General features: G+C 71.1%; 53 protein-coding genes and 1 tRNA gene. 16 read left to right on the forward strand and 38 right to left on the reverse strand.

What is annotated here, in order from left to right; all coding sequences use genetic code 11:
* The 9 genes from DCI01S_RS09690 to DCI01S_RS09730 form a co-directional block, all read right to left on the reverse strand.
* The coding region (locus tag DCI01S_RS09690) for an oxidoreductase (RefSeq protein WP_497463101.1) at positions 1 to 616 on the reverse strand (616 nt) is incomplete at its 3' end.
* A gap of 134 nt (positions 617 to 750) precedes the next feature.
* Positions 751 to 1,068, reverse strand: a complete 318-nt coding sequence (locus DCI01S_RS09695; RefSeq protein WP_061229028.1) for a DMT family transporter — start codon at positions 1,066 to 1,068, stop codon at positions 751 to 753.
* The gene (locus DCI01S_RS09700) at positions 1,068 to 1,451 is read right to left on the reverse strand and encodes a DMT family transporter (protein ID WP_082767725.1); all 384 of its coding nucleotides are present in this window, start codon (positions 1,449 to 1,451) and stop codon (positions 1,068 to 1,070) included. The genes DCI01S_RS09695 and DCI01S_RS09700 overlap by 1 nt, the downstream gene beginning before the upstream one ends.
* The gene (locus DCI01S_RS09705) at positions 1,408 to 2,700 is read right to left on the reverse strand and encodes an alpha/beta hydrolase fold domain-containing protein (protein WP_061229029.1); all 1,293 of its coding nucleotides are present in this window, start codon (positions 2,698 to 2,700) and stop codon (positions 1,408 to 1,410) included. The genes DCI01S_RS09700 and DCI01S_RS09705 overlap by 44 nt, the downstream gene beginning before the upstream one ends.
* 75 nt (positions 2,701 to 2,775) lie before the next feature.
* Positions 2,776 to 2,848 (reverse strand) — tRNA-Ala (locus DCI01S_RS09710).
* A 123-nt stretch (positions 2,849 to 2,971) separates the two neighbouring features.
* Positions 2,972 to 4,207: a divisome protein SepX/GlpR gene (gene sepX, locus DCI01S_RS09715; protein WP_061229030.1), complete on the reverse strand. Its 1,236-nt coding sequence runs from the start codon at positions 4,205 to 4,207 to the stop codon at positions 2,972 to 2,974.
* 120 nt (positions 4,208 to 4,327) lie between these two features.
* The gene (locus DCI01S_RS09720) at positions 4,328 to 4,987 is read right to left on the reverse strand and encodes a GNAT family N-acetyltransferase (RefSeq protein ID WP_082767729.1); all 660 of its coding nucleotides are present in this window, start codon (positions 4,985 to 4,987) and stop codon (positions 4,328 to 4,330) included.
* 17 nt (positions 4,988 to 5,004) lie between these two features.
* The gene (gene glp / locus DCI01S_RS09725; protein WP_061229031.1) at positions 5,005 to 6,264 is read right to left on the reverse strand and encodes a molybdotransferase-like divisome protein Glp; all 1,260 of its coding nucleotides are present in this window, start codon (positions 6,262 to 6,264) and stop codon (positions 5,005 to 5,007) included.
* Between the two features lie 64 nt (positions 6,265 to 6,328).
* A complete protein-coding gene (locus tag DCI01S_RS09730; RefSeq protein WP_061229032.1) occupies positions 6,329 to 7,228 on the reverse strand; it encodes a UTP--glucose-1-phosphate uridylyltransferase in 900 nt (299 codons plus the stop codon).
* Positions 7,229 to 7,293: 65 nt separating this feature from the next.
* Here DCI01S_RS09730 and DCI01S_RS09735 point away from each other — a divergent pair, with 65 nt between their 5' ends.
* The 4 genes from DCI01S_RS09735 (at position 7,294) to mscL (ending at position 9,739) form a co-directional block, all read left to right on the forward strand.
* Complete coding sequence (locus tag DCI01S_RS09735; RefSeq protein WP_061229033.1) at positions 7,294 to 7,920, forward strand: 5-formyltetrahydrofolate cyclo-ligase; 627 nt, start codon at positions 7,294 to 7,296, stop codon at positions 7,918 to 7,920.
* A 37-nt stretch (positions 7,921 to 7,957) separates the two neighbouring features.
* A complete protein-coding gene (locus tag DCI01S_RS09740; protein ID WP_061229034.1) occupies positions 7,958 to 8,344 on the forward strand; it encodes an FmdB family zinc ribbon protein in 387 nt (128 codons plus the stop codon).
* A 395-nt stretch (positions 8,345 to 8,739) separates the two neighbouring features.
* Positions 8,740 to 9,216: a hypothetical protein gene (locus DCI01S_RS09745; RefSeq protein WP_061229035.1), complete on the forward strand. Its 477-nt coding sequence runs from the start codon at positions 8,740 to 8,742 to the stop codon at positions 9,214 to 9,216.
* A gap of 94 nt (positions 9,217 to 9,310) precedes the next feature.
* Positions 9,311 to 9,739 carry a large conductance mechanosensitive channel protein MscL gene (gene mscL / locus DCI01S_RS09750; protein WP_007632160.1) on the forward strand — a complete coding sequence of 143 codons (429 nt, stop codon included), beginning with the start codon at positions 9,311 to 9,313 and terminating at the stop codon, positions 9,737 to 9,739.
* 130 nt (positions 9,740 to 9,869) lie between these two features.
* On the opposite strand, the gene DCI01S_RS09755 is transcribed toward mscL, so the two are convergent.
* From DCI01S_RS09755 to DCI01S_RS09785, 7 genes are all read right to left on the reverse strand, one after another.
* Positions 9,870 to 10,082, reverse strand: coding sequence for a hypothetical protein (locus DCI01S_RS09755; protein ID WP_061229036.1), 213 nt, complete (start codon positions 10,080 to 10,082; stop codon positions 9,870 to 9,872).
* Positions 10,079 to 10,654, reverse strand: coding sequence for a MogA/MoaB family molybdenum cofactor biosynthesis protein (locus DCI01S_RS09760; protein WP_061229037.1), 576 nt, complete (start codon positions 10,652 to 10,654; stop codon positions 10,079 to 10,081). The genes DCI01S_RS09755 and DCI01S_RS09760 overlap by 4 nt, the downstream gene beginning before the upstream one ends.
* Positions 10,651 to 11,742, reverse strand: a complete 1,092-nt coding sequence (locus DCI01S_RS09765) for a S1C family serine protease (protein WP_244881696.1) — start codon at positions 11,740 to 11,742, stop codon at positions 10,651 to 10,653. The genes DCI01S_RS09760 and DCI01S_RS09765 overlap by 4 nt, the downstream gene beginning before the upstream one ends.
* A 437-nt stretch (positions 11,743 to 12,179) precedes the next feature.
* Complete coding sequence (locus DCI01S_RS09770; RefSeq protein ID WP_232302968.1) at positions 12,180 to 13,556, reverse strand: HAMP domain-containing sensor histidine kinase; 1,377 nt, start codon at positions 13,554 to 13,556, stop codon at positions 12,180 to 12,182.
* Between the two features lie 14 nt (positions 13,557 to 13,570).
* Positions 13,571 to 14,254, reverse strand: coding sequence for a response regulator transcription factor (locus DCI01S_RS09775; RefSeq protein ID WP_061229039.1), 684 nt, complete (start codon positions 14,252 to 14,254; stop codon positions 13,571 to 13,573).
* Between the two features lie 180 nt (positions 14,255 to 14,434).
* Complete coding sequence (rpmF, locus tag DCI01S_RS09780) at positions 14,435 to 14,605, reverse strand: 50S ribosomal protein L32 (protein WP_007632786.1); 171 nt, start codon at positions 14,603 to 14,605, stop codon at positions 14,435 to 14,437.
* Positions 14,606 to 14,658: 53 nt separating this feature from the next.
* The gene (locus DCI01S_RS09785) at positions 14,659 to 14,919 is read right to left on the reverse strand and encodes a type B 50S ribosomal protein L31 (protein WP_007632787.1); all 261 of its coding nucleotides are present in this window, start codon (positions 14,917 to 14,919) and stop codon (positions 14,659 to 14,661) included.
* Between the two features lie 372 nt (positions 14,920 to 15,291).
* Between DCI01S_RS09785 and rpmB the strand changes: the two genes are divergently transcribed.
* The 5 genes from rpmB (at position 15,292) to DCI01S_RS09810 (ending at position 17,372) form a co-directional block, all read left to right on the forward strand.
* Positions 15,292 to 15,528, forward strand: a complete 237-nt coding sequence (gene rpmB / locus DCI01S_RS09790; protein ID WP_007632788.1) for a 50S ribosomal protein L28 — start codon at positions 15,292 to 15,294, stop codon at positions 15,526 to 15,528.
* Between the two features lies 1 nt (position 15,529).
* Positions 15,530 to 15,694, forward strand: coding sequence for a 50S ribosomal protein L33 (gene rpmG / locus DCI01S_RS09795; RefSeq protein ID WP_007632789.1), 165 nt, complete (start codon positions 15,530 to 15,532; stop codon positions 15,692 to 15,694).
* Between the two features lie 3 nt (positions 15,695 to 15,697).
* Positions 15,698 to 16,003, forward strand: a complete 306-nt coding sequence (rpsN, locus tag DCI01S_RS09800) for a 30S ribosomal protein S14 (protein ID WP_061229040.1) — start codon at positions 15,698 to 15,700, stop codon at positions 16,001 to 16,003.
* Between the two features lie 10 nt (positions 16,004 to 16,013).
* Positions 16,014 to 16,271, forward strand: a complete 258-nt coding sequence (gene rpsR, locus DCI01S_RS09805) for a 30S ribosomal protein S18 (protein ID WP_007632792.1) — start codon at positions 16,014 to 16,016, stop codon at positions 16,269 to 16,271.
* Positions 16,272 to 16,433: 162 nt separating this feature from the next.
* Positions 16,434 to 17,372, forward strand: coding sequence for an AEC family transporter (locus tag DCI01S_RS09810; RefSeq protein ID WP_061229041.1), 939 nt, complete (start codon positions 16,434 to 16,436; stop codon positions 17,370 to 17,372).
* A gap of 25 nt (positions 17,373 to 17,397) precedes the next feature.
* On the opposite strand, the gene DCI01S_RS09815 is transcribed toward DCI01S_RS09810, so the two are convergent.
* From DCI01S_RS09815 to DCI01S_RS09855, 9 genes are all read right to left on the reverse strand, one after another.
* Positions 17,398 to 18,093: a CPBP family intramembrane glutamic endopeptidase gene (locus tag DCI01S_RS09815; RefSeq protein ID WP_232302967.1), complete on the reverse strand. Its 696-nt coding sequence runs from the start codon at positions 18,091 to 18,093 to the stop codon at positions 17,398 to 17,400.
* 101 nt (positions 18,094 to 18,194) lie between these two features.
* Positions 18,195 to 18,890 (reverse strand): 3-oxoacid CoA-transferase subunit B, encoded by a 696-nt coding sequence (locus DCI01S_RS09820; protein ID WP_269747520.1) that lies wholly within the window; start codon positions 18,888 to 18,890, stop codon positions 18,195 to 18,197.
* Positions 18,890 to 19,666, reverse strand: coding sequence for a CoA transferase subunit A (locus tag DCI01S_RS09825; protein ID WP_061229042.1), 777 nt, complete (start codon positions 19,664 to 19,666; stop codon positions 18,890 to 18,892). The genes DCI01S_RS09820 and DCI01S_RS09825 overlap by 1 nt, the downstream gene beginning before the upstream one ends.
* A 32-nt stretch (positions 19,667 to 19,698) precedes the next feature.
* The gene (locus DCI01S_RS09830) at positions 19,699 to 21,348 is read right to left on the reverse strand and encodes an AMP-binding protein (protein WP_061229043.1); all 1,650 of its coding nucleotides are present in this window, start codon (positions 21,346 to 21,348) and stop codon (positions 19,699 to 19,701) included.
* Positions 21,349 to 21,376: 28 nt separating this feature from the next.
* Complete coding sequence (locus DCI01S_RS09835) at positions 21,377 to 22,261, reverse strand: HpcH/HpaI aldolase/citrate lyase family protein (RefSeq protein ID WP_061229044.1); 885 nt, start codon at positions 22,259 to 22,261, stop codon at positions 21,377 to 21,379.
* On the reverse strand, positions 22,258 to 22,767 hold the full coding sequence (locus DCI01S_RS09840) for a MaoC family dehydratase (protein WP_061229045.1): 510 nt from the start codon (positions 22,765 to 22,767) through the stop codon (positions 22,258 to 22,260). The genes DCI01S_RS09835 and DCI01S_RS09840 overlap by 4 nt, the downstream gene beginning before the upstream one ends.
* Positions 22,764 to 23,909 (reverse strand): acyl-CoA dehydrogenase family protein, encoded by a 1,146-nt coding sequence (locus tag DCI01S_RS09845; RefSeq protein ID WP_061229046.1) that lies wholly within the window; start codon positions 23,907 to 23,909, stop codon positions 22,764 to 22,766. Before DCI01S_RS09845 ends, DCI01S_RS09840 begins: the two co-directional genes overlap by 4 nt.
* Positions 23,902 to 25,989: an acetyl/propionyl/methylcrotonyl-CoA carboxylase subunit alpha gene (locus tag DCI01S_RS09850; RefSeq protein WP_061229047.1), complete on the reverse strand. Its 2,088-nt coding sequence runs from the start codon at positions 25,987 to 25,989 to the stop codon at positions 23,902 to 23,904. The genes DCI01S_RS09845 and DCI01S_RS09850 overlap by 8 nt, the downstream gene beginning before the upstream one ends.
* 8 nt (positions 25,990 to 25,997) lie before the next feature.
* Positions 25,998 to 27,572, reverse strand: a complete 1,575-nt coding sequence (locus DCI01S_RS09855) for a carboxyl transferase domain-containing protein (RefSeq protein WP_061229048.1) — start codon at positions 27,570 to 27,572, stop codon at positions 25,998 to 26,000.
* Between the two features lie 565 nt (positions 27,573 to 28,137).
* On the opposite strand from DCI01S_RS09855, the gene DCI01S_RS09860 reads away from it, so the two are divergent.
* Entirely contained in the window at positions 28,138 to 28,428 is a 291-nt protein-coding gene (locus DCI01S_RS09860) for a DUF1540 domain-containing protein (protein WP_061229049.1), read from the forward strand.
* Positions 28,429 to 28,459: 31 nt separating this feature from the next.
* Here the strand turns inward: DCI01S_RS09860 and DCI01S_RS09865 are convergent, their stop codons facing one another.
* Positions 28,460 to 29,137 (reverse strand): hypothetical protein, encoded by a 678-nt coding sequence (locus DCI01S_RS09865; RefSeq protein ID WP_061229050.1) that lies wholly within the window; start codon positions 29,135 to 29,137, stop codon positions 28,460 to 28,462.
* Between the two features lie 147 nt (positions 29,138 to 29,284).
* On the opposite strand from DCI01S_RS09865, the gene DCI01S_RS09870 reads away from it, so the two are divergent.
* Positions 29,285 to 30,751 carry an amidase gene (locus DCI01S_RS09870; RefSeq protein WP_061229051.1) on the forward strand — a complete coding sequence of 489 codons (1,467 nt, stop codon included), beginning with the start codon at positions 29,285 to 29,287 and terminating at the stop codon, positions 30,749 to 30,751.
* A gap of 300 nt (positions 30,752 to 31,051) precedes the next feature.
* Here the strand turns inward: DCI01S_RS09870 and DCI01S_RS09875 are convergent, their stop codons facing one another.
* Entirely contained in the window at positions 31,052 to 31,519 is a 468-nt protein-coding gene (locus DCI01S_RS09875; protein WP_061229052.1) for an Lrp/AsnC family transcriptional regulator, read from the reverse strand.
* A 167-nt stretch (positions 31,520 to 31,686) separates the two neighbouring features.
* Here DCI01S_RS09875 and DCI01S_RS09880 point away from each other — a divergent pair, with 167 nt between their 5' ends.
* On the forward strand, positions 31,687 to 35,304 hold the full coding sequence (locus DCI01S_RS09880) for an indolepyruvate ferredoxin oxidoreductase family protein (RefSeq protein ID WP_061229068.1): 3,618 nt from the start codon (positions 31,687 to 31,689) through the stop codon (positions 35,302 to 35,304).
* Between the two features lie 32 nt (positions 35,305 to 35,336).
* Here the strand turns inward: DCI01S_RS09880 and DCI01S_RS09885 are convergent, their stop codons facing one another.
* From DCI01S_RS09885 to sucC, 6 genes are all read right to left on the reverse strand, one after another.
* The gene (locus DCI01S_RS09885) at positions 35,337 to 35,981 is read right to left on the reverse strand and encodes a TetR/AcrR family transcriptional regulator (RefSeq protein WP_082767727.1); all 645 of its coding nucleotides are present in this window, start codon (positions 35,979 to 35,981) and stop codon (positions 35,337 to 35,339) included.
* A gap of 1 nt (position 35,982) precedes the next feature.
* Positions 35,983 to 37,539, reverse strand: a complete 1,557-nt coding sequence (purH, locus tag DCI01S_RS09890) for a bifunctional phosphoribosylaminoimidazolecarboxamide formyltransferase/IMP cyclohydrolase (RefSeq protein WP_061229053.1) — start codon at positions 37,537 to 37,539, stop codon at positions 35,983 to 35,985.
* The gene (gene purN, locus DCI01S_RS09895; protein ID WP_174521547.1) at positions 37,536 to 38,165 is read right to left on the reverse strand and encodes a phosphoribosylglycinamide formyltransferase; all 630 of its coding nucleotides are present in this window, start codon (positions 38,163 to 38,165) and stop codon (positions 37,536 to 37,538) included. The genes purH and purN overlap by 4 nt, the downstream gene beginning before the upstream one ends.
* Positions 38,166 to 38,227: 62 nt before the next feature.
* On the reverse strand, positions 38,228 to 39,796 hold the full coding sequence (locus tag DCI01S_RS09900) for a cell division protein PerM (protein ID WP_244881697.1): 1,569 nt from the start codon (positions 39,794 to 39,796) through the stop codon (positions 38,228 to 38,230).
* A 128-nt stretch (positions 39,797 to 39,924) separates the two neighbouring features.
* Entirely contained in the window at positions 39,925 to 40,827 is a 903-nt protein-coding gene (gene sucD / locus DCI01S_RS09905; protein ID WP_061229055.1) for a succinate--CoA ligase subunit alpha, read from the reverse strand.
* Positions 40,828 to 40,848: 21 nt separating this feature from the next.
* On the reverse strand, positions 40,849 to 42,015 hold the full coding sequence (gene sucC / locus DCI01S_RS09910) for an ADP-forming succinate--CoA ligase subunit beta (RefSeq protein ID WP_061229056.1): 1,167 nt from the start codon (positions 42,013 to 42,015) through the stop codon (positions 40,849 to 40,851).
* Positions 42,016 to 42,437: 422 nt separating this feature from the next.
* On the opposite strand from sucC, the gene DCI01S_RS09915 reads away from it, so the two are divergent.
* Entirely contained in the window at positions 42,438 to 43,226 is a 789-nt protein-coding gene (locus tag DCI01S_RS09915; protein WP_061229057.1) for a M23 family metallopeptidase, read from the forward strand.
* Between the two features lie 34 nt (positions 43,227 to 43,260).
* Here DCI01S_RS09915 and DCI01S_RS09920 read toward each other — a convergent pair whose 3' ends face one another.
* From DCI01S_RS09920 to DCI01S_RS09930, 4 genes are all read right to left on the reverse strand, one after another.
* Positions 43,261 to 43,644 carry a TetR-like C-terminal domain-containing protein gene (locus DCI01S_RS09920; protein ID WP_082767728.1) on the reverse strand — a complete coding sequence of 128 codons (384 nt, stop codon included), beginning with the start codon at positions 43,642 to 43,644 and terminating at the stop codon, positions 43,261 to 43,263.
* Positions 43,645 to 43,943: 299 nt separating this feature from the next.
* Positions 43,944 to 44,114 (reverse strand): hypothetical protein, encoded by a 171-nt coding sequence (locus DCI01S_RS17210; RefSeq protein WP_156482573.1) that lies wholly within the window; start codon positions 44,112 to 44,114, stop codon positions 43,944 to 43,946.
* A gap of 77 nt (positions 44,115 to 44,191) precedes the next feature.
* Positions 44,192 to 46,663, reverse strand: coding sequence for a UvrD-helicase domain-containing protein (locus tag DCI01S_RS09925; RefSeq protein ID WP_061229059.1), 2,472 nt, complete (start codon positions 46,661 to 46,663; stop codon positions 44,192 to 44,194).
* A 41-nt stretch (positions 46,664 to 46,704) separates the two neighbouring features.
* Entirely contained in the window at positions 46,705 to 48,129 is a 1,425-nt protein-coding gene (locus DCI01S_RS09930; RefSeq protein ID WP_438356735.1) for an alanine/glycine:cation symporter family protein, read from the reverse strand.
* A gap of 59 nt (positions 48,130 to 48,188) precedes the next feature.
* Here DCI01S_RS09930 and DCI01S_RS09935 point away from each other — a divergent pair, with 59 nt between their 5' ends.
* Positions 48,189 to 48,470, forward strand: a complete 282-nt coding sequence (locus DCI01S_RS09935) for a chorismate mutase (RefSeq protein ID WP_061229061.1) — start codon at positions 48,189 to 48,191, stop codon at positions 48,468 to 48,470.
* A gap of 9 nt (positions 48,471 to 48,479) precedes the next feature.
* Here the strand turns inward: DCI01S_RS09935 and DCI01S_RS09940 are convergent, their stop codons facing one another.
* Positions 48,480 to 49,175 (reverse strand): DUF5701 family protein, encoded by a 696-nt coding sequence (locus DCI01S_RS09940; protein ID WP_061229062.1) that lies wholly within the window; start codon positions 49,173 to 49,175, stop codon positions 48,480 to 48,482.
* A 51-nt stretch (positions 49,176 to 49,226) separates the two neighbouring features.
* Here DCI01S_RS09940 and pgi point away from each other — a divergent pair, with 51 nt between their 5' ends.
* Together pgi and DCI01S_RS17215 are read left to right on the forward strand one after the other, a co-directional pair.
* Positions 49,227 to 50,885: a glucose-6-phosphate isomerase gene (gene pgi / locus DCI01S_RS09945; protein ID WP_061229063.1), complete on the forward strand. Its 1,659-nt coding sequence runs from the start codon at positions 49,227 to 49,229 to the stop codon at positions 50,883 to 50,885.
* Positions 50,886 to 51,074: 189 nt separating this feature from the next.
* Positions 51,075 to 51,285 (forward strand): hypothetical protein (locus tag DCI01S_RS17215; protein WP_218001315.1); only part of this gene is annotated, 211 nt, incomplete at its 3' end.

Genomic DNA, 51,285 nt, shown 5'->3' on the forward strand with positions numbered 1-51,285 from the left:
GGCGGGCGAAGCGGGCGCGGTTCTCCAGCGACCCGCCGTACTCGTCCTTCCGGCGGTTGAGCCTCGGACTGAGGAACTCGCTGACGAGGTAGTTGTGACCGAAGTGCACCTCGATGGCGTCGAAACCGGCCTCGTAGGCGCCGCGCGCAGCCCGGACGTGGTCCTCGACGATCCGGTCGACATCGGCAAGGGTGCACGCCTTGGTGATGGCCAGGCCGGTGGGCGCGGGGATGCGCGACGGACCGAGCGGGGTCATCCCGTTGGAGGCGCCGTTGGCGACCGCACCGGCGTGGCCGACCTGGGCGGAGATCGCGGCACCCTCGTTGTGGACCGAATCGGTGAGCTTGCGCAGCATCCCGCCGTCGTCCATACCCCAGTGATATTGGTGCTTATCGGTGCGACCCTCGGGCGACGTGGCGAGGTAGGCCACGGTCGTCATACCGACCCCGCCTCGGGCGTACTCGGTGTGGAACTCGATGAGCTCGTCGGTGATCCGCCCACGGGGACACCGGCCCTCGAAGGTGGCGGCCTTGACGATGCGGTTCCGCAGCGTGACGTTGCCGATCTTTCCGGGGCTGAAGACGTCGGGGGCGGGGGTTCCGGGCGCGAGAGTCATACGCAGAATGTAACCCGTTCTAGTGGCGCTGTCACGGCCTTGGCCTGCGCTTATGCACACCGTGTGCAGGTTTCTCGACGGGCGCGTGCGGCACACCCCGCCTACCTGCGGGGGATAGGGTCGCCTAACCGCGGTCAGGCGTCCGCGCCGAGTTCGACGAGCAGCACGCCGCAGGCGATGAGGACGATCCCGGCACCCATCAGCGGCGTGAGCGGCTCGCGGAACAGCAGGCGGCTGAACACCGCGGCCAGCGCGACGCCCGCAGCGGTCCAGATGCCGTAGGCCACGCCGAGCGGCATGCCGGCGGCCAGCGTGAGGGACAGGAACACGAACGCGATCAGGTACCCGGGCGCGACGGCGGCGTACCACCGCGCGTCGTCGACGGCCTTGCGGAGGGAGAGGGTCGCCGCGAGCTCACAACAGATGGCGACGACGAGGTAACCCCACGCCATCACGCGGCCCCTACCGCTCGGGCGCGAGCGCGCTGGGATCCGAGTTCGACGCACAGGACGCCGGCGATGATGACCGCGATACCGGCCACCATCAGCGGGGTCAGTGGCTCGGCGAAGATCAGCGCGGACAGGCCCGCGGTGAGCGCGACGCCGGTGGCTCCCCAGATGCCGTAGGCCACGCCCAGCGGCAGCCCCGCCTTCAGGGTCCGGGCGAGGAACACGAAGGCGCCGAGGTAGCCGATCACCACCACGACGTAGAGCGCGGGCCTGTCCAGCGCGCCTTTGAGTGCGAGCGACCCCGCGACCTCGCAGACGATCGCCGCGGCCAGGTTCAGCCACTTACCGGTCGGTCGTCTCCCGGACGCGATAGTCCCCTCGGTCACGGGGGCCAACTGTATCGGCGTCCACCGCGGTCGCCGTCACCGCCGTGCGGATGTGTCCGGCCAGCACGGCGAGCGCCGACGCGCCCTCGGGCGTCCCGGCGACCACGGGGAAGCAGTGGACCATCCCGGGCCACACCCGCAGATCGACGGTCGCTCCCCGCGCGGTGCTCGCGTCGACGAAGCCGCGGACGTCGTCGACCACGAAGTCGTCTCCCCCGCAGACGATCGCGACCGCCGGCGCACTCGCGTCGAGCGGCCGGCGGGCCGGGGAGATCCCCGGGTCGTCGACCGGGGTGTCGCCCGCGTAGGCGTCGCGACAGTCGGCGGCGATGGACGGGGGCATGAGCGGATCGAGGGCACCGCCGGATCGCTCCCCGCCGAGGGGCTCGGTGAGGTCGACCCAAGGGCTGATCAGGGCCAGAGCAGCCGGTCGTTCGCCGCCTCCGCGAAGACGGTCGAGCAGTCCCAGCGCGAGGCCGCCGCCCGCCGAGTCGCCGGCGATCGCGACCCTCTCGGCGCCGCCGACGTGCTCGGCGAGGTGCCGGAACGCGGCCTCCGCGTCGTCGAGTGCCGCCGGGTACCGGTGCTCGGGCGCCAGCCGGTAGTCGGGCACGTACGTGGTCGCCCCGGCGAGGCGGGCCAACGCCTTCGCCATGGTGGCGTGCGTGTCCGACGAGCCGGCGACATAGCCGCCCCCGTGCAGCACGAGCAGGCCGGGCGCGTCGTCCGCCCCGTCGATCCACAGACCCGGCACCGGCGCACCGTGCGCGGGCCGCGTCCGCCGGCGCGCCCCCGTCGCCCGGGACGCGGTCGTCGCGACCGCCCGCAGCGCCCGGATCCACTTCTCGTCGAAGGGCGCGATGGTCAGGACGGGCCGGACGACCAGTTGCAGGCCGGCGCGCTGGAACCGTGCCGGCAGGCTGGGCCGACGGGTGACGGCGATCCGCCGGTCGGCCTCGGTGACGAGCCGCCGCGCGAGCAGTGAGAGGATGGCCCGTAGAACCGGCCGCGGGAGCCCAGCGGTGGGCCGCGCCGGCAGGCTCCACTCGAGTTCTCCGCCGCCGTCGGGACGCGCGCGGACCGTGACGCGGCCCAGGTGCCGGTGCACCCACCAGATCGGGATCGGGCCCGCCCATTCGCGCCACCGTGCGGGGTCGGCGGCGAGTGCGAGGACGTCGGCGGGGTCGGCCGAGAACCGCGCGCGGACCGGAGCCGCCCGGCCGACCGCACTGCCATCTCGACGTGCCACTACCGCACCTCCCCGGATAGCGGAAAGGCCGTCCCCGCTTGCGCGGAAACGGCCTCTGAACTCGAAGTCCTTGGGTGGAGCTAAGGGGAATCGAACCCCTGACCTTCTCGATGCGAACGAGACGCGCTACCAACTGCGCTATAGCCCCTCGCCGCCCTCGCGGGCCGCGATGCCCCTCTTCCGAACTCTTCCAAGAGGCTGTGCCGCCCTCTCGAGCAGCGTGGAATACCTTACCAGTATGGTCGGGCAGCCGACCAAATCGGGGGTCCGATCAGCCCACCGCGCGCCGCAGCGGCTCGCGGTGACGACGCCGCTGATCGTGGTGACCGGGGTCGGTGTCCAGGTCCTCGCGGTGGGTGTCGAGCACGTCGAACGCAGGGTCCTCGTCGTCGATCTCCAGCACCACCGCACCGGGCCGGCGCAGCCGCGGCGGCACGATCGACAGTTCATCGTCCTCGCGGGACTCCACGCCCAGCCGGGCGCGACGCATGCGCTCGATGCGGCGGCGGCGCAGGCTCTCCTCCAGCTTCACCTGACGGCGCAGGTACATGAGGTAGGCAGCGAGCAGCAGGACGGAGCCGCCGGCGAACCACCACACGGCGGGGACGGTGAGAAGGGCCAGGACCACGGCGACCACCGAGAGGCCCACGAGGATGAGGGCCGTACGCTGCCGGGCGTGCGCGCGCTGCTCGGCGGCCTGCCGGTCCGCCATCGGGTCGTAGGCCCCGCGCCCACGACGCCGCTCGGCGAAGTCCAGATCGGCGTCGGTGAGCTCCACCTCGGGCGCGGCGGGCCGCCGACGACCCCGGTGGGTGAGCACGGCCTCCTCGTCGATGCCCGCCGCGTCCTCGGCGTGACCCGTCGGCCCGGCCGGCCGCTCCCCCGCGGAGCGTTCGACCAGCTCGCCGTCGACGACCACGGGCCGCCGCGCGTCCTCGTCCGCGTCCACGCCGGCGTCTCCCGCACGGACGTCGGTTCCGACTCGCACGTCACCGACCTCGGCGGCCACCACCAACGCGCTCTGCTCCGACACGGAGGCCACCGCGCGCACGGAGTCGCTCTCGTCCGCCACCACGACCGCCGGGATCTCCGAGGTGATCTCCTCCGAGGTCTGCTCGCCGCCGTGGGCACGCTCGCCCGCGGTCGCGGCGGCGCGCCGCTCCTCCATGGCGCGGCGCACGGCCTCGCCACGGCGGCCCGCGGCCTCGCGGCGCAGGGTCTGCTCTAGCAGGTGCTCCCACGTCTCGGTGTCGAGCAGCTCGGCGTCCGTCGCGCCGGCCCCGGTCGGCAGTCCGAAAACGGACTCCTCGGATTCGGCCTGCACGGGATCGGCCGCGGCGCGCCCACGACTGGGCACCAGGCGGCGGGAACCGCCGGAGTACAGCGTGCGCGTCTGCGCCAGCGCGTCACCGGTGCGGCGGATGGGATTGCGCGACCGGATGAGCATTGGCGCGAGGACGAACAGCCAGACCACCACCAGCAGGATGATCAGCAGCGAGCTCGACATCGATCAGGCCTCCTCGAGCGTCTACCCCGACTCGGGACGTCGTGGTGAGGATCCAACCGTAACGGCGCGCGAGCCCCGTGAAGCGGCGGCGCGCCGCAGGTCACGATGCTCAGGACATCCTCAGGCGCGCCGGGCCCGGCCGGCCTCGACGAGCGCCGCCACCGCGCCCCGGCCGTGCTCCTCGCGGGTGCGGGCGACCAGGAGATGATCGCGCCACGCGCCGTCCACGTGGAGGTAGCGCCGCAGCAGCCCCTCCTCGCGGAATCCGCACCTCTCGAGCACCACGCGGCTGGCCGTGTTCTCCGGTCGGACGGTCGCGTCCACGCGGTGCAGAGCACCCGGCCCCAGGGCGTGGTCCACGCCCAGTGCCAGCGCCGCGGTGGCCACCCCGCCGCCGACGAACGGGCGGCCGACCCAGTAGCCGATCCACCCGGAGTGCAGGGCGCCGCGGACGATGCCGCCCACGGTGAGCTGCCCGCAGAAGCGGCCGTCGAGCTCGATGGCGGCGGGGAGGGTCGCTCCGGCGCGGGCGTAGCGTCGGAGCTGGGCGTGGATGGGAGGCCAGGCGCGCGGGGAGTTGTTCTCGTGCCACCGGCCCTCGACGGTCGGCTCCCACGGCTCGAGGTAGTCCCGCTCGAACAGCCGCAGCGCCGACCAGGCGCGCGCGTCCCGTCGGCGTACCGGCCTCAGGGTGACGACGCCCGCGGGCACGCGCAGCGGCCCCGCCTCGAGGGGCCACCCGGGGTGGGCGGCCGTGTCGGCGGTCAACGCGTCCCACACGCCGCTCACGCCCCGGTTCACCCCCGCTGGGCGAGGAACATCACGTCGACCTCGTCACCCGCCCTCACGGCGGTGACGCCGGGATCGATCACGACGAGGCAGTTGGCCTCCGCGAGCGACGCGAGCAGGTGCGTCGAGGACCCCTGGGCACCGCCGAGGGCGCGGACCAGGTACTCGCCCGTGTCCGTGTCGCGCATGAGCTGCCCGCGCAGGTAGCCGCGACGCCCCTCGACCGACGAGATCGGCGCCACCGTGCGGGCGCGGACGGTGCGGCGCATGGGCTGACGCTTGCCCAGCGCGATGCGGATGAGGGGCCGCACCATGATCTCGAAGACCACCAGCGCGCTCACCGGGTTGGACGGCAGCAGGAAGGTGGGGACCTCGTCGCGACCGAGCCGGCCGAAGCCCTGCACCGACCCGGGGTGCATGGCGACACGGTTGACCTCGATCTGCCCGAGCTCGGCCATGACCTGGCGGATCCGGGTGGTGGCCTCTCCGCCGGCGGCGCCGGAGACCACGACGAGTTCACTGCGGACGAGCTGACCCTCGAGCACCTCGCGCAGTCGTGACGGCTCGGTGCTGGCGATGCCCACCCGGTGGACGTCGGCACCGGCGTCACGGCCGGCGGCGGTGAGGGCGTAGGAGTTGACGTCGTAGACCTGCCCGGTGCCGGGTCGGCCGTCGACGTCCACGAGTTCGTCGCCCACGGAGATGACCGACATCCGCGGCTTGGGGTGCACGAGCACCTTGGCGCGGCCGACGGAGGCGAGAAGGCCGACCTGGGCGGGACCGATGATGCTGCCGGCGCGGACGGCCACGTCGCCGGGCTGGACGTCGTCGCCGATGCGGCGGACGTAGTCACCGGTGCGGACGGTGCGGGTCGGGACGATCTGCCGGCCGTCGGGGGCGGCCCAGCCGACCGGCAGGACCGCGTCGGCGAGGGTCGGCAGCGGCGCGCCGGTGTCGACGCGCACGGTCTGACCGGGCTGCAGCCGGATGGGCTGGCGGGAGCCGGCGGTGATCTGGCCGACCAAGGGCAGGGCCACGGGGCCGTCCGGCGCGTCACCGCCCCGGTCGCCGGGGCCGTCGGGCCGGACGTCGACGCTGCGCACCGCATAGCCGTCGATCGCGGCCTGGTCGAACGACGGGAGCGGGCGCTCGGCCACGACCTCCTCGGCACACAGCAGGCCCTGCGCCTCGGAGATGGCCACGCGCACGGGGCGCGGGGCGACCGCGGCCGCCGTCACCAGAGCAAGCTGTTCCTCGACGGAGCGCACCAGGTGCTCCTTTCCCGTACCCGTCACCCGCGCGAGCGGGCCCGCCTCACCAGTGAAAAAGGGGTTACGACCCCAGTCTGTCCGCGAGCCACTCGCGGAGGTCGTCCGTGTACGCCGGGTTGTCCAGCGCGAAGTCCACGCAGGCCTTGATGTAGCCGCCCGGGTTGCCCAGGTCGTGCCGCGTACCGTCGTGGACCACCACGTGCACGGGGTGTCCCTCGCCGATGAGCAGGTCGATCGCGTCGGTGAGCTGGATCTCCCCGCCCGCGCCCGGCTCGGTCCGACGCAGCGCGTCGAAGATCGCGCGATCCAGCACGTACCGCCCGGCCGCGGCGAGGTGGGAGGGCGCGTCCTCGGCGGCCGGCTTCTCGACCATCCCGAGCACCTTCTTCACCGACGGGTCGTCGGTGTCCTCCACCTCGAACACGCCGTAGGAGGAGACGTCGTCCGGGTCCACCTCGAACGCGCACAGCACGCTGCCGCCGCGCTCGGCGCGGACGGCGTTCATCCGGCCGAGGATCCCGAACGGCAGGACCAGGTCGTCCGGCAGCAGCACGGCCACGGCCTGCTCCTCGTCGCCGAGGACCGACTCGACTTGCGCGATCGCGTGTCCCAGCCCCAGGGGCTCGTCCTGACGGACGTCGACCACCTCGATGAGCCCGGGCGCGCGCTGGACCTTGTGCAGCAATACATCCTTGCCGCGGCCCTCGAGCGTGTCCTCGAGGACGGAGTCCTCGGCGAAGTGCGCCATCACGCCGACCTTCCGCTCTGAGGTGACGATCGCGAGCCGCCCGGCCCCCGCCTCGGTGGCCTCCTCGGCGATGAGCTCGATCCCCGGCGTGTCCACGACGGGCAGGAGCTCCTTGGGCACCGTTTTGGTGGCGGGCAGGAACCGGGTCCCGAGACCGGCCGCCGGGACGACGGCGGTCCGGAACTGCGGCGCGGGTGAGGTGTCGGACGTCATGGCGACCACCTTAGACCGCGTACCCGGCACCCACGTGTGACGCCACGCGCGGCAGACTGTGGCTCATGTCGCAGGACGACCCCGACGTCGGCGCGGGGCCCACCACCGACGCCACCGTGAAGGCACGGTTGCGCCGGGAGGTCCTCGCGCGCCGCGCTGCCGTGCCCGCGCCGGTGCGCGTCCGGCGGGACCGGGCGATCCTCGACCACCTGGCGGGGATCGTCACCGCGGGGATGGTCGTCTGTGCGTACGTGCCCGACGACGACGAGGCCGGCGGACGGGGTCTGCCGGAGGAGCTGGCGCGCCGCGGTGCGCGGGTGCTGCTGCCCGTCTCCCCGGCGCGCGGCCCGGTGGAGTGGGCGACGTACGCCGGGCCGGCGGACCTGGTCCGGGGCCGGTTCGGCATCCTCGTGCCGTCGGCACCGCCGGAGGGACCCGAGCGCATCGCCGACGCCGATCTCGTGCTGGTGCCGGCCGTGGCCGTCGACCGCTCCGGGACGCGGCTCGGGCGGGGCGGCGGCTACTACGACCGCTCGCTCGCACTGGTCGGCCCCCGCACCCGACTCCTCGCGCTGGCCGACACGGAGAACGTCCTCGAGCACATCCCCGCCGAGGCCCACGACCGCCCCGTACACGGCGTGATCACGCCGGACGGCGTTCTCGACTTCGGAACTTGGCACTCGCCGGAGTAGAGTGCCAATCACAATCCGATACGTCTCGGGAGGCCAGATGCCCACCTACTCCTACCGGTGCCGCGACTGCGACGTCGCCTTCGACATCCAGCAGTCCTTCGACGAGGACTCGCTGACGGTCTGCCCGCAGTGCAACGGCGGCTTGCGCAAGCTCTTCAACACGGTCGGTGTCGTCTTCAAGGGCTCCGGCTTCTACCGCACGGACAGCCGCGGCGCCGGCGAGGGCGGGTCGTCCGGCTCGGCCTCGTCCGGGTCCGGTTCCTCGGGCGGCTCCTCGAACGGCAGCTCCTCGAATGGCTCGTCGAGCGGCGGGTCCTCGCCCTCCGGGTCCTCGGGATCGGGGTCCGGTTCGGGCTCGAGCGCGACCGCCGGTGCCGGCTCGTCCTCGGGCTCGTCCAGCTCGTCGTCGTCCTCGTCGTCGTAACCGGCCTCGAAGTCGACTCCCCCTGCCGGCGGCCGCTCCCGGGCATGGCGCCTCGCTCCTACGCCTGAACACCCGCAACGCAGCCGCTCCCCCGCATGGCGTCTCGCCCGCTCTTCGGGGAGGGCGAGACGCCATGGCGGGGGCGGCTGTGTTCGCGACGTTCTGCATCAAAAGTCCGCTACCCACCTGCCCCGGGCTCGTAGCCCCGCTGCTTCCCGACCCGACGGTCGTGACGGGGCGTTTCTCCACACCCCCGTCCGCCTCCACAGGTCTCTCGCGTGGACGCTCGCGGCGCGGCCGTCGCCCGGAGCCTGCGGCTACGGTCTGACCGACACCGCCGGGCGACGGCGGCATCGCTGTTCGCGCCGCGGGCGCGCCGACCGACGGGGGACCCCATGCGCCGCACCATCGCCTCGGTGACCACGCCCGGGCGATGGCGGCGGCGACGCACGGCCCGGATGGCGTTCGCGGCCGCGCTCGTGGTGGCAGCACCGTTCGTCGGACGGTCCGATCCCGCGGAGACCCCCGGTCCCCCGCCCGACGTCGCCGCCGCGGTCACCGCTGCCCCCGGCGGCGGCCCGGCGCGACCTGTGCGGGTGGTACCCGTCGCCCTCGCCGACCCCGCCGTGGCCGACCTGCTGAAGCCCGGAGACCTTGTGGACCTCGTCTCCACGATCGACGCCGACGCCCACGACCCCGGTGCTCACGCCGCTGCGGCCGATCTCGTCGTCGCGCGGGCGGCCCGGGTGCGCGACACCCCGGCCGGACGGTCGGGCGCCCGGTCCGTGCTGGTCGAAGTCCCCGAGGAGCTCGCCTCCCACCTCGCCGCGACGGCCGCCACGAGCCCACTGGCCGTCGTGGTGCACGGCTGAGCCGCCGCGCGCGGGTATTCCACGGTGGCGTGTCCTGCTAATATCGTCCGTGCCGATTCGGCAGCACGGTGACTACATCTGACAGGGGCGAGCGATGCTCAAGGGTTTCCGCGATTTCATCATGCAGGGCAACGTGATCGACCTGGCCGTGGCCGTCGTGATCGGCACCGCCTTCGCGTCCATCGTCGACGCGTTCACCAGCGCGATCATCAACCCGCTCATCGCCCTGCTCGGCGGGGACAAGGAGATCGGCTTCGCCGTGCAGCTCCTGGAGAACAACCCCGAGACGCTGATGGACTTCGGGGCGCTCATCTCGGCGGTCATCAACTTCCTGCTCATCGCCGCCATCATCTACTTCGTGCTGGTGGGCCCCATGAACAAGATGAAGGAGGCCGCCGCCCGCCGAAAGGGCATCGAGGCCCCCGCCACGGATAACGAACTCCTCGTGGAGATCCGTGACCTGCTCGCCGGGCGGCCGCTCGCCCACCCCTCCGACCCTGATAACCCGACCAACGAGTCCTGACGGCGTCGCTCGGGCGCCGGAGCGGTGGAGCGCCTGAGGGGCGCAGCCGGGCGGGCCGCCGATCCGCGCTGCCGGCCCTGCCGGGTGAGGCCAGTCGCCGCGGGACGGGCTCAGTCGCGGAGGGACGGGCTCAGTCGTGGTGAGGCGGGCGTTGCTCGCGCCACCAGTCGTCCCGGAGTCGGGTGTCGCTCCCGCGCGCCTCGTCCGAGGTGGTCTCCGGCAGCGTGTCGCCGAACACCTCGTCGATGCGCCTGCGGTCCGCGGCGCGGCGGTCGGCGCTCCCGGGAGTGGTCCCCCAGGTGCCGGCCCGCCGATCGCCCTCGGAGCCCCGCGCGCCGGTCACAGACCGTCGAAGCCCGACAGCTGCGCGACCACGTATGACACGAGCGGGCACAGCGTGGCCATCCCGTCACGGATGGCGGCCCGGCTCGGCGCGAGGTTCGCGACCACCGTGCTGCCGGAGACGCCCACGTGCCCGCGGGAGACGATCGAGTCGACGGCTCCCGCGGTGAGGCCGGATGAGCGGATGGCCTCGGCGATGCCGGGCAGTCGCTGGTCGAGGATCTCCTCGGTGACCTCCGGCGTGATGTCGCGGGGGCCGACGCCGGTCCCGCCGATGGTGACGACGAAGTCGAACCCGCCGACGACCGCGGTCTCGAGCGCCTTGCGGACCTCGGACTCGTCGGCCGCCACGCCGACGACGCCGCCCACGAGGAAGCCCTCCTCCTCGAGGAGCTCGGTGACCAGCGGACCGATGAAGTCCTCCCGCTCGGGCATACGGTCCGTAACCACCACGACCATCGCGCGGCCGGCGATCGCCGGCTCCGGCGGCTCTACGGCCGTCGGGTCGAAGTCCACGTTCGTGGGGAGCTTGCGGCCTCCGGGCAGCGCCCTCGGATCGAATCTGGTGCTCATCTGGCCTCTCCCAGTGCAACGTCGACGGTGTTCGGCGGTTCGCCCTCACGAGAAGCATAGGTGACGGACACCGTCTCCCCCGGAGCGCGGGACCGGATCGCCGCGACGAGCGCGTCCCCGTTCTCGATGAGCCGCTCGCCCACCCGCGTGACGATGGCGCCCTCCTCGATGCCCGCACGGTCAGCCGGGCCGCCCGGCTCGACCGACCGCACCAGCGCGCCGTCTCCGGCCGGGGAGTCACTCACCGTCACGCCGAGCACGGCCCGGGTGGCGAAGCCCTGCTTGATGAGCTGGTCGGCGATCCGGCGGGCCTGGTCCACCGGGATGGCGAACCCCAGCCCGATCGAACCCGAGTTGCCCGAGCCCAGTGACGCGATGGCCGAGTTGATGCCGATCAGCTCGCCGTTCATGTTGACCAGGGCGCCACCGGAGTTGCCGGGGTTCACCGCGGCGTCGGTCTGGATCGCGTCGATCACCGTGCTCTGATCGGACTGAGCGCCACCGGCTCGAACCGGGCGCTCCAGTGCCGAGACGATGCCGGTGGTGACAGTCCCGGATAGCCCGAGCGGCGAGCCGATGGCGGCCACGGCCTGGCCCTCGTTCAGGTTGGCGGACGTGCCGAGCGCGATCGGCGTCAGCGGGCGGGGAGCCTCGGCCTTGATGACCGCGATGTCCGTCGCTGGGTCGGTGCCCACGATGCTCGCGGGCGCCTTGGAGCCGTCATCGAAGCGCACCTGGATGCTGCCGCCGGCGCTGGCCATCGCGATGACGTGATTGTTGGTGATGATGAGCCCGTCCGCGGTGAGCACGACCCCGGACCCCTCGCCCCGCCCGGTCTGGGAGCGCACGTCGATCGAGACGACGCTCGGCAGTACCTTGTCGGCGACCGCCTCGACCGTGCCGTCCGGCGCCTGACCCACCGGCTGGGTGGCGCTGATGGGCGAGGACAGTCCTTCTCCCGACCCTCCGGCCACCGTCGCGCCGATCCACCCGCCCAGTCCGCCCGAGACGAGCATCGCGGCCACGATGCCGGCCACGACGAGCCCCGTACCGGACTTGTTTGACGCCGACCCGGGCTCGCCGCCCACGTGCTCCGGTCCACCCGCGAAGGGCGCGCCCGTCGCGGGCCCGGCGCCCGCGGGGCCGGCCTGACCCGGCGCCTGCTGCGGGGGGAACGCCGCGGTGGCGCGGGCGCCGTCGCCCCATCCCTGAGGCCGGCCAGCCGCCCCGGCCGGGCCAGCCGGCCCACCGGGTCCGGGCGGACGCTGCTCGCCGAGGGGAAACCGGCCGGCATTCGGGTCGCGGCCCGTGTACGGGTTCTGTCCTGGCTGCCACTGAGGGGATCCGCCGAGGCCTGCGCGCGATCCGGGCGCCCATTCGTCTCCGGGGCCCCGGTCTCCCGGGCCCCGACCGTTCTCGTTCTCCATGGCCACCATGATCCCCGACCACGCTGTGCTTCCGCTGAACCGCCCTGTGTGTCCGCTGAAACCCACCCGGGCCGGGCGGCGAGAGCATCCGACGTCGGTCAGTTGGGGAACTGCTCGTTGCCCGGCAGGGTGAGGCGCACCTGCGCGCCACCGCCCTCGGCGTCACCGATCTCCACCGTCCCGCCGTGCCGGGTCGTCACCTGGCGCACGATCGCCAGCCCCAGACCGGAACCCGGCATGCCGCGGGCCTCGCGGGACCGGTGGAACCTCTCGAACACGAGCTCCCTGTCCTCCTCGGGGATTCCGGGGCCCTGGTCCGACACCGTCAGCTCCATCACCGCGTCGGACACGAGCCGCATCCGCACGGTCACCGTGCCGTCCGGGGGGCTCCACTTGGCCGCGTTGTCGCACACGTTGAGCACCGCACGCTCGATCCCCGCAGAGTCGCCATACGAATACCAGGGCGTCAACTCGACGTCGAATTCCACGTCGTGCCGACGGCGGCGCACCCTTTCGAGTGCCCGCTCGACGGCCTCCGACACGGCGACCGGCTCCAGCTCGACCTCGCCGGAGTCCTCCCGGGCGAGCTCGACGAGATCCCCGACCAGTTGGCTGAGCTCGGAGATCTGGCCGATCACGTCCACCTCGAGCGCACTGCGATCCGCGTCCGGGATGGACGGCGCGCCGGGGCGGCTCGCGGCGATGAGCAGTTCGACGTTCGTCCGGAGGCTCGTCAGCGGGGTCTTGAGTTCGTGGCCCGCGTCCGCCACGAGGCGGGCCTGGCGTTCGCGGCTCTCCCCCAGGGCCACGAGCATCTGGTTGAAACTGCTCGTGAGGCGCGCGATCTCGTCGTCACCGGCCACGGGGATGGGCCGCAGGTCGTCCGTCCGGGCGATGCGTTCCACCGCCCGGGTAAGGCGCGCGACCGGTGCCAGCCCGGTGCGACCCACGGCCGTCCCGGCCACGGCGGCGAGGGCGATGCCCGCCGCGCCGACGAGCGTCAACACGATCGCCAGTCGGTTGAGCGCCGCGCGCGTGGGGCCGAGATCCTGCGCGAGGATCAGCGTCGAGCCGTCCCGGACGCCGACAGCGTAGATCTGTTTGCCGCCGGAGGTCCGCAGGCTCGAATCGGACTCACCTCGTACCACCGAGATCTCCGGCCCGCCGATCTGGAACGGCTCGCCGGTCGCGGTCCGTACACCGGAGGGGGCCACGATCTGGGCGTCGAGGTTGGGGTTGAACGCACGCAGCGCGATGAGGGTGCTGCGGGACTGCAGTGCGAACTCGGAGGCCAACTGACTGTTCACCAGCTGATCGGCCTGCTGCTGCAGCCGACTGTTGACATCGCTGTACATCGACCCCGACACGACGAAGTAGGCCGCGACGGCCATCAGGGCCACCGCGACCCCGACCGAGCTCGCGGCCAGCAACGTGACCCGCTGGTGCAGAGAGATCGGGGCGGTTCTCGTCCGCATCGCGCGGGCCGGCACTACGGCGTCTCGCGCAACACGTATCCCACACCGCGGACGGTGTGGATCAACCGGCTCTCGCCCTCACCTTCGGTCTTGCGACGCAGGTAGCCGATGTAGACCTCGAGCGCGTTACCCGACGTCGGGAAGTCGTAGCCCCACACCTCCTCGAGGATGTGGCTGCGGGTCAGCACCCGGCGCGGGTGGTGCATGAGCAGCTCCAGCAGGGAGAACTCGGTGCGGGTGAGCTGGATACGACGTTCGCCCCGGCTGACCTCGCGGGTCGCCAGATCCATGCGCAGGTCCTCGAACTCGAGGACCTCGTCGGCTTCCCCGGAGTCGGGGCCTCGGCGACGCAGAAGCGCGCGCAGGCGGGCCAGGAGCTCCTCGAGCGCGAACGGCTTGGGGAGGTAGTCGTCAGCACCGGCGTCCAGACCGGCGACACGTTCGGAGACCGCGTCCCGCGCGGTGAGCATCAGCACGGGGAGGTCGTCGCCGCGGCTACGTAGGATTCGGCAGACCTCGAGGCCGTCGCGACGCGGCATCATGACGTCGAGGATCACGGCGTCCGGCCGGTTGGCGTCGACCCGCTCGATCGCCTCGACCCCGTCGCCCGCCAGCTCCACGTCGTACCCGTTGAACGTGAGAGAGCGTCGGAGCGATTCGCGTACGGCCTGGTCGTCGTCCACCACGAGAATCTTCATGGAGGCAAGTTTCGCCCACCCGCCTGAATCCCGGCTGAGGAACCGCTCAGCCGGACGCGGACCCGCTGTCGACGCGGACGAGCCCGGCAGGTCCGTGGGGACCTGCCGGGCTCGTGACCGGCGTGTGCGTGCGGCGCTTGCCAGCGCCGCAGTAATCGACTGACAGCGCTCAGGGGCGACTCAGCGGTCGAGGTCGATCAGGCCGAGCTTGGCGGCCTTGACCAGCCGACGCGGCAGCGCCACGGGGCGGCCGTCGATCTTGGTCTCCTGGAGGGCGACGTTGTCGGCCTTCCACTGGGAGCGGCGGGAGTGGGTGTTGGCGCGCGAGAGGCGGCGCTTGGGAACTGCCATGGTTATCGTCCTCGGGGTCTAGGAGGTGTACCGGGGCGCGGACGCCCCGCGTCTCACTTGGCGCGACGGGCGCGGTTGCCGTAGCGGCGCTGGAACTTCTCGACGCGGCCGGCGGTGTCCATGACGCGCTGCGCACCGGTCCAGAAGGGGTGCGACTCGCTGGTCACGTCCACCACGATGAGCGGGTAGGTCTGTCCGTCCTCCCACTCCACCGTGCGGGAGCTCGTCGCGGTGGAACGGGTGAGGAACTTGGTGCCCGTGCCCGAGTCCTGGAAGACCACCGGGTGGTAGTCGGGGTGGATGTCGTTCTTCATACTGGATCCCTCTAGCTCGGTAGAAGTCTGTGGGTCTGGCGCTCGCCCCGACAGGGGCGCGCAAGTGCCAGTGGCCGAACCGGGGATTCCGGTGTCAGCACACGCATCGAAAGATCGTACCCGTAGGATGGCCGGGCACCCAATTCGAGCGTCACGCGACGGCATCCCCGGGCGCCGAATGCGGCGCTGACGTGCCGATTACCGTTTCAGGCGGTCGGGCCGTAAACTAGACCATCGCTGTTGTCTGCACGTTTGCTATCGCCCCTCACGGTGTTCGCGACGTGGCGGTACGCCCCCGCACGGCTCAGGCCGTGTCGGGACGCGAACCCCGCCGCGCGCCACCGATGGACGGGGCGGAAGGAGAACCACGCCATGTCGGCGCATTGCCAGGTAACGGGACGGAAGCCGGGTTTCGGCAAGTCCGTCTCGCACTCACACCGCAGGACCAACCGTCGCTGGAACCCGAACATCCAGCGTCGTAGCTACTTCCTGCCCTCGGAGGGTCGTCGCGTCACGCTGACCGTCTCCACCAAGGGCATCAAGACCATCGACCGCGATGGCATCGAGGCCGTCGTGGCCCGCATCCGTGCCCGTGGGGAGAAGATCTGAGATGGCCCGTAACGACATCCGCCCCATCATCAAGCTGAAGTCCACGGCCGGCACCGGGTACACCTACGTGACCCGCAAGAACCGTCGTAACAACCCGGACCGCATCGTCCTCAAGAAGTTCGACCCGGTCGTCCGTAAGCACGTCGAATTCCGAGAGGAGCGCTGACCCGTGGCCAAGAAGTCCAAGATCGCGCGCAACGAGCAGCGCAAGGCCAAGGTCGCCCGGTTCGCCGAGCGCCGCGCCGAGCTCAAGGCAATCATCAAGAACCCGGAGACCACGGACGAGGCCCGTCTCGAGGCCCAGACCGCTCTCAACAAGATGTCGCGTGACGCCTCGCCCGTGCGGGTGCGCAACCGCGACGTCGCCGACGGCCGCCCGCGCGGCTACATCCGCAAGTTCGGCCTCTCCCGCGTCCGTATGCGCGAGATGGCCCACCGGGGCGAGCTCCCCGGTGTCACTAAGTCGAGCTGGTGAGTAGGTAACCATGGCTAAAGCACGTAGCACCCCGTCCAAGAAGATCCGTGCCCAGGAGGGCCGTCGACCCAAGAAGAACCCGTTGAAGGTCGCGGGTATCGAGACGGTCGACTACAAGGACGTCAACACCCTCCGCACGTTCATCTCCGACCGCGGCAAGATCCGTTCGCGCCGCGTCACCGGCCTCACGCCGCAGCAGCAGCGTCAGGTCGCCGTCGCGGTCAAGAACGCCCGCGAGATGGCCCTGCTGCCGTTCACCAGCCGCTGAGTCACAGCTCGGCGCGGTCGAACCGAACCGCCCGTCCCGCCCGCGGCGCCTAGCCGCCGACTCAGGCAACAGCAACCCGATCGGGGTCGTGTCTCCTTTTCGAGAAGGAGCGCACGACCCCGATCGGCGTTACCGCCCCTCCCCCGATCTAGGAGTCCGCCAGTGGCCGGCGTCCTCAACGGCTTCGCTGTCATCGTCGCGCTCGTCGCGCTGGGTTGGTTGCTCGCCCGGACCCTGGTCCTCGGCACGGACGCGCGCCTGGTGCTCAACCGGCTCGTCTTCTTCGTCGCGACGCCGGCACTGTTGTTCGACTCCCTCTCCCGCACCACCCTCGACCAGGTCTTCACCGGCGTGTTCGTGGTGTCCGCGGTCTCGGCGATCATCATCGCCGCCCTCTACATGGTGATCGCCCGGCTCTGGCTCAGACGCCCGGCCTCCGATCTGGTGGTGGGTGCGCTGTCCGCCGGGTACGTCAACTCGGCCAACCTCGGCATCCCGATCGCCCTGTACGTCCTCGGAGACCTGGGTTTCGTCATGCCGCTGCTGCTCTTCCAGGTGGTGGTGCTGCAGCCGATCGCCATCGCGGTGCTGGAGCGGGCCGCCCGCGCGGAGGGCGCGGAAAGCGGGGGCGGTGCACTCGGCGCGCTTCTCCAGTCGGTGAGGTCGCCCATCGTCCTCGCCGCGCTCGCCGGCGTCGTCGTGGCCGCGCTGCCCTGGACGCCGTCCGATTCCCTTCTGGAGCCGGTGCACCTCGTCGGCCAGATCTCCGTACCCGGCGCCCTGCTGGTGTTCGGGATGTCGCTCTACGGCGTCAAGGTCCTCGAGGCCGGCGCCTCCCCGCGGCGGGAGATCTTCCTCGCGAGCGGGCTCAAGCTCATCGCCCACCCGGTGCTGGCGTACGCGATCGGTGTGTGGGTGCTGGGCATGCGGGACCACGAACTCCTCACCGTCGTCGTCGCCGCCGCGCTCCCCACCGCGCAGAACGTGCTGGTGGTGGCCACCCGCTACGGACATGGGACGCTGCTGGCCCGCGACTCCGCGGTGTTGACGACCCTCGGCGCCCTGCCCATCCTGCTGCTCGTCTCCGCTCTCCTCGCCTGAAGGCGCCCGCCGCGGCCAGTCGCGGTCAGGCGGCGCCGGCCGCTGCCAGCACCCCGGCGAACACGGTCGCGTTGTTCACGCCGTGCAGTACCATCCCTGGCACGATCGAGCGGTACCACTCCGCCATCGCGCACAGGGAGACCCCCAGGACGAACAGGTACGGCAGCGCGGGCGGCATCAGATGCACCACCGCGAAGACCGCCCCGGCGAGCGTGATGCCGGCGCCGGCCCGAAGCCTCGCGCGCACGGCGGGCAGCACGACGCCGCGGAAGACGACCTCCTCCGCGACGGGGACGAGCACGGCCACGGTGAGCAGTCCGAGCACCGCGAGGACTGGCCCGCCGGCGATGAAGTCGGCGGCGATCGCGTGTCCGCCCGGGTCGTCCGCCTCGTCCGGCCCGGCGCCGAGCGGGAGGAGCACGAGCATCGACGCGGCGACGCCGGCGGCCGTCACCGCCGGGATCTGCCACGCCAGATGCCACGGCGAGCGGTCCGGCCGCCGCAGCCCCACGTCCGCCCAGGCGAGTCCCCGGCGTCGGAGGAGATGGACCCGCACCGCGCCGAGCGCGGCCACCGCGGTGCCGGCCAGGACGACGAGGGCGAGGCTCGCGGGCTCGGGTCGGCCGGCGCCCGTGGCGCGCACGGCCAGGAGTCCCAGGATGACGACGACGACGAGGACCGCCACGTAGCCGAGCACCCACGCCAACGCCGACAGCGCCACCCGGCCGCGGACCGGTGTGGTCCACAGTCCGGGGGCGCTGTGGCCGCGTGGGGCACGTCCGGGCGGGGGCCCGGTGTGCGGTGGGCGGTGCGGTGGCGTCGTCACTTCAGGTGGTCGGCCACCCTGAACGGGGCGTCGGTGGCGGCGGTGATCTGCTCGAGGGTCACGCCGTCGACCAGTTCGATGAGCGTGAGCCCGTCGGCGTCGCGGTCGAAGACGCCGAGTTCAGTGATGATCCGGTCCACGCAGCCCAGGCCGGTGAGCGGGAGGGTGATCTCGGAGACGATCTTCGACGAGCCGTTCTTGGCGACCTGGTCCATGACGACGACGATGCGGCGCGCGCCCACCACGAGGTCCATGGCGCCGCCCATGCCCTTGACCATCGCCCCGGGCACCATCCAGTTGGCGATGTCACCGGCCGGGTTGACCTCCATCGCCCCGAGGATCGCGACGTCGATCTTGCCGGAGCGGATCATGCCGAAGCTCGTAGCGGAGTCGAAGATCGCCGACCCGGGCAGGGTCGTGACGGTCTCCTTGCCGGCGTTGATGAGATCCGGGTCGACATGGTCGGGGTGCGGGTACGGCCCGATTCCCAGCAGCCCGTTCTCGGACTGGAGGGTCACCGTCACCCCCTCGGGCACGTAGTTCGGCACCAGGGTCGGTAGGCCGATCCCGAGGTTGACGTACTGGCCGTCCTCCAGCTCCAGGGCCGCGCGGGCGGCCATGGCCTTGCGGTCCCGGCCCAGCCGGGTGGGCCGGTTGTCGTGCTGGGAGTCAGGCGTGGCGGCGGTGCTCATCAGCGCTGTCCTTCCGAGGGCGGGTTGGTGGTCATCTTCTCGATCCACTTGGTCTGCGCGACCTGCTCGGGCGTCAGCTCGACCAGTCGGTGGACGAAGATGCCGGGCAGGTGGATGTCGTCGGGCGCGAGTTCGCCGACCTCGACGACCTCCTCGGCCTCGACGATGCACACGCGCCCGGCCATGGCGGCCAGGGGCGAGAAGTTGCGGGCGGTGAGGTGGAACCGCAGGTTGCCGCTGCGATCGGCCACCGCGGCCCGCACCAGCGAGTAGTCCGCCTCGATCGCCTGCTCGAGCACGTACGTCTCGCCGCGGATCTCGCGGGTCTCCTTGGGCGGAGAGGCCACGGCCACACCGCCGTCGGAGTCGTACTTCCACGGCATGCCGCCGTCGGCGACGAACGTGCCGACGCCCGTGCGGGTGTAGAACGCCCCGATCCCCGAGCCGCCGGCCCGCATCCGCTCGGCCAAGGTGCCCTGCGGGGTGAGCTCCACCTCGAGCTCACCGGACAGGTACTGCCGGGCGAACTCCTTGTTCTCCCCCACGTAGGAGGAGACGATCCGCCGAAGCTTGCCGGTCTCCAACAGGATCCCCAGGCCCTTGCCGTCGACGCCGGCGTTGTTGGAGAACACCTCGAAGTCCCCCACGTCACGCGCGGCGAGTGCCTCGATGACGATCTGCGGGATCCCGCACAGGCCGAACCCGCCGGCGGCGATCGACGCCCCGTCGGGGATGTCCGCGACGGCCTCCGCCGCGGTCATGAGTTTGTTGGACATTCACGCACTCCTTGGATTGGACGGGCGGGCGGTCAGGCGATGCCGAGGATCTCGACGGCGGTCTTGCGCATGTCGACCTTGCGGACCTTGCCGGTGACGGTCATCGGGAACTCGTCCACGACGTGGACGTACTTGGGGATCTTGTGCCGGGCGAGCTTGCCGGTGGCGAACTCGCGGACCTCGTCGGCGGTGAGGTCGGCGCGTCCGGGCTTGAGCCGGACCCACGCCATGAGTTCCTCGCCGTACTTGGGGTCGGGCACACCGATCACCTGGGCGTCGAGGATGTCCGGGTGGGTGTAGAGGAACTCCTCCACCTCACGCGGGTAGATGTTCTCGCCGCCCCGGATCACCATGTCCTTGATGCGGCCGGTGATCTTCACGTACCCGTCGGCGTCCATCTCGCCGATGTCGCCGGTGTGCATCCACCCCGCCTCGTCGATCGCCTCGGCCGTCTTGTCGGGCTGTTCCCAGTACCCCAGCATGACGCTGTAGCCCCGAGTGCAGAACTCGCCGGCCTCCCCGCGCGGCAGGGTCTCCCCGGTCGAGGGGTCGATGATCTTGATCTCCAGGTGCGGGCCGACCCGGCCCACGGTGGACACGCGCCGGTCTAGGGAGTCGTCGGCGCGGGTCTGTGTGGACACCGGCGAGGTCTCGGTCATGCCGTAGCAGATCGACACCTCGTCCATGTTCATCCGGTCGATCACCTGGCGCATGGTGGCCTCCGGGCACGGCGAGCCCGCCATGATGCCGGTGCGGAGCGTCGACAGGTCGTAGGAGTCGAAGTCCTCGAGCGCGAGCTCGGCGATGAACATCGTCGGCACGCCGTACAGGCTCGTGCACTTCTCCTGCTCCACCGCCTTCAGCGAGGCGACCGGGTCGAACGCGGGCGCCGGGATGACCATGCACGACCCGTGGGTGGTGCACGCGAGGTTGCCCATCACCATGCCGAAGCAGTGGTAGAAAGGAACCGGGATGCACACCCGGTCGACCTCCGAGTAGCTGATGAGCTCACCGACGAAGTACCCGTTGTTGAGGATGTTCGAGTGCGAGAGCGTCGCCCCCTTGGGGAACCCCGTGGTGCCGGAGGTGTACTGGATGTTGATCGGGTCGTGGTTCGTGAGCCCCGCCCGGATCTCTTCGAGGACGTCGGCGTCGGTGGGCCCGGAGACCATCGACTCCCACTCCTCGTCGCCGAAGAGCACCACCAGCTCGAGGTCCGGGCAGTTCGGCTGCACCTGCGCGAGCATCCCGGTGTAGTCCGAGTCCTTGAACTGCGGTGCCGCGATGACCGCCTTGATCGCTGCCTGCCCCAGGACGAACTCGAGCTCGTGGACGCGGTAGGACGGATTGATGTTGACCAGCACGGCGCCGATCTCGGCGGTGGCGTACTGGACCATCACCCACTCCCACCGGTTGGGCGACCAGATCCCCACCCGGTCTCCGGCGCGGATCCCGAGACGGTGCAGGCCCGAGGCGAGCCGGCGCACGTCGGCGAGGAACTCGCTGTAGGTCCAGCGCCGGCCGGCCTGCACGTCGACGAGCGCGTCGCGGTCGCCGAACTCCTCGACGGTCGCCGCGAGGTTCTCGGGGATCGTCTGGGTGAGGAGAGGGACGTCGGTCTCCCCGCGCGTATGCGACAGCGCGGGGTCGAGTGGGGTGGAATCGAGACTTGAGGTGGTCATCTCGGTGCTCCTCGGAGGCGGGGCCGGATCAGGCCCGGGGGGTTGTCACTTCGGTGGCGGCGGCCGCGCGACGCATCGTCGCCTCGGCCTGGCGGAATACCGGACCATCGACCATGCGACCGTCCAGCTGGAACACGCCCTGGTTGTGCTCCGCGGCGGCGAGGACCTTCCGGGCCCAGGCCACCTCGTCGTCGTCGGGCGCGTAGGCCTGCCGCACAACCGCCACCTGGGACGGATGGATGCAGGCGGTACCCACGAACCCCAACGCCACGGCGTCGAGGGCCTCGGCGCGCTGCCCGGCCTCGTCGGCGATATCCAGGTGCACCGAGTCCACCGCCCATCGACCGAACGCGGCAGCGGCGAGCGCGACCCGCGCGCGGGCGTGACGCGGCACGTCGCGGTACTCGCCCGCCACGCGGGGGCCGCCCGCCTCGGCGGTCGAGAAGCGGCTGGTCGAGCCGCCCATCGCGGCGAGCAGATCCTCGGCGCCCCACATCATCCCGGTGCCCCCGGGCGCGGAGGCGATCTCCTCGGCTCGGACCACACCGAGCGGGGTCTCCACCAGCGCCAACACGGCGGCGCCGGTCGCCGAGTACAGGTCGGTGACCTGCGCGGCGGACTCGGTCTTCGCGAGCATCACGCACCGGTAGCCGGTGGCGGTGAAGGCCTCCAGGTCCGCGGCGTGGTCGGGGGTGTCTACCGGGTTGACGCGTACGATCGTGCGGTCCGGATCCAGCTCCGAGGACCGCAGCGCGTCACGCGCGGCGGCCCGCGCCGCCGGCGCGACCGCGTCCTCGAGGTCCACGATCACCACGTCCGCCCGGTCGGCGGCCTTGCCGTAGCGCTCCGGCCGATCGGCCGGGCAGAACAGCAGCGCCGGCCCGGGCGGGACCCAGGTCGGGGCGGGGGTCATGCCGTCCCCTCCCCCGCCGGCCGCTTGCGCACGAGGGTCTTGCGGACCGCGCGCGCCACGATGTCGCCGTGCTGGTTGCGGCCGATGTGCTCGAGCGTGACGATGCCCTCGCCCGGCCGCGACTTCGACTCGCGCTTGTCCGTGCAGACGGTCTCCGCGTAGAGCGTGTCACCGTGTAGCACCGGCTTGGGAAAGCTCACCTCGGAGAAACCGAGGTTCGCCACGATCGTCCCCTGCGTGAGCTGCGCGACCGACAGGCCGACGAGCGTGGACAGCGTGTGCATGGAGTTCATGAGCCGCTCCCCGCCGAAGCCGGGCTGCTCGGCCGCCCACGCCGCGTCCAGGTGGAGCGCCTGCGTGTTCATCGTCAGCGTGGTGAACAGGACGTTGTCCGCCTCGGTCATCGTGCGGCCCGGCCGGTGGAGGTACGCGGTGCCGACCTCGTACTCCTCGAACCACAGGCCGCGCTGGACGATCTCCTTGCGCTCCGCTCGCTGCGCGCTCATAGCCCGAGCCCCCGGGCGATGAGCATGAGCTGCACCTCGGTGGTGCCCTCGCCGATCTCGAGGATCTTCGAGTCGCGGTAGTGGCGGGCGACCGGGTACTCGTTCATGAAGCCGTAGCCGCCGTGGACCTGCGTGGCGTCGCGAGCGTTGTCCATCGCGGCCTCGGAGGCTACCATCTTGGCGATCGCGGCCTCCTTCTTGAACGGCTTGCCGGCCAACATGAGCCGCGCTGCCTCGTAGTAGGCACAGCGCGCGGTGTGGGCGCGGGCCTCCATGCGGGCGATCTTGAACGCGATCGACTGGAACGAGCCGATCTTCTGACCCATGGATTCGCGCTCGCGCGCGTACTTGACCGACTCGTCCACGCAGCCCTGCGCGGCACCCGTGGCCACGGCGGCGATCGCGATCCGGCCCTCGTCGAGGATCGACAGGAAGTTCGCGTAGCCGCGCCCCTCCTCGCCCAGCAGGTTCTCCACCGGTACCCGCGCGTCGGCGAAGGTCAGCGGGTGGGTGTCGGACGAGTTCCAGCCGACCTTGTCGTACGCCGGCTCGGCCGTGAATCCGGGGGTGTCGGACGGGACGATGATCGTCGAGATGGCCTTCTTGCCGTTCTCGCGCGTCCCCGTGACGGCGGTGACGGTGACCAGCGAGGTGATGTCGGTGCCCGAGTTGGTGATGAACTGCTTGTTGCCGTTGATCACCCACTGGTCGCCGTCACGCTTGGCGGTGGTCTTGGTGGCACCGGCATCCGAACCCGCGCCCGGCTCGGTGAGCCCGAAGCCCGCGAGCTTCCTGCCCGCGGCCAGGTCCGGTAGCCACTTCTGCTTCTGCTCTTCGTTTCCGAAGTGGAAGATCGGCATCGCACCCAGGCCGACGCCGGCCTCGAGGGTCATCGCGGTGGACTGGTCGACACGACCGAGCTCCTCGAGTGCCAGCGAGAGAGCGAAGTAGTCGCCGCCCATGCCGCCGTACTCCTCCGGGAAGGGCAGACCGAACAGGCCCATCTGACCCATCTGGGCCACGACCTCGTACGGGAAGGTGTGGTTACGGTCGTGCTCGGCGGAGGCCGGGGCCACCACCTTGTCGGCGAAGTCGGCGACCGTCGACTTGAGGTCCGCGTAGTGCTCTTCCAACTCAGGCATCGCCTGCTCCTTCGGATTCATCAGTGGAGGGGTGGGGCTCGACGGTCGCGAGCAGATGGTCGGCGGGCACCTGCTCGCCGGTGCCGACGTGCACCCGGACCACGCCGTCGATCGGCGCGGTGAGCGAGTGCTCCATCTTCATGGCCTCGACCGCCAGGATGTTCTGCCCGGCCGTGACCTCGTCGCCGTCGGAGACGAAGCACGCGATCACGGAACCGGGCATGGGGCTGAGGATCTGGCCGTCCGCCGCCCCCGCGTCGTGGATACGCGAGTCGATGAGCGGCAGCAGCCGCAGATCCCAGGTGCCACCGTCACCGGCCACCCAGAACGTGTCCGACGCCTTCGGGTCGCGCGAGCGCACGACGGTCCACCGTTGCTGCGTGCCGTCGACGGTCAGCCTCAGGGAGGCGCCGTCGCGCGCGACCCGGGCGTGATGGCGGGCCGCGACCCTCGGCTCCTCGATGGAACCGATGGTCGCGTCGGTGATGGTCCACTCGGCGTCGTCGGGCGTGCCCTTCAGTCCCACGGTGACGGCCTCGGAGCCGGCCCCGGGATCGAGCCGCGTCCACACCTCGGCGCGACCGCCGATCCGCCAGCCGTTGGGCACGTCCCACGGACCGCGCCGTCGCGCGGGCACCCGGGCCCACCGCTCCTCGGTCCGGTGCATCGCCACGGCGACCAGCGCTCCCTCGGGCGCCGGGGTCGCGACGTAGTCGTCGACCGACCGGTCGAGCAGACCCGTGTCGAGGTCCCCCGCGATCACCTCGGGGCGGGACAGGAGGAAGCGGCAGAAGTCGATGTTCGTCCGCAGGCCCAGCACGTGGGTGCCGGCCAGCGCGGCGTCGAGCCGGGCCAGCGCCTCGGCCCGATCGGCACCGTGAGCGATGACCTTCCCGAGCATGGGGTCGTAGTCACTGCCGACGACCGTGCCGACCCGCAGGCCGGAGTCCACGCGGATCCCGTCCCCGGACGGCTCCTCGAGGCCGAGCACCGTGCCGCCGGTGGGCAGGAAGCCCTTCGCCGGGTCCTCGGCGTACACGCGCGCCTCGATCGCGTGGCCGGTGAGGGTGATGTCGGACTGGCGCAGCGTGAGCTCCTCGCCCGCGGCGATGCGCACCTGCCAGTCGACGAGGTCCACGCCGGTGACCATCTCGGTGACCGGGTGCTCGACCTGGAGGCGCGTGTTCATCTCCAGGAAGAAGAACTCGTCCGGGGCGTGCGCCGAGACGATGAACTCGACCGTGCCCGCGCCCACGTAGCCCACCGACCGCGCCGCGTCACACGCCGCCTGGCCGATCCGCTCGCGGGTGGCCTCGTCGAGCAGCGCGCTGGGCGCCTCCTCGATGACCTTCTGGTGGCGCCGCTGCAGCGAGCACTCGCGCTCACCCAGGTGGATGACGTTGCCGTGGGTGTCCGCCAGGACCTGCACCTCGATATGGCGCGGGGTGTCGACGAAACGCTCGAGGAACAGGGTGTCGTCGCCGAACGCGCCCGCGGACTCCCGCCGGGCGGACTCGAGCGCGGCCGGCAGCTCGGCGGGATCGGAGACGCGGCGCATCCCCTTGCCGCCTCCACCCGCAGAGGGCTTGACGAGGACCGGGTACCCGACCGCCTCCGCGCCCGCGATGAGCTCGTCGTCGGTCAGGCCGGGCCTGGAGATCCCCGGCACGGTGGGCACGTCACGCTCCGACACCGCCGCCTTGGCGGTGATCTTGTCTCCCATGGTCTCGATCGCCGACGCCGGCGGCCCGATGAAGATCAGGCCCGCCTCGTCGAGCGCGCGCGCGAACCGCGCGTTCTCCGACAGGAAGCCGTACCCCGGGTGAACCGCCTGCGCACCGGTGCGGCGGCAGGCGTCGATGACCTTGTCGATGTCGAGGTAGGACTGAGTGGCCTGCGCCGGTCCCAGGCGGACCGCGGCGTCGGCCATACGCACGTGCAGCGCGTCGGCGTCGGCATCGGAGTAGACGGCGACCGAACGGATCCCGGCCGCCCGCAGCGAGCGGATCACGCGGCACGCGATCTCACCCCGGTTGGCCACCAGGACGGTGTGGAGTTTCTGTGACAGTTTCTCTGACATGGCGCTGCTCACATCCTGAAGACGCCGTTGTTGACCGGCTCGAGGGGGGCGTTGGCCGCGGCCGCGAGGGCCAGGCCGAGGACGGTACGGGTGTCGGCGGGGTCGATGATCCCGTCGTCCCACAGGCGGGCCGTCGAGTAGTACGCCGTCGACTGCTCGTCGAACTGCTCACGGATCGGGGCCGTGAACTCGGCCTGCTGTTCGTCCGTCCACTCCCCTCCCGCCTTGGTCACCTGCGCGGCGCGCACCGAGGCGAGGGTGTCCGCCGCCTGCGGGCCGCCCATCACGGCGATGCGCGCGTTGGGCCACATCCACAGGAAGCGCGGCGAGTAGGCGCGGCCGCACATCGAGTAGTTGCCGGCGCCGAACGACCCGCCGACGACGACGGTGAACTTGGGCACCCGGGCACACGCGACCGCGGTGACCATCTTGGCGCCGTTCTTGGCGATACCACCGGCCTCGTACTGCCGGCCCACCATGAAACCCGTGATGTTCTGCAGGAAGACAAGAGGGATCTTGCGGCGGTCGCACAGTTCGATGAAGTGCGCGCCCTTGAGCGCGGACTCGGAGAAGATGACGCCGTTGTTGCCGATGATCCCCACCGGGTGCCCGTGGATGTGGGCGAACGCGGTGACCATCGACGTGCCGTAGTTCTCCTTGAACTCCGTGTACTCGCCGCCGTCGACGATGGTGCCGATGATGTCGCGGACGTCGTACGGCTTGCGGGAGTCGACGGGGACGAGGTCGTAGAGGTCGCTCTGGGGGCGCGCGGGCTCGCGGGGCTCGAGCACCTCCCAGTCCGGCTCGGGCGCCGGCGGGCACGTGGCGACGATCTCGCGGACCTTCATCAGCGCGTCGTAGTCATCGTCGGCGAGGTGGTCCACGACGCCCGAGGTCTTGGCGTGCAGGTCGCCGCCGCCGAGCTCCTCGGCCGTGACCTCCTCGCCCGTCGCGGCCTTCACCAGCGGCGGTCCCGCGAGGAAGATGGTGCCCTGGTTGCGGACGATGACGGCCTCGTCGCTCATCGCCGGCACGTAGGCGCCACCCGCGGTGCACGAGCCCATGACCGCGGCGATCTGGGGGATGCCCTCGGCGGACATGGTCGCCTGGTTGTAGAAGATCCGGCCGAAGTGGTCGCGGTCCGGGAAGACCTCGTCCTGCTGCAGCAGCATCGCGCCGCCCGAGTCGACGAGGTAGATGCACGGCAGGTTGTTGGCGAGCGCCACCTCCTGGCCGCGCAGGTGCTTCTTGACGGTCATCGGGTAGTACGTGCCGCCGGAGACCGTGGCGTCGTTGGCGATGATCAGGCACTCACGGCCCGAGACCCGCCCGATCCCGGCGACGACGCCCGCAGCGGGCGCCTTGCCGCCGTACATCTCCTCGGCGGCCAGCGGCGAGAGCTCGAGGAACGGGCTGCCCGGGTCGAGCAGGACGTCCACGCGCTGCCGGGCGAGGAGCTTGCCCCGCTCGAGATGGCGCGCGCGGGCCTTCTCCCCGCCGCCCTGCGCGGCCCGCTCGAGGCGCTCGCGGAGGTCGGCGAGCAGTTCCTCGTGGGCCTGGCGATTGGTGGTCGCGGAAGTCATCAGCGCCGCTCCCTTTCAGTTAAGTCGGATTAACTGAAAACGAAGATAGTGCCGCGGCTCACAAAAGTCCAGACTCGTCGTCGGTCGGTGCCTGGAACACCCTGGCTCGGCCCGTGGGCGGCCGCGCGTCGCGCACCCGGATACAGCCGCGCGCGGCCAGCCCGGATACAGCAGCGCGCGGCCAGCCCGGATACAGCAGCGCGCGGCCATGGCGTCTCGCGCGCGCCGATGCGCAGGCCGGACGCCATGCCGAGGGGCGGCGATGGCTCAGCCATACATCCGCAGGAGCGAGACGCCATACACGGGAGCGGCGGGATCACTACGACGCCCACCGGCAGCGCGGCGGCGAGTTCCGGGCGGATGGAGAGGGGCAAACGGTCCCCGTGACACCACCCCACGAAGGGATCGTGGCGAGCCTGAAACTATGCCATCCGGCGCATACGTGCAGGTAGAGAGTTTAGGCTTGCCTGGTTTAGCACAGCCTCAACTTGCTTGCAAGCCCGCGCCGTTCGGTGTTGACTCTGAGGCATACCACCCAGCCACAGCCACACGAGGAGCGATCGTCATGGCCACTCTCACCGGAATCAGCACCTGCACCGTCACCGCGTGCTCGTTCAACAGCGACCAGAGCTGCAGCGCGGGCGCGATCACCGTGGCGGGCGCCCCCGACCACGCCGAGTGCGGCACTTTCATCTCGCTGGACGTCCGCGGCGGCCTGCCCACCGCGAGCGCTCACGTCGGCGCCTGCCAGCGTGTCGAATGCACCTACAACAAGGACCTGCTCTGCTCCGCGGAGTCGGTCAAGATCGGTGCCGGCGCCGACACCGCCGACTGCCTCACCTACACCCCGGCCTGATCAGCGTGATGCCGCGCCGGCGCATCGCCTCTCAGCTGGCGCGGGCCACGTACTGACCCATCTCGCGGACGACGTCGTTGGCGCATTCCGCCCGGGTCACGAACGGCAGGTGGATGATATCGGCATCGGAGCCGAGGGCGGTCAGCAGATGCAAACCCTCCGCATCGACGCCCAGCACGTACGGCGGTTGCGCCGGGTCCCCGGACCCGGCCAGCATCGCCAGGTCGGATCCGAAGCGCGACCGGATCTCGTCCGCGAGACCGGGCGTCTCGCATGCCAGCGGGTCTGACGGGACTGCGTCCAGATGGGTCGCGTCGACCGTGCCCTCATGCCCCAGCCGGCGCACGTCGACCTCCCCGAGCTCGACCTCGATCTCGACGATCCACCCCTCGCCCTGGCGGGCGGCGCGCGCCACCCCGAAGCCGTAGAGGCTCGCCACATGCACCTTGGCCTCGACGATCGGCGCGAACTCGTCGATCATCACCACGACCTCGACCGAGTCGCCTGGCGCAACCATCAGACCGGACCAGGGTGCCGGGGTCCCGGTGACGACGATAGTCCCCTCCCCGATCCAGCGATGCCCCGCCGAGACCATGACGTCCGAGCGATTCTTGGTGCCGCGAACGGCGACGGTGGCGATACCCGATCCGTCGAGAAGACGACGCGCGCCCGTGGTGACCGGATTCGACACGATCGGGTGCGCTGTCATCGATGAGACCTCCAATTTCGGATCCAGATGCGATTGCCGCATTAGGTGACCCTTGCCTTAGTTAGTAACTCCTAAGATCCACGACCTCGCCGTATCTGTCAAGAGGTGTACCCGACATCTCAGCCCGCCCCGCCCTACAGTGGGGGCGTGACCGACGCCATAGATGCTGCCGATCAGGCAGCCGACCCGTCCGTCGGCCCACTGCGACTGCACGCCTTCCGCGGCGACGCGCTCGGCTACGACGACGCCACGGCCCTGGCCGAGAGGGTTCGCCGGCGCGAGGTCTCGCCGACCGAACTTCTCGAGGCGGCCATCGAACGCTGCGCAGCGGTGGACCCATCGCTCGGCGCTCTCGTCCACACCGACTTCGACCGCGCCCGCGCCCGCGCCGCCTGGCACGATTCCTCGGAGTTGTCCGCCCCACTGGCCGGCGTCCCGAGCGCGTTCAAGGACGCAGTCCGGGTGGCCGGTTCGCCCATGCGGATGGGCTCGCTCGCCGTGCCCGTCACCCCGGCCCTACGGGACGGCCCCTACGCGCCACTGTTCCGCGCGACGGGACTCAACCCGGTCGGAACCACCGCGATGCCACCGTTCGGTTGGACCGCCGCCACCGAGAGACAGGGCGGGCTGGTCACCCGGAACCCCTGGAACACCGGCCGGACCAGCGGCGGCTCCTCGGGCGGATCATCAGCCCTCGTCGCCGCCGGCGCGCTGCCGATCGCCCACGCCAACGACGGCGGCGGGTCGATCCGTATCCCGGCCGCGGTCACCGGACTCGTCGGCTTCAAACCGAGCCGGGGCCGGCACCCCGACGAGTCGTTCTCCGCCTCCATGCCCATCAAGCTCATCTCCCAGTCGGTCGTCACCCGGTCGGTGCGGGACACCGTCGCCTTCCTCACGGCGTTCGAGTCCGCGTATCGCCCGGTCGGCGTCCCGCCGATCGGGCACGTCCGTCGCGCGCCGCGGCGCCGCCTGCGGATCGGGATGGTCGAAGCGAGCCCCGCTGGCGGGCCGCCCGACGCCGCGGGCCTCGCGGTCTTGCGGCAGACCGCCGAGAGACTGTCCGCACTCGGGCACGAGATCCTCCCCGCAGGGGCGCCCGTCGCCGAGACGTTCCGCGATGACTTCATCGCCTACTGGGGACTACTCGCGCTGAGCACCGCCGCGGGCGGGAAGCGCCTGTTCGATCCCCTGTTCGCCCACGACCGGCTCGACCCGTTCACCCTCGGACTGGCCGCGATGGCCCGGCGGAACCTGCCGACCCTGCCCCTCCGACTCGCGCGGCTCGCCCGAGTTCGCCGACAGTTCGACGCGAACTTCGGTGACATCGACATCTACCTCAACCCGGTGGTGGCGCACGAGACTCCGGAGGTCGGGTTCCTGGACGCCGACCAGCCGTTCGAGACCCACCTGGAGCGGGTGTCCGACTGGGTCACCTTCACCCCGCTGCAGAACGTCGCCGGCTCCCCCGCCGTAGCAATGCCCACGGGCCGGGCACCGGACGGCATGCCGATCGGCGTCCACCTCTCGGCACGCCGCGGGCAGGACCGCATCCTTCTCGAACTGGCCTCCGAGTACGAGGCGGCCCACCCCTTCGCTCGCATCTGGGACTGACGGGCCCGCCCGGCGGCTCCTCGCCGGTCACACGGTTCACCAGTGCAGTAGCTACCCCACCAACCAGAGGCGGCCAACCGGAGTCAGCGCAGCCTCCCCAGTCCGCAATCTGGACGCTGGAATTCATGGCCGCCTACACGGTCACCCTCGCGGCCGCGGCGTTCCGGCGCCTGACCCTCATCGGATTCTGGACCGCGGTGATCGCGGTCGTCGCGGGGCTCGCCGTCCCGCTGCTGCTGGCCGTGCAGAACATCGGCTGGCCGTGGCGACTGAGCCGTCGGGCCCGCCGGGCGCCGCGGCTCAGTCGCCGAGGAGCTGCGTGGCGCGCGGCCCCACGCGCTGACGCAGGATCACCTCGGTGCGCGTGCGGAGAACCCCCGGGGTCGAGATGATCGCGCTGAACAACTCCTCCAGGTGAGCGTGGTCGCGGGCCACCACGCGGCAGACGAGGTCGAACTCCCCCGCCACGCTCATCACCTCGAGCACTTCCCGGACCTTCGCCAGGCCAGCGCACGTCGACTCGAGCTCCGCCTGCGCCAGCTGGATGTGGACCAGCGCGCCGAGCGGGTAGCCGAGGGCGGCGGGATTGAGCCGGGGCGCCCAAGAGGCGAGGACGCCGCGGGCCTCCAGCTTGTCGAGCCGCGCCTGCGCGGTGCCCCGGGCCACCCCGAGCCGTCGGGAGAACTCGCGGACGCCGACCCGGGGGTCGGCCATGACCACTCGGAGGAGGCGTCGGTCCGTATCGTCCAACTGGGGTGCGTGTTCCATGTGTCCACGGTAGACGACGACGAGAGGGCAACTGGCCCAGTTAGTACAGGAACCGACGCTTCCGGTTGTGCAGAGTGTGCGCCCGATCGATGACCGCGTGACGCGCCTCACATTCCGTCCTAGCCTGAGGGAGCGACCCACGACGTCACACAGGCCAGGTGTTGATCATGACCTCTCTTCTCGGCCCCTCGAGCGGCACCCACGACGACTTCCCCCGGTTCGGCCGGGCGGACGCCGGATCGTTCTCCCTCTCCGACCGCTACACGCGCGAGAGCGGCACCATCTACCTGACGGGAATCCAGGCGCTCGTCCGGACGGTCCGCGACCGTGCCCGGCTGGACCGGCGCCAGAACCTGCTCACCGCGAGCCTGGTGAGCGGCTACGAGGGATCCCCTCTCGCCGGCTACGACCTCGAGCTGGCCCGGCGTGCGGAGTTCCTCGACCCGTTCGACATCGTGCACCGTCCGGCCCTCAACGAGGAGGCCGGCGCGACGGCCGTGATGGGCTCGCAACTGGCACGCCGCACCGGCACCCTGCGCGCGACCGCCCACACCCGCGGCGCCCCGCTGCAGGGCGTGGTGGGCTACTGGTACGGCAAGGCGCCGGGCCTGGACCGCGCCACCGACGCCTTACGGCACGCCAACCTCATCGGCACCGATCCGAACGGCGGTGCCGTGGTGATGGTGGGCGACGACCCCGGGGCCAAGTCCTCGACCGTGCCGTGCGCGTCGGAGCTCGCTCTCGCCGACCTCTACATGCCCACCCTGTACCCGGCCGATTCGCAGGACGTCCTCGACTTCGGCGTGCACGCCGCGATCCTCTCCCGCGTCTCCGGGCTCTGGTCGGCGCTGAAGATCTCCGCGCACGTGGCGGACGCCTCCTCGACCGCGCTCGTGGACCCCGACCGGATCCTGCCCGTCTACGGCGATCTCGGCACCAGTCCGCACGTGCCCTCCGGGCACCTCCTGGGCTCGAACCTCATGGAGCTCGAGCAGAACCAGCTCACCATCCGCCTCCCCCGCGCCCTGGAGTACGCCCGCCTCAACCGGCTCAACCGGATCGTGCAGGCGACGGCCGACGACCGGATCGGGATCGTCGCGGCCGGCAAGACGTATCTCGACGTGCGGGAATCGCTGCGCCGTCTCGGGATCGGCGACGACGAGCTGGGCCGGCGGGGGATCCGGATCCTCAAGCTCGGCTTGATCTACCCGCTCGAGCGCACGATCCTCGACGAGTTCATGTCCGGGCTCGACGAGGTGATCGTCGTGGAGGAGAAGCGCGACTTCATCGAGACCATGATCCGGGACATCCAGTTCCGCAAGCCCGGGGTGGCGAACGTCGTCGGCAAGGCCCACGAGGACGGGTCGACCCTGTTCAGCCGCTTCGGCGAGCTCGATGTGGACTCGGTGACCCGCGGGCTCGCGCAGCGGCTCGGCACCGTCCACGGGATCGCCTCCGCCAGCGCCTGGCTCGACGGCCCGGGGCGCGTCCGCACCCGCATCGCGCTGCCCCTCGCCGCGTCGCGCACCCCATACTTCTGCTCGGGCTGCCCGCACAACAGCTCGACCAAGGTCGCGGACGGGACGCTCGTCGGCGGCGGGATCGGCTGCCACGCGATGGTGCTCATGATGGACGAACAGCAGGTCGGCCACGTCACCGGCGTCACCCAGATGGGCGGCGAGGGGATCCAGTGGACGGGGATGGCGCCGTTCCTCGACGAGCGGCACATGGTGCAGAACGTCGGCGACGGCACCTTCATGCACTCCGGGTCACTCGCGCTGCGGGCGGCGGTGGCCTCCGGGGACAACATCACCTACAAGCTGCTCTACAACGGCACGGTCGCCATGACCGGCGGGCAGGACCCGGTCGGCGAGATGAGCCTGCCGGAGATCCTGCGTCTGCTGCAGGCGGAGAAGGTCGCGAAGATCGTCGTCACGACCGACAACGTCAAGGCGACCCGGGCCCGCGGACTGCCGCGCGGCGTGGAGGTCCGCGACCGCACGGAGACCCTCGAGGTCCAGCAGGAACTCGCCGCCGTGCCCGGAGTGACGGTGCTGGTCCACGATCAGTACTGCGCTGCGGAGAAGCGCCGCCACCGCAAGCGCGGCGACTATCCCACGCCGGAGCAGCGCGTGGTGATCAACGAACGCATCTGCGAGGGCTGTGGTGACTGCGGCAAGAAGTCCAACTGCCTGTCCGTGCACCCGGTCGACACCGAGTTCGGGCGCAAGACGCAGATCGACCAGTCGACGTGCAACCTCGACTTCTCGTGTCTGCAGGGTGACTGTCCCGCCTTCGTGACCGTTGTGCCCGGGGCCCACACCGAGCGTGTGGCCATCGCGCCGTCGCTGGGCGCGGCGGATCTGCCCGAACCCGAGCGCGCCCACATCGACGCGGAGCGCGGGTTCTCGCTGCGGCTGACGGGCATCGGCGGGACCGGGATCGTCACCGTCTCGGCGGTGCTGGCCACGGCGGCCGTGCTCGACGGCAACTCGGCCAGGACCCTCGATATGACCGGCCTGGCGCAGAAGGGCGGCGCGGTGGTCTCCGACGTCCGCGTCTCCCGGTCGCCCGTGGAGCAGCCCCCCAAGATCGGGGCGGGCGACTGCGATCTCTACCTGTGCTGCGACGGGCTCGTGGGTGCCGACGACAAGCACCTCAAGGTCGCCCACCCGGAGCGGACGACGGCGGTCGTGTCCACCACGCGGACCCCCACCGGGAAGATGGTGATCGACACCTCCGAGCACTACCCCGCCACGTCGGACATCCAGGCCGCCATCGACCGGGCCTCCGCACGCGGCATCTACCTCGATCCGGGCGAGCTCACGGAGAAGCTCTTCGGCTCCACGCAGACGGCCAACATGTTCATGGTGGGCGCGGCGTACCAGAGCGGGGCCCTTCCCATCTCGGCCGGGTCGATCGAGCGGGCCGTCGAGCTCAACGGCGTCGCGGTCGAGTCGAACCTCCAGGCGTTCCGTCGGGGTCGGCAGGCCGTGGCGGATCCGCAGGCGCTGTCCGCGCTGCTCGACGGGCTTCACCGCCCGGCGACCGACGCCACCTCCGGGACGCACCAGCCCTCCCCCGTCGCCGCGCGGGTGCTCGCCGGACTCGGCGCGGAGGCCTCGGACGAGCTACGCGCCGTGGTGGCCCGGCGGGTCGACGAGCTCGTCGCCTACCAGGACGAGGCGTACGCCGCCGACTACGTCCGGCGGGTGGAAGCGGTGCGCCACGCCGAGACGCTGCATCACGGCACCCCGGCGGGCCCGGCGTCCGAGCCGCTCGCCCTGGCGGTGGCGCGGAACCTGTTCAAGCTGATGGCCTACAAGGACGAATACGAGGTGGCCCGCCTCGCACTGGACCCCGAGTTCGCCGCCCAGCTGGACGAGGACTGGGGCGAGGGGGCGGTGGCCAGGCTGCAGCTCCACCCGCCGGCTCTGCGGGCCCTGGGGATGAAGAAGAAGATCTCGTTCGGCCCGAAGGCCATGCCGGCGATGCGGGCGCTGGCCCGGATGAAGCGGCTGCGCGGCACCCCGCTGGACGTGTTCGGCTACGCCGTGGTCCGCCGGGTCGAGCGGGAGCTGCTGGACGAGTACCGCGCCCTGGTCGACGAGCTCGTGGACGACCTGCGGCGGACCGGCCCTGCGGGCCGGGACGCGACCTGGCGCGGCACCGCCGTGGCGCTGGCCGAGCTGCCGGACATTGTCCGCGGCTACGAGGAGGTCAAGCTGGCGAACGTCGAGCGCTACCGCGAGGAGATGGCCCGCCTCCGGGCCGCCCTGGGCTGACGCCCGACCGCAGCACGCCCCCCACCCCGCGGTCAGGACCGCAGGGCCGCCGACGCCATCGTGGTGAGGACGGCGCGCAGGTCGGCCTCGGCCATCGCGGGCAGGCGCGGGCTCGAGTTGAGCAGCCCGAACACCGCGTGGACGTGCGCGCGCGCCTGAGTGGAGGACAGTTCGGGCCGCAGGCGTACGAGGGCGTCGACCCACAGTTCGGCGTACTCGCGCTGCAGGGTCCGCACCTCGTGCCTCGGTGCGGCGGGCAGCGAGCCCAGGTCACGGAACTGCACGCTGATGAGGTCGGGCTCGGTGGCCACGAAGTCGACGTGGACGGCGAGCAGGGCGTCGAGCACCCGATCCGGGTCGCCGCCGCGCTCCACCGCCGCGCGACCGCCGTCGCGCAGCCGCCGGGAGATGTCGAGCAGCATCTCGGCGAGCACGTCCTCTTTGGAGGAGAAGTAGCGGTACATGCCGGGGCCGGAGATTCCCACTTCGGCGCCGATGTCATCGAGGCGCACGGCGTGGAATCCGCGGCGGGCCATGAGTCGGGCCGCGGCGGCGAGGATCTCGCCCCGCCGTCGCGCCTTGGCCTGGGCGCGCGGGGTCAGCGGGGCCGCACCGACTGCCCCGTCGACTGCCCCGCTGCCGCCCGCCCCGCTGCCCGCCGCACCGGTGCCCGCCATGTCAGTGGAAGAAGTGCCGGGCGCCGGTGAAGTACATGGTGATCCCGGCCTTCTCGGCGGCCTCGATCACCTCGGCGTCGCGCACGGAGCCGCCGGGTTGGACCACCGCGCGGACGCCGGCCTCGGCGAGCACCTGGAGCCCGTCGGCGAAGGGGAAGAACGCGTCGGAGGCGGCGACCGCACCGGTGACCCGGTCCCCCGCGCGCTGCACGGCGAGCCGCGCCGAGTCGACGCGGTTGACCTGACCCATGCCCACGCCGACGGTCGCGCCGGACTGGGCGAGCAGGATGGCGTTGGACTTGACCGCGCGGCAGGCGCGCCACGCGAACAGCAGGTCGCGAAGGGTCTGCTCGTCGGCGTCGGCGCCGCAGGCCTTGGTCCAGCCGGCCACCACGTCGCCGTCGGCGTCGAGGGAGTCGCGCTGCTGCACGAGCACACCGCCGGAGATCTGCTTGCGCTCGATCTCCTCACCGGCGGGCGGCTGCGCTTCGAGGATCCGGATGTTCTTCTTGCGCTGGAGGATCTCCACGGCGCCGTCGGCGTAGGACGGGGCGATGATGACCTCGGTGAAGATCTCGGCGACCTGCTCGGCCATCTCGACGGTGACCTCGCGGTTCGCCGCGATGACGCCGCCGAACGCGCTGACGGGGTCGCACTCGTGGGCGGCGCGGTGGGCGGCGGCGATGTCGGCGTCGATCGCGATACCGCACGGGTTGGCGTGCTTGATGATCGCGACGCACGGCTCGGCGTGGTCGAAGGCCGAGCGCCAGGCGGCGTCGCCGTCGACGTAGTTGTTGTAGCTCATCTCCTTGCCGTGCAGCTGGCGGGCCTGGGCGAGCCCGGGCGCGGCCGCGGCGTCGGTGTAGAGGGCGGCGCTCTGGTGCGGGTTCTCGCCGTAGCGCAGGGTGGCCACGAGGTCGAGGCTCTGGCCCTGCCAGACCGGGTAGCCCTCGTCCGCGACGGAGTTCTGCTCGGTCATCCAGGTGGCCACGGCCACGTCGTAGGCGCCGGTGTGGCGGAAGGCGGCGGCCGCGAGGCGGCGGCGCTGCTCGAGCGTGAACCCGCCCGCGGCGACGGCCTCCAGCGCGTCGCCGTAGCCGGCGGGGTCCACCAGGACCGCGACCGAGGGATGGTTCTTGGCCGCCGCGCGGACCATGGAGGGCCCGCCGATGTCGATCTGCTCGACGCAGGCGTCGTGGTCGGCGCCGGAGGCGACGGTGTCGGTGAAGGGGTAGAGATTGACGACGACGAGCTCGAACGGTTGCACGCCGAGGCCCTCGATCTGCTCGAGATGCTCGGGCTTGCGAGTGTCGGCGAGAATGCCGGCGTGAACCCGCGGGTGCAGGGTCTTGACCCGACCCTCGAGGCATTCCGGGAACCCGGTCAGCGCGTCGACGGGCGTCACGGCGATCCCGGCGTCCGCGATGCGCTGGGCGGTAGAGCCGGTGGAGACGATCTCGACCCCGGCGTCGGCGAGCCCCCGGGCGAGTTCTTCCAGCCCGGTCTTGTCGTAGACGCTGATGAGGGCACGGCGGACGGGCCTGCGGGAGTCGGTCACTTCAGGTGCACCTTTCGACCTTCGATGTGGAGTCGGCCGCGGGCGGCGGCCGCGAGGACGTCGACGAGCAGTTCGCGCTCGACGACCTTGATGCGTTCGTGGAGGGTGGGCTCGGTGTCGTCGGGGAGGATCTCGACGGCGCGCTGGGCGATCACCGGGCCGGTGTCGACCCCGACGTCGACCAGGTGCACGGTGCAGCCGGTGACCCGTACCCCGTACGCGAGCGCGTCGCGGACGGAGTGCGCGCCGGGGAACGACGGCAGCAGCGCGGGGTGGGTGTTGACGACGCGGTCGGCGAAGCGACCCAGGAACTCGGCGCCGAGGATGCGCATGAACCCGGCCGACACGACCCAGTCGGGCGCGAACCGTGCCACGGCCTCGGCGAGGGCGAGGTCCCAGGCGGCGCGGTCCGGATGGTCACCGGGACGGAGGACGGCGGTGGATATGCCGGCGCGGTCGGCGCGGGCGACGGCCTCGCAGTCGCGGTCGGAGACGAGCGCGATGACGCGGTACGGGCAGTCGCCTGCCGCCGCGGCGTCGAGAACGCTCTGGGCGAGGGTGCCGGAGCCGGAGGCCAGCAGCACGATCCCGCAGGACCCGCCACCGGAGGACTCGGTTTCCGCCACCTGCTGCGCTCCCGCCCGTCGATCCGGCGGCCCGCCGGTCGCGCGGGCCTCGTCTGGGGAGTCTAGTCGGCCGGTCTCGGCTCCTCGTCAGGCAGACCGGTCGAATCGTCCTCGGCGGGCTCAGCGGCGTCCCCGGCGACCTCCTCGGCCGGCTCCTCGCTCGGCTTCCCTGTCGGCTCGTCTACCGGCTCGCCAGCCTGCTCCCCTGCCGGCTCGTCAGCGACGGGCGGGTCCTCGGCCGCCGCATCCGATGGCGGGTCCGCGTCCACCGCGGTGTCGGTCTCAGGGGTTCCGTCGAGGTCGGCCGCCGCGCCCTCGGAGTGATCGGTGTCGGCTCCGAGGTGATCGACCTCGTCGTCGTCGCCCTCCCGGGCGTCGTCGTCCCCGCCGACCCCGACCGGGGCGATCACGTCGTCGGACACCGTCCCCGCACGGCGGCGGCGACGCTCGAGCTCGCTCTCCGCGCGCTCCCGGCGCCGCGTCAGGCCCGCCAGGGACAGGGCGATGGTCGCCGACCCGATGATGCCGAACAGCAACAGACCCATGCCCGCCGCGATGAGCGACCCCGTGCCCACCGTGCCGAGCACACCGAGCTCGCCCCCGGCCACGACAGGGCTCACCGCGATCACCAGCGCCACGATCGCGGCGGCCAGCCACGCCGCCTTCACCGCGTCTCCGGTCGTCCGGAACCAATGCGCCACCGACCGCGCCAACGCCGCCGCCAGGACCACCGTCACCAGCAACAGCCCCTGCACCGCCCAGTGCGGGGTGGTGGTGGGCAGCACGGCAGCCAGCGGGACCTCCGGCATCGGGCCGCGCGACACAGCGAAGACGCTGTACGAGGCCTGGCCCAGATGCGCCTCCCCGCCCACGAGCAGGGACGCGGCGCCGATCACCACGTTGGGCAGATACGCCGCCGAGATCGCGGTGAGCGCGGCCGTCCCCACGACGTCCTTACCGATCCCCAGCGCCGCCGCGACGGGCTCCCACGCCGCCACGAGGCCGACCAGGACCAGTAGGGTCGCGACCGCCCAGGCCGCGGCGACGAACGCCGCTCCGAGGTGGATGCCGCCGCGGACCCACAGCGGCACGACCTCGCGCAGGTCGCGCCGGAAGTACAGCCACACCCCCAGGCCCGCCCCGGCGATGGCCACAGCCGCCGTCCACCCCAGCGCCGACGGCAGGGACGACTCCCGCACCGCGAAGTCCGACGCCGCGGAGCCCACGAGCAGAGTCGCCAGACCGGTGAGCAGCAGACCCGCCACCGTCACGCCGGCCACCGCCGCTCCGGCCTCGCGCGCGCCCGGCTGCTCCACGTCCGCCAGCACCGCGCGGGTCTGACGCGCCAACACCGCCGCGTAGAGCACCGGCGGCAGCAGCGGGAGGAATCCCAACTCGATGGTGTCCACCACCAGCGGGACGCGGTTGAGCACCAACCACTCCACGGCGACCACGGCGAACAACGAGTCGAACCCGTCGGAGGTGAACACCAGCACGCCCAGGGTCAGCGCGGCCAACACGAGCACGGTCACGATGACGGGCAGCGCCGCGGCCGCCGCCGTCCACAGCAGCGAACGGGCGCCCGCGGGAGACCGTCGGGCGGCGGGGCGGATGACGCGTGGGGGGCTCACGCTGACCACCGTAGAGAGCCGGTCCGACATGCCCACCCCCGGCACGCCGCGACCCCCGCCATCCGGGGATGACGGGGGTCGCGGGAACGCTCACGCACGGCCACCCCTCACGGGGCCGCCGCGGGTGGTCACATGGCGTCGAGGATCTCCTTGGCGAGCTGGGCGGTCTCGGACGGCGTCTTGCCGACCTTCACGCCCGCGGCCTCGAGGGCCTCCTTCTTGGCCTGCGCGGTGCCGGCCGAGCCGGACACGATCGCGCCGGCGTGGCCCATCGTCTTGCCCTCGGGGGCGGTGAAGCCCGCGACGTAGCCGACGACCGGCTTGGTGACGTTGGCCTTGATGTAGTCGGCCGCACGCTCCTCGGCGTCGCCGCCGATCTCGCCGATCATCACGATGACCTTGGTCTCCGGGTCGTTCTCGAAGGCCTCGATGCAGTCGATGTGCGTGGTGCCGATGATCGGGTCGCCGCCGATGCCGATGGCGGTCGAGAAGCCGTAGTCGGCCAGCTCGTACATCATCTGGTAGGTCAGGGTGCCCGACTTGGACACGAGACCGACCGGGCCCTTGCCGGCGATGTTGGCCGGGGTGATGCCGACCAGCGACTCACCCGGTGTGATGATACCCGGGCAGTTGGGGCCGATGATGCGGGTCTTGCCGCCCTTGGCGAGGTTGTAGTTCCACGCGGTGGCGGTGTCCAGGACCGGCGCGCCCTCGGTGATGACCACGGCGAGCGGGATCTCCGCGTCCACGGCCTCGATGATGGCGTCCTTGGTGAACGGCGGCGGTACGAACAGGATCGTCGTGTCGGCACCGGTGGCCTCCATGGCCTCCTTCACGGAACCGAAGACGGGCAGCTCGATGTCGTTGCCGTCGGCGTCCTTGTGGGACACGGTGGTGCCGGCCTTGCGGGCGTTGACGCCACCGACGATCTGGGTGCCGGCCGCGAGCATGCGGGCCGTGTGCTTGGTGCCCTCGCCGCCGGTGATGCCCTGGACGATGACCTTGCTGTCCTTGTTGAGGAAGATCGACATGTGTGTAAGGTCCTCTGCTTCTTACTTGGCGGCCAGCTCGGCGGCCTTGTCGGCGCCGGAGTCCATATTGTCGGCCAGGGTGACGAGCGGGTGGTTCGCCTCGGCGAGGATCTTGCGACCCTCCTCGACGTTGTTGCCGTCCAGACGCACGACGAGCGGCTTGTTGGCCTCGTCGCCCAGGATCTCCAGGGCCTTGACGATGCCGTTCGCCACCGCGTCGCAGGCGGTGATGCCGCCGAAGACGTTGACGAACACGCTCTTCACCTGCTCGTCGCCGAGGATGACGTCGAGACCGTTGGCCATGACCTCGGCGGACGCGCCGCCGCCGATGTCGAGGAAGTTGGCGGGCTTGACGCCACCGTGGTTCTCGCCTGCGTAGGCGACGACGTCGAGGGTCGACATGACCAGGCCGGCGCCGTTGCCGATAATTCCGACCTCGCCGTCGAGCTTGACGTAGTTGAGGCCGTTCTCGGCGGCCTTCTGCTCGAGCGGATCGGTGGTGCCCGCATCGGCGAAGTCGGCGAAGGTGTCCTTGTGACGGAACTCGGCGTTATCGTCCAGCGTCACCTTGCCGTCGAGCGCGAGGATCTCGTCGTTCGGCGTGCGCACGAGCGGGTTGACCTCAACCAGGGTGGCGTCCTCCTTGACGAAGACCTCGTACAGCTTGGCGATGGTCACCGCGGCGGCGTCCAGCACCTCCTCCGGCAGGTGGCCGGCCTTCGCGATCTCGCGGGCCTTGGCCACGTCGACGCCCTCGGTGGGGTCGATGTTGATCTTCGCGAGCCGGTCCGGGGACTCCTCGGCGACCTGCTCGATCTCGACGCCGCCCTCGACCGAGCACATGGCCAGGTAGTTGCGGTTAGCGCGATCGACAAGGAAGGAGATGTAGTACTCCTCCGCGATGTCACTGGCCTCGGCGACCAGCAGCTTCTTGACGATGTGGCCCTTGATGTCCAGGCCCAGGATGTCCTCGGCCCGGGCTCGAGCCTCCTTGGCATCCTCTGCCAGCTTCACGCCGCCGGCCTTACCACGGCCACCGACCTTCACCTGGGCCTTGACGACAACAGGCTTGCCGATCTCGGCCGCGACCTTCTCGGCCTCCTCCGCGGTGTCCGCGACGCGCCCCGGGGTGGTGGGCACGTCATGCTTCGCGAAAAGAGCCTTTGCCTGGTATTCAAAGAGATCCATCAGCTCACCATCTTGACGTGGGTAGATTCGCCCGGCCCTGTTGTAAAGCCGAGTCCTGCCTCATCCTAGGCGCGCGGTGTGTCGCCCGTCGCACCCCGGGGGTATGTGTGTGTATGTATGTGCACTGAATCACAGCGCGCGTCAGCCCGGGCGCGATCGCCGACGCCCTCTGGCCCCCTCGGGATCCTTCCAACCCCTCGAACCACGCGAGTCACACCGGTGTGATGCACTCCGCTCCCGCGGGGCGGTCGCCGCCTTGCGAGGCCGTTGCCGGTCCGTTACCTTGGACGACGTTCATCACGAAAAGATCACGGCGCGACGACAGAGGGGAAACGACCACGGTGAGAGAGTCGCATCAGGAAGTAGCAGCGACTCCTGTCGTCATTCCTCCGGCCGGTGCGCATCGCGTCGGCCGCCACCGGATGCCCGCGCCGCCGACCGCCCTGCGCGGTCGCGCCGCCGTCCTCGCCGTGGCCGCGGGCGCCGCGGTCTCCGCCGCCTCGGCGGGCTCCGCGCTCAACGCTACCGGCACGCACTCGGCCGAGGCCGGCGACATCGCCCTGCTGGCCAACGGCGAGCCGGCCCCCGCCACCACGAGCCCCGCGGCGCCCGGCACCTCCACGCCGGCGACACCGTCCGCACCCGCGCCCGTCGTGGTCCCCGCCTCCGTCGGGGAAACCGACACCGAGAACATCCAGTCGGCCATGCTCTACGCGGGCACGGAGATCAACGCGCAGCGTGAGATCGCCGAGGAGCAGGCCCGGCGGCCGAAGGTCTCCCGCCCCGCGTTCGGCTCGTTCACCTCGCCGTACGCGATGCGCTGGGGCACGATGCACCAGGGCATCGACATCGCCAACGTCAACGGGACGCCGATCCTGGCGGCGACCGACGGCGTCGTGATCGACGCTGGTCCCGCCCAGGGCTTCGGCAACTGGATCCGCATCATGTCCGACGACGGCACGATGACCGTCTACGGCCACATGGAGCGGCTCGACGTCCAGAAGGGCCAGCGCGTGTACGCCGGCCAGCAGATCGCCGGAATGGGTAACCTCGGGTTCTCCACCGGCACCCACCTGCACTTCGAGGTCCTGGTCAACGGCGGCAAAGACTACGTCGACCCGGTCGTGTGGCTCGCCCAGCACGGTCTCGACCTGGCCACGGGCAGCCTCGCCGGCTCCCACGACCACGCCCACGGCTCGCTCGGCAACTGAGCACACCCGCCCTCGCTGCCCGGCTACCACCGCCTCACCGGGCCCGCGATCCGCTGAGCAGTAGGTCGACCAACGCGTCCACCTCGGGCGCGTCCATCGGGCGGCGCATCGCCAGGGGCGTGAAGATGATCGGCGCGAGGAGTGTGTCGACCACCGTGCGCGGGTCGAGCCCCTCCGCGACCTCGCCCCTCTCCGCGGCGTCGTGCGCCAGTCGATGCCACGACTCCATCGCCGGCCGCCACAGATCCAGCACCGTCTGGTTGAACTCCGGATGCTGGCCGCCCGCCATGATCGCGGCGATCGCGCCCTCGACCGGCCCCGCGGCGAACTCAGCGAGCCTGTGCGCGAGCGCCCGGAGATTCTCATCCCACGAGCCGGAGGCTTCGACGACCGGCGCCCGCCGCCCATGGGTCCGCAGGGCCTACGGGCAGATCGTGACGAGTCGGCCACCACCGGTAGACCGTCCGCCGACCCACCCCCGCTCGCGCCGCGACGTCGACGATACTGAAGGTCAGATGCCCCTCAGCCAGGTAGCCGAGTGTCGCCTCCCCCACCGACTGACGCACCTTCTCGCTGCGCCCACCTGCGCGTACCCGCGCCCGTCCTTTCTCGGTCTCCACCCGGCCGCACCTCCGCCCCCGATCGAGTGATAAAAGCGCTTACACATTCTTATCGACACAATCCGGGCTTCCAAAACCACCTGCATGACATTCTCCGCTAGGACAGGTCACCGGCGCACCGGGAGGGGAACCCGCTCACGAGGACACGACTCATCCCGACGTCGCCGTGGTCGGCGCGGGCCCGATCGGCGCCGCGACCGGTCGCCATGACCAGCGTCGGCGCCACCGTCGTCCTCGCGGAGGTGGAGGGCGCGCAAAGCCTGGACATGCGACCCTGGTGCTGCTGAAGTACCGCGACGGTGAGCGCCCGGTGGTCCCCCTTCCGCGTCAGAGCTCCTGCGGCGCTCAGAGCTTCTGCATGGGGACGCCCCCGATGAGCATGAGCCGCACCTTCCCGGAGGCACCGAAGTCGATGGTCGCCGTGGCGCGCGGACCGCTGCCGTCGCAGGAGAGCACCTTGCCGAGGCCGTACTTGTCGTGCGTGACCCGGTCACCCGGCGCCAACTCCAGCGCGGGCGCGGACGGCTTCGCGCGCGGGATCCCGGGCGACCGTCCACCGGAGCCGCCGCCGGAACTGAATCCACCGGAGCTGCCGCCGAAGCGCCGCCGCGGGGCGTACGAGTCGTCGTCCCCGAACCCGGCCCCGCCGGCGGGCTCCTCCCGCTGCCACTCGATCGCCTCGGAGGGGATCTCCTCCAGGAACCGCGACCCCGGGTTGGTCATGGGCTGGCCCCACGACGAGCGCATCATGGCCCGCGTCAGGTACAGACGCCGCCGGGCGCGGGTGATGCCGACGTAGGCCAGCCGCCGCTCCTCGGACAGCTCCGCTGGATCGCCCAGCGCCCGCATGTGCGGGAACAGTCCGTCCTCCATACCGATGAGGAACACCACCGGGAACTCCAGGCCCTTTGCGGTGTGCAGGGTCATGAGTGTGACCTGCCCCTGATCGTCGTCGGGGATCTCGTCCGCGTCGGCCACCAGCGACACGCGCTCCAGGAACGCCGCCAGCGACCCCGGCTCGGCGAGACCCTCGTCCAGGTCCGGGTCCGCGTCGGCCTCCTCCACGAAGCCCTGCTCGCGGGCGGAGCGTTGGAGCGCCGCCTCGGACGAGAACTCCCGCCCCACGCCCACCAGCTCGTTGAGGTTGTCGAGTCGCGCCGCGTCCTGCGGATCGTTGGACGCCTCCAGCTCGGCGCGGTAGCCGGTGCGCTCGAGTACCGCCTCCACGAGCGCGCCCACGTCGGGCGCGGAGTCGTGCCCGCCGGCGTGGTCGTCGCCGTCGAGGCGCCCGCGCAGGTCGTCGAGCATCTCGACGAACCCGGCGATCGCCTTGACCGAACGCGAAGGCAGCAGCGAGACCTTCCCCTCCGCCGCGTCGCGCAAGGCCTGCGCGAAACCGATCCCGCGCTGCTCGGCGTGGACCACGACGCACGCCTCGGCCCGGTCGCCGATTCCGCGCCGCGGGGTGTTGAGGATACGCCGGATCGCCACCGCGTCGTCCGGGTTGTTCAGCACCTTGAGGTAGGCGACCACGTCGCGCACCTCCTTACGCTCGTAGAAGCGCGTACCGCCGACGACCTTGTACGGCAGGCCGAGGCGGACGAACACGTCCTCGATCACGCGTGAGGAGTTGTTGGTCCGGTAGAACACAGCGACGTCGGAGTACGAAGCCTCCCCCGCGTCCACCAAGCGGTCGATCTCCCCGGCGATGAACCTCGCCTCGTCGTGCTCGTTGTCCGCGACGTACCCCACCAGCAGCTCGCCGGCACCCTCGGCGGTCCACAGGTTCTTCTCGCGCCGCCCGGCGTTCCGCGCGATCACGGCGTTGGCGGCCGAGAGGATGGTCTGGGTGGAGCGGTAGTTCTGCTCCAACAGGATGGACCGGGCGTCGGGGTAGTCGTGCTCGAAGTCCTCGATGTTCCGGATCGTGGCCCCGCGGAACGCGTAGATCGACTGATCCGCGTCACCCACCACACAGAGTTCGGCCGGGGGGACGCCCACCTCGTCGTCGTCGGACGCCGTGCCGCCCACGAGGGTGCGGACCAGGACGTACTGCGCGTGGTTGGTGTCCTGGTACTCGTCCACCATGACGTGGCGGAACCGCCGCCGGTAGTACGCGGCGACCTCCGGGTGCGCGCGTAACAGGGCGACGGTCTCACCGATGAGATCGTCGAAGTCGAATGCGTTGGCCGCCTGCAGCCGCGCCTGGTACTCGGTGAACACGGCGGCCACGGTCTGCGCGGTGCGGTCCGAGTCCTCGAGCGCCCGGTCCATGGCCTCAGCCGGGTCGCGCAGCTCGTTCTTGTGGCTGGAGATGGCCGAGGCGAGCATGCGCGGGGTGAACTTCTTGACCTCGAGCTGCTGCTCCTTGGCGATCATCCCCAGCAGACGCCGGGAGTCGTCCGAGTCGTAGATCGTGAAGTTCGAGTTGCGGGTCCCGAGCAGCGCGGACTGGGCCCGGAGGATGCGCACGCAGATCGAGTGGAAGGTGGCCACCCACATCCGCTCGGCGTGCGGGCCGACCAGCGCCGCGACGCGCTCCCGCATCTCCGCCGCGGCCTTGTTGGTGAACGTGATGGCCAGGATCTGCCCCGGGTGCGCACCGCCCTCGGCCAGCAGGTGGGCGATCCGCCGCGTGAGCACGCTGGTCTTGCCCGACCCCGCGCCCGCGACGATCAACAGCGGGCCGCCGCGGTGGGTGACCGCGGCGGCCTGCTGTGGGTTGAGCCCGTCAAGGAGGGCTGAGTGGGCCGAGTGGGCCGAGTGGGGCGAGTGGGGCGAGTGCTGGCGGGCGGGGGCGGAGGCGGTGTCGGTCATCGTGGGTCCAATCTACCCACCCGGTCCGACACGGCCCGTGGTCAGCGCGTGCGGGCCCCCATGAACTCCTCGACCTGCGAGGCAGTGGCGTCCAGACGCGGGTCATTGTCCAGGTAATGACGCGTCTCGCGGACGATCAGCCCGGACAGTACGAGCAGGCCGATGAGGTTCGGGATGGCCATGAGGCCGTTCATCACGTCGGCGAAGTTCCACACCACCTCGAGTTCGGTGACGGCGCCGATGAACACCACGCAGGTGAAGACCATGCGGTACGGGATGACGCCGCGCGCGCCCACGAGCCGCTCCATGCACCGCTCGCCGTAGTACGACCAGCCGAGGATGGTGGAGAAGGCGAAGAACGCGATGGACACCGCGACGAGCTTGTCGCCCTCGGGGATCGCCGAGGCGAAGGCGTCGGCGGTCATCGTGCCCGCGACGTCACCGCCTCCCTGCCACACGTCGGTGGTGACCAGGACCAGGCCGGTGAAGGTGACGACGATGATCGTGTCGATGAACGTCTGCGTCATCGAGACCAGACCCTGCCGGGTGGGGTGGGTGGTCCGGGCCGCCGCGGCCGCGATCGCCGCCGAACCCATGCCTGACTCGTTGGAGAAGATTCCGCGGGCGACGCCCATCTGGATGGCGTACAGGATCGCGGAGCCGGCGAAGCCACCGACGGCCGCGGTGCCGGTGAAGGCGTCGGTGAACACCAGGGCGAACGCGGCAGGGATCTGCTCGGCGTTGACGACCAGCACCACGAGCCCGCCGATGATGTAGAGCAGGATCATGAGCGGGACGAACCCGGCGGTGACCCGGCCGATCGACTTGATGCCGCCGAGGAGCACGGCGCCCGTCAGGACGAAGAGGACGATGCCGGTGGTCACGTGGGAGACACCGAACGAGTTCTCCAGCTGGGTGGCCACGGCGTTGCCCTGGGTCATGTTGCCGATGCCGAAGCTGGCCAGGACGGCGAACACCGCGAACACGATTGACAGGACCAGGCCGACCCGCCCGCCGGTACGGCCGAAGATCTCGGCGAAGCCACGGTGGAGGTAGTACTGCGGGCCGCCGGATTGCTCGCCGCGCGCGTCGGTGACGCGGTAGCGCACGCCCAGGAAGGCCTCGGAGTATTTGGACGCCATGCCGACGAGCGCGGTGATCCACATCCAGAACAGCGCACCCGGCCCGCCGAGCGCGATCGCGGTGGCGACGCCGACGATGTTGCCGACGCCGACCGTGGCCGCCAGCGCCGTGGTGAGCGCCTGGTACTGCGAGATGTCGCCCTCGCCGCCGTCGTCCTTCCGCTTGACCAGGCCGAGCCGCAGCGCGGGGGCGAGCTTGCGGAACTGCAACGCCCGCAGTCGGATGGTGAGGAAAAGGCCGGTGCCCAGCAGCAGCGGGATGAGGACGAACGGCCCCCAGATCACCGATCCGATGTCGGCGAGAAACGAGTTGATTTCTTCCACGGGCGCAAACATTAGACGGTTGTTCGGTCGCTCCGGGGTGCAGTGGGATAATTCGCTCCATGAGCACCGACCCCGCCGGCACCGACGATCCGCTGTCCGAGGCCGAGATCCAGGAACTGCGGCTGGAGATCGACCGTCTGGACGCCGAGATCCTCGACGCCATCACCCGCCGCAGCGAGATCTCCCGCCGCATCGGCCGCACGCGTATGCAGTCGGGCGGCACCAAGCTCGTGCACACGCGCGAGCTCAAGGTCTACGAGCGCTTCGCATCCCTCGGCGAGGAGGGCCAGACGCTCGCCGGGATGCTCCTCCGCCTAGGCCGCGGCCGGTTGGGGTACTAGGCGACCCGCCTATTGAACCGGTCCCCGCCTGCCGGACGTCGACGCGAAGCCCAGCCATGTGTGGTGGTTGCCCGCCCAGCACCACCCCACCTTGGGCGCGCCCTTGTTCTCCTTGCCGTCGCGTCCGGTGCCGCCGCTGATCCACAGCGCGGGAGTGCGGGAGTCGAGCCCGCCGGTCGGCTTGGGTTTGCGCGAGCCGATGCACATGAAGCACGCGCCCGGCTCGAGCGCGTCGGGTTGCTGCAGGGCCCAGCTGATCCCCTCGGAGACGGTCAGCGGTGTGCGTCCGCGGGCGGTCAGTTCCGCGTGCGCGTCGGTGGGGGTCCAGTCCAGCATGTCGTCACCGCGGGTGACGTCGCCGAGAAGGTACAGCGGCGCGTCGGGGAGTGTGATGTCGTCGGTGGGTGTGAAGTCGGCGAGGTCGGTCATGTCGACGACGACGAAGCCCGCCTTCCCGTCGCGGCGCATGAGGGCGGCCAGTCGCGCGGCCGACAGGAGTGAGGGGTGGACGGCCAGAACTGCTCCGCCTTCGTCCCGCCCGTCACCGGATTCGGCGACCAGCGTGCGGGCGTGGTCCCGCAGCTGATCGGCACCGATCCCGGCGAACTCCGGCACGCGGAGTGCGACGAGGCGCTCGGCCTGCGCGGTAACAGAGGAGGCGATGGGGAAGGCCGGTGCAGAATCGGCTGGAGTTACGGGGGTCACATCCCCTGAACAGTGGGCAGCGCGTTCGTATTCCCGGCTAATCTCGCAGCCATGACCGACATCAGCACGACGGAGCAGTGGGCAGCGGTCGAGGGTCTGGTCCCCTCGATCGGCGAGGTGACGTTGCGCGAACTGTTCGACGCCGATCCCGAACGCGGTCGCCGGATGTCGGTCACGGCGGGCGACCTGCACGTGGACCTGTCCAAGCACCTGGTCACCGACGAGATCCTGCACGCCCTCACCGAACTGGCCCACGCCGCCAGGCTTCCGGCGCAGCGAGCGGCAATGTTCCGGGGCGACCGCATCAACACGACCGAGGACCGGTCCGTCCTCCACACGGCGCTCAGGCTCCCGGCCGATGCCGAGCTCGTCGTCGACGGCTCCGACGTGGTGGCCGACGTCCACGCGGTCCTGGCGCGCATGACCGATCTCGCCGACCGCGTCCGCTCGGGCGAGTGGACCGGGTACACGGGCGAGCGGATCGACACGGTGGTCAACATCGGCATCGGCGGCTCGGACCTCGGCCCGGTGATGGTGGACGCCGCGCTACGCGATCTCCAGACCGCCGGGATCCGCGCGCGCTACGTCTCGAACGTCGACCCTGCGGACCTCACCGCCACCCTCGCCGAGATCAATCCGGCCACCACACTGGTCGTGGTCGCCTCCAAGACGTTCACCACGCAGGAGACGATGGCCAACGCGCATGCGGCGCGGCGGCACTTCATCGAGGCCCTGAGGTCGGAGGACGCGATCGCCTCTCACTTCGTCGCTGTGTCGACCGCCGCGGACAAGGTGGCCGACTTCGGCATCGCCCCGGACAACATGTTCGGTTTCTGGGACTGGGTCGGCGGCCGCTACTCGGTGTCTTCCGCGATCGGTCTGTCGGTGATGATCACGGCGGGCCCGGCGGCGTTCGTCGAGATGCTCGAGGGCTTCCACACCATGGATCTGCACTTCGCCACCGAGGCGCCCGAGCACAACGCGCCGGTCCTCATGGCGCTGCTCGGGATCTGGTACACGTGCTTCCTCGGCGCGCAGTCCAAGGCCGTCATCCCCTACTCCCAGGACCTCCACCGGTTCCCCGCCTACCTGCAGCAGCTCACCATGGAGTCCCTCGGCAAGTCCGTGCGCCTCGACGGTTCGGACGTTACTTATCCGACCGGCGAGGTCTACTGGGGCGAGCCCGGCACGAACGGACAGCACGCCTTCTTCCAGCTGCTCCACCAGGGCACCCAGCTCGTGCCCGTCGACTTCATCGGCGTGGCACGGCCGGCCGCGGACCTGGCCGCCGACGTCCCCGGCTCAGCGGAACCCGTCTCGATGCACGACATGCTCATGGCCAACCTCTTCGCCCAGTCGCGGGTCCTGGCGTTTGGCAAGACCGAGGAGGAGGTCCTCGCCGACGGCGTCGATCCCGCCCTCGCCCCGCACAAGGTCATGCCCGGCAACCGGCCCTCGACGACGATCCTCGCGCCGTCCCTGTCCCCGAGCGTCGTGGGCCAGCTCATCGCGCTGTACGAGCACATCGTGTTCACCCAGGCGGCGATTCTCGGCATCAACGCGTTCGACCAGTGGGGCGTCGAACTGGGCAAGGCACAGGCCGGTGAGCTCCTCTCCGCCCTCACCGCCGAGACCCACCCCGAGCCGGGCTTCGACTCCTCCACGGACTCACTCGTCGAGATCTACCGAGAGGCCCGCGGGCGGCGCTGACGCCGGCCCGGCCGGCGCTGCCGTGGGCCCGGCCGGCGGACCCGATCACTGCCCAGAGTCTCCCGGCGCACTGCCGCCGCCTCCGCCTGACACGTACCCCTTGTGGTGTCGAACACGTGGACGTAGAATAGAACACGTATTCGAGGCATAGCGCGGCACGGCCGCACGGTCGACCACGGGGGGTGGGGCATGGACGGCGATCCCGAGCGCACGGCCGGTGGCTCCGCGTCCTCTTCCGGCCCTGCCGGCTCCACTGGCTCGTCGGGCCCTGCTGACTCTCCCGGTGGCGGCCCGGCGGCGTTGACGGGGTTGACGGCGGCGGCGCGGGACGGCTGGGCGACCGAGAACCGCGCGGCCGCGCAGCGCCTGGTCGCCTGCTACGCCCTGCTGCAGGAGTGCT

The organism is Dietzia cinnamea NBRC 102147 (assembly GCF_001571065.1).
Classification (GTDB): Bacteria; Actinomycetota; Actinomycetes; order Mycobacteriales; family Mycobacteriaceae; genus Dietzia; species Dietzia cinnamea.

What these genes read in the sequence shown, in the direction of transcription:
- DCI01S_RS09695 (WP_061229028.1), bottom strand. Translation starts at nt 1,068, where the DNA reads ATGGCGTGGGGTTACCTCGTCGTCGCCATCTGTTGTGAGCTCGCGGCG.
- sepX (WP_061229030.1), bottom strand. Translation starts at nt 4,207, where the DNA reads ATGTCGAGCTCGCTGCTGATCATCCTGCTGGTGGTGGTCTGGCTGTTC.
- DCI01S_RS09730 (WP_061229032.1), bottom strand. Translation starts at nt 7,228, where the DNA reads ATGACGTCCGACACCTCACCCGCGCCGCAGTTCCGGACCGCCGTCGTC.
- DCI01S_RS09735 (WP_061229033.1), top strand. Translation starts at nt 7,294, where the DNA reads ATGTCGCAGGACGACCCCGACGTCGGCGCGGGGCCCACCACCGACGCC.
- DCI01S_RS09740 (WP_061229034.1), top strand. Translation starts at nt 7,958, where the DNA reads ATGCCCACCTACTCCTACCGGTGCCGCGACTGCGACGTCGCCTTCGAC.
- DCI01S_RS09745 (WP_061229035.1), top strand. Translation starts at nt 8,740, where the DNA reads ATGCGCCGCACCATCGCCTCGGTGACCACGCCCGGGCGATGGCGGCGG.
- mscL (WP_007632160.1), top strand. Translation starts at nt 9,311, where the DNA reads ATGCTCAAGGGTTTCCGCGATTTCATCATGCAGGGCAACGTGATCGAC.
- DCI01S_RS09760 (WP_061229037.1), bottom strand. Translation starts at nt 10,654, where the DNA reads ATGAGCACCAGATTCGATCCGAGGGCGCTGCCCGGAGGCCGCAAGCTC.
- DCI01S_RS09770 (WP_232302968.1), bottom strand. Translation starts at nt 13,556, where the DNA reads ATGCGGACGAGAACCGCCCCGATCTCTCTGCACCAGCGGGTCACGTTG.
- DCI01S_RS09775 (WP_061229039.1), bottom strand. Translation starts at nt 14,254, where the DNA reads ATGAAGATTCTCGTGGTGGACGACGACCAGGCCGTACGCGAATCGCTC.
- rpmF (WP_007632786.1), bottom strand. Translation starts at nt 14,605, where the DNA reads ATGGCAGTTCCCAAGCGCCGCCTCTCGCGCGCCAACACCCACTCCCGC.
- DCI01S_RS09785 (WP_007632787.1), bottom strand. Translation starts at nt 14,919, where the DNA reads ATGAAGAACGACATCCACCCCGACTACCACCCGGTGGTCTTCCAGGAC.
- rpmB (WP_007632788.1), top strand. Translation starts at nt 15,292, where the DNA reads ATGTCGGCGCATTGCCAGGTAACGGGACGGAAGCCGGGTTTCGGCAAG.
- rpmG (WP_007632789.1), top strand. Translation starts at nt 15,530, where the DNA reads ATGGCCCGTAACGACATCCGCCCCATCATCAAGCTGAAGTCCACGGCC.
- rpsR (WP_007632792.1), top strand. Translation starts at nt 16,014, where the DNA reads ATGGCTAAAGCACGTAGCACCCCGTCCAAGAAGATCCGTGCCCAGGAG.
- DCI01S_RS09820 (WP_269747520.1), bottom strand. Translation starts at nt 18,890, where the DNA reads ATGAGCACCGCCGCCACGCCTGACTCCCAGCACGACAACCGGCCCACC.
- DCI01S_RS09825 (WP_061229042.1), bottom strand. Translation starts at nt 19,666, where the DNA reads ATGTCCAACAAACTCATGACCGCGGCGGAGGCCGTCGCGGACATCCCC.
- DCI01S_RS09830 (WP_061229043.1), bottom strand. Translation starts at nt 21,348, where the DNA reads ATGACCACCTCAAGTCTCGATTCCACCCCACTCGACCCCGCGCTGTCG.
- DCI01S_RS09835 (WP_061229044.1), bottom strand. Translation starts at nt 22,261, where the DNA reads ATGACCCCCGCCCCGACCTGGGTCCCGCCCGGGCCGGCGCTGCTGTTC.
- DCI01S_RS09840 (WP_061229045.1), bottom strand. Translation starts at nt 22,767, where the DNA reads ATGAGCGCGCAGCGAGCGGAGCGCAAGGAGATCGTCCAGCGCGGCCTG.
- DCI01S_RS09845 (WP_061229046.1), bottom strand. Translation starts at nt 23,909, where the DNA reads ATGCCTGAGTTGGAAGAGCACTACGCGGACCTCAAGTCGACGGTCGCC.
- DCI01S_RS09850 (WP_061229047.1), bottom strand. Translation starts at nt 25,989, where the DNA reads ATGTCAGAGAAACTGTCACAGAAACTCCACACCGTCCTGGTGGCCAAC.
- DCI01S_RS09855 (WP_061229048.1), bottom strand. Translation starts at nt 27,572, where the DNA reads ATGACTTCCGCGACCACCAATCGCCAGGCCCACGAGGAACTGCTCGCC.
- DCI01S_RS09860 (WP_061229049.1), top strand. Translation starts at nt 28,138, where the DNA reads ATGGCCACTCTCACCGGAATCAGCACCTGCACCGTCACCGCGTGCTCG.
- DCI01S_RS09865 (WP_061229050.1), bottom strand. Translation starts at nt 29,137, where the DNA reads ATGACAGCGCACCCGATCGTGTCGAATCCGGTCACCACGGGCGCGCGT.
- DCI01S_RS09875 (WP_061229052.1), bottom strand. Translation starts at nt 31,519, where the DNA reads ATGGAACACGCACCCCAGTTGGACGATACGGACCGACGCCTCCTCCGA.
- DCI01S_RS09880 (WP_061229068.1), top strand. Translation starts at nt 31,687, where the DNA reads ATGACCTCTCTTCTCGGCCCCTCGAGCGGCACCCACGACGACTTCCCC.
- DCI01S_RS09885 (WP_082767727.1), bottom strand. Translation starts at nt 35,981, where the DNA reads ATGGCGGGCACCGGTGCGGCGGGCAGCGGGGCGGGCGGCAGCGGGGCA.
- sucD (WP_061229055.1), bottom strand. Translation starts at nt 40,827, where the DNA reads ATGTCGATCTTCCTCAACAAGGACAGCAAGGTCATCGTCCAGGGCATC.
- sucC (WP_061229056.1), bottom strand. Translation starts at nt 42,015, where the DNA reads ATGGATCTCTTTGAATACCAGGCAAAGGCTCTTTTCGCGAAGCATGAC.
- DCI01S_RS09915 (WP_061229057.1), top strand. Translation starts at nt 42,438, where the DNA reads ATGCCCGCGCCGCCGACCGCCCTGCGCGGTCGCGCCGCCGTCCTCGCC.
- DCI01S_RS17210 (WP_156482573.1), bottom strand. Translation starts at nt 44,114, where the DNA reads ATGTCCAGGCTTTGCGCGCCCTCCACCTCCGCGAGGACGACGGTGGCG.
- DCI01S_RS09925 (WP_061229059.1), bottom strand. Translation starts at nt 46,663, where the DNA reads ATGACCGACACCGCCTCCGCCCCCGCCCGCCAGCACTCGCCCCACTCG.
- DCI01S_RS09935 (WP_061229061.1), top strand. Translation starts at nt 48,189, where the DNA reads ATGAGCACCGACCCCGCCGGCACCGACGATCCGCTGTCCGAGGCCGAG.
- pgi (WP_061229063.1), top strand. Translation starts at nt 49,227, where the DNA reads ATGACCGACATCAGCACGACGGAGCAGTGGGCAGCGGTCGAGGGTCTG.